43 protein-coding genes (1 of these 43 running past the window's edge) are annotated in these 57,671 nt (G+C 46.0%); 16 read left to right on the top strand and 27 right to left on the bottom strand.

The window, feature by feature from the left end; all coding sequences use genetic code 11:
- From ACRRU2_RS23175 to ACRRU2_RS23160, 4 genes are all read right to left on the bottom strand, one after another.
- A protein-coding gene (locus tag ACRRU2_RS23175) for a helix-turn-helix domain-containing protein (protein ID WP_432505350.1) crosses the window boundary here: on the bottom strand, window positions 1-1,670 show its 5' portion. 625 nt of this gene lie to the left of the window's left edge; the window shows 1,670 of its 2,295 coding nt (coding positions 1-1,670); the start codon lies at window positions 1,668-1,670; the stop codon falls past the left edge of the window.
- 116 nt (window positions 1,671-1,786) lie between these two features.
- Entirely contained in the window at window positions 1,787-2,638 is an 852-nt protein-coding gene (locus tag ACRRU2_RS23170) for a MurR/RpiR family transcriptional regulator (protein WP_331700674.1), read from the bottom strand.
- 40 nt (window positions 2,639-2,678) lie between these two features.
- Window positions 2,679-4,592, bottom strand: coding sequence for a hypothetical protein (locus tag ACRRU2_RS23165; protein ID WP_432505348.1), 1,914 nt, complete (start codon window positions 4,590-4,592; stop codon window positions 2,679-2,681).
- 142 nt (window positions 4,593-4,734) lie between these two features.
- Window positions 4,735-6,318 carry an FAD-dependent oxidoreductase gene (locus ACRRU2_RS23160; RefSeq protein ID WP_432505346.1) on the bottom strand — a complete coding sequence of 528 codons (1,584 nt, stop codon included), beginning with the start codon at window positions 6,316-6,318 and terminating at the stop codon, window positions 4,735-4,737.
- Between the two features lie 240 nt (window positions 6,319-6,558).
- Between ACRRU2_RS23160 and ACRRU2_RS23155 the strand changes: the two genes are divergently transcribed.
- The 7 genes from ACRRU2_RS23155 to ACRRU2_RS23125 all read left to right on the top strand — a co-directional run bounded on the left by ACRRU2_RS23155 (window position 6,559) and on the right by ACRRU2_RS23125 (window position 15,112).
- Window positions 6,559-7,890, top strand: coding sequence for an extracellular solute-binding protein (locus ACRRU2_RS23155; RefSeq protein WP_432505344.1), 1,332 nt, complete (start codon window positions 6,559-6,561; stop codon window positions 7,888-7,890).
- 63 nt (window positions 7,891-7,953) lie between these two features.
- On the top strand, window positions 7,954-8,874 hold the full coding sequence (locus ACRRU2_RS23150) for a carbohydrate ABC transporter permease (protein ID WP_331700678.1): 921 nt from the start codon (window positions 7,954-7,956) through the stop codon (window positions 8,872-8,874).
- A gap of 24 nt (window positions 8,875-8,898) precedes the next feature.
- Window positions 8,899-9,720 carry a carbohydrate ABC transporter permease gene (locus ACRRU2_RS23145; protein WP_432505342.1) on the top strand — a complete coding sequence of 274 codons (822 nt, stop codon included), beginning with the start codon at window positions 8,899-8,901 and terminating at the stop codon, window positions 9,718-9,720.
- A gap of 211 nt (window positions 9,721-9,931) precedes the next feature.
- A complete protein-coding gene (locus ACRRU2_RS23140; protein ID WP_432505340.1) occupies window positions 9,932-11,224 on the top strand; it encodes an ABC transporter substrate-binding protein in 1,293 nt (430 codons plus the stop codon).
- Between the two features lie 32 nt (window positions 11,225-11,256).
- A complete protein-coding gene (locus ACRRU2_RS23135; RefSeq protein ID WP_432505338.1) occupies window positions 11,257-13,044 on the top strand; it encodes a cache domain-containing sensor histidine kinase in 1,788 nt (595 codons plus the stop codon).
- A gap of 5 nt (window positions 13,045-13,049) precedes the next feature.
- A complete protein-coding gene (locus ACRRU2_RS23130; RefSeq protein WP_432505336.1) occupies window positions 13,050-13,793 on the top strand; it encodes a response regulator transcription factor in 744 nt (247 codons plus the stop codon).
- A gap of 29 nt (window positions 13,794-13,822) precedes the next feature.
- Window positions 13,823-15,112 carry an ABC transporter substrate-binding protein gene (locus ACRRU2_RS23125; RefSeq protein WP_432505334.1) on the top strand — a complete coding sequence of 430 codons (1,290 nt, stop codon included), beginning with the start codon at window positions 13,823-13,825 and terminating at the stop codon, window positions 15,110-15,112.
- 758 nt (window positions 15,113-15,870) lie between these two features.
- Here ACRRU2_RS23125 and ACRRU2_RS23120 read toward each other — a convergent pair.
- Genes ACRRU2_RS23120 through ACRRU2_RS23100 form a run of 5 tightly spaced genes read right to left on the bottom strand, consistent with a single transcriptional unit; the run spans window position 15,871 to window position 24,374 of the window.
- Window positions 15,871-16,890 (bottom strand): DUF2804 domain-containing protein, encoded by a 1,020-nt coding sequence (locus ACRRU2_RS23120; protein WP_432505332.1) that lies wholly within the window; start codon window positions 16,888-16,890, stop codon window positions 15,871-15,873.
- 26 nt (window positions 16,891-16,916) lie between these two features.
- Window positions 16,917-18,770: a patatin-like phospholipase family protein gene (locus ACRRU2_RS23115; RefSeq protein ID WP_432505330.1), complete on the bottom strand. Its 1,854-nt coding sequence runs from the start codon at window positions 18,768-18,770 to the stop codon at window positions 16,917-16,919.
- A gap of 38 nt (window positions 18,771-18,808) precedes the next feature.
- Entirely contained in the window at window positions 18,809-20,284 is a 1,476-nt protein-coding gene (locus ACRRU2_RS23110) for a stalk domain-containing protein (protein WP_432505328.1), read from the bottom strand.
- A 23-nt stretch (window positions 20,285-20,307) separates the two neighbouring features.
- A complete protein-coding gene (locus ACRRU2_RS23105; RefSeq protein ID WP_432505326.1) occupies window positions 20,308-22,617 on the bottom strand; it encodes a FecR family protein in 2,310 nt (769 codons plus the stop codon).
- The gene (locus ACRRU2_RS23100) at window positions 22,614-24,374 is read right to left on the bottom strand and encodes a CHASE2 domain-containing protein (protein ID WP_432505324.1); all 1,761 of its coding nucleotides are present in this window, start codon (window positions 24,372-24,374) and stop codon (window positions 22,614-22,616) included. Before ACRRU2_RS23100 ends, ACRRU2_RS23105 begins: the two co-directional genes overlap by 4 nt.
- A gap of 306 nt (window positions 24,375-24,680) precedes the next feature.
- On the opposite strand from ACRRU2_RS23100, the gene ACRRU2_RS23095 reads away from it, so the two are divergent.
- Window positions 24,681-25,439: a type II toxin-antitoxin system prevent-host-death family antitoxin gene (locus ACRRU2_RS23095; protein WP_432505322.1), complete on the top strand. Its 759-nt coding sequence runs from the start codon at window positions 24,681-24,683 to the stop codon at window positions 25,437-25,439.
- Between the two features lie 418 nt (window positions 25,440-25,857).
- Here ACRRU2_RS23095 and ACRRU2_RS23090 read toward each other — a convergent pair whose 3' ends face one another.
- From ACRRU2_RS23090 to ACRRU2_RS23075, 4 genes are all read right to left on the bottom strand, one after another.
- Window positions 25,858-27,045 (bottom strand): anhydro-N-acetylmuramic acid kinase, encoded by a 1,188-nt coding sequence (locus ACRRU2_RS23090; protein ID WP_432505320.1) that lies wholly within the window; start codon window positions 27,043-27,045, stop codon window positions 25,858-25,860.
- Window positions 27,046-27,293: 248 nt separating this feature from the next.
- Entirely contained in the window at window positions 27,294-28,073 is a 780-nt protein-coding gene (locus ACRRU2_RS23085; RefSeq protein ID WP_331700724.1) for an SDR family NAD(P)-dependent oxidoreductase, read from the bottom strand.
- Between the two features lie 28 nt (window positions 28,074-28,101).
- On the bottom strand, window positions 28,102-28,743 hold the full coding sequence (locus ACRRU2_RS23080) for a response regulator transcription factor (protein WP_331700691.1): 642 nt from the start codon (window positions 28,741-28,743) through the stop codon (window positions 28,102-28,104).
- A gap of 22 nt (window positions 28,744-28,765) precedes the next feature.
- On the bottom strand, window positions 28,766-33,823 hold the full coding sequence (locus tag ACRRU2_RS23075) for an AAA family ATPase (RefSeq protein WP_432505318.1): 5,058 nt from the start codon (window positions 33,821-33,823) through the stop codon (window positions 28,766-28,768).
- A gap of 172 nt (window positions 33,824-33,995) precedes the next feature.
- On the opposite strand from ACRRU2_RS23075, the gene ACRRU2_RS23070 reads away from it, so the two are divergent.
- The gene (locus tag ACRRU2_RS23070) at window positions 33,996-35,510 is read left to right on the top strand and encodes a diguanylate cyclase domain-containing protein (RefSeq protein ID WP_432505316.1); all 1,515 of its coding nucleotides are present in this window, start codon (window positions 33,996-33,998) and stop codon (window positions 35,508-35,510) included.
- Between the two features lie 258 nt (window positions 35,511-35,768).
- On the opposite strand, the gene ACRRU2_RS23065 is transcribed toward ACRRU2_RS23070, so the two are convergent.
- The 3 genes from ACRRU2_RS23065 to ACRRU2_RS23055 form a co-directional block, all read right to left on the bottom strand.
- Entirely contained in the window at window positions 35,769-36,704 is a 936-nt protein-coding gene (locus ACRRU2_RS23065) for a formylglycine-generating enzyme family protein (protein ID WP_432505353.1), read from the bottom strand.
- Window positions 36,705-37,067: 363 nt separating this feature from the next.
- Window positions 37,068-37,601: a chromate transporter gene (locus ACRRU2_RS23060; protein ID WP_432505314.1), complete on the bottom strand. Its 534-nt coding sequence runs from the start codon at window positions 37,599-37,601 to the stop codon at window positions 37,068-37,070.
- 12 nt (window positions 37,602-37,613) lie between these two features.
- Complete coding sequence (locus tag ACRRU2_RS23055) at window positions 37,614-38,270, bottom strand: chromate transporter (RefSeq protein ID WP_432505312.1); 657 nt, start codon at window positions 38,268-38,270, stop codon at window positions 37,614-37,616.
- Window positions 38,271-38,588: 318 nt separating this feature from the next.
- Here ACRRU2_RS23055 and ACRRU2_RS23050 point away from each other — a divergent pair, with 318 nt between their 5' ends.
- A complete protein-coding gene (locus ACRRU2_RS23050; protein ID WP_432505310.1) occupies window positions 38,589-39,758 on the top strand; it encodes an ROK family protein in 1,170 nt (389 codons plus the stop codon).
- A gap of 201 nt (window positions 39,759-39,959) precedes the next feature.
- On the opposite strand, the gene ACRRU2_RS23045 is transcribed toward ACRRU2_RS23050, so the two are convergent.
- Window positions 39,960-41,744: an ABC transporter ATP-binding protein gene (locus tag ACRRU2_RS23045; RefSeq protein ID WP_432505308.1), complete on the bottom strand. Its 1,785-nt coding sequence runs from the start codon at window positions 41,742-41,744 to the stop codon at window positions 39,960-39,962.
- Entirely contained in the window at window positions 41,713-42,549 is an 837-nt protein-coding gene (locus ACRRU2_RS23040; protein ID WP_432505306.1) for a MerR family transcriptional regulator, read from the bottom strand. Before ACRRU2_RS23040 ends, ACRRU2_RS23045 begins: the two co-directional genes overlap by 32 nt.
- Before the next feature lie 267 nt (window positions 42,550-42,816).
- On the opposite strand from ACRRU2_RS23040, the gene ACRRU2_RS23035 reads away from it, so the two are divergent.
- Window positions 42,817-43,494 (top strand): hypothetical protein, encoded by a 678-nt coding sequence (locus tag ACRRU2_RS23035; protein ID WP_432505304.1) that lies wholly within the window; start codon window positions 42,817-42,819, stop codon window positions 43,492-43,494.
- A gap of 1,070 nt (window positions 43,495-44,564) precedes the next feature.
- Here ACRRU2_RS23035 and ACRRU2_RS23030 read toward each other — a convergent pair.
- Window positions 44,565-45,680 (bottom strand): CobW family GTP-binding protein, encoded by a 1,116-nt coding sequence (locus tag ACRRU2_RS23030; RefSeq protein ID WP_331700700.1) that lies wholly within the window; start codon window positions 45,678-45,680, stop codon window positions 44,565-44,567.
- A gap of 209 nt (window positions 45,681-45,889) precedes the next feature.
- On the opposite strand from ACRRU2_RS23030, the gene ACRRU2_RS23025 reads away from it, so the two are divergent.
- On the top strand, window positions 45,890-47,011 hold the full coding sequence (locus tag ACRRU2_RS23025) for an alanine racemase (RefSeq protein ID WP_331700701.1): 1,122 nt from the start codon (window positions 45,890-45,892) through the stop codon (window positions 47,009-47,011).
- A gap of 114 nt (window positions 47,012-47,125) precedes the next feature.
- Here the strand turns inward: ACRRU2_RS23025 and ACRRU2_RS23020 are convergent, their stop codons facing one another.
- The 6 genes from ACRRU2_RS23020 to chrA form a co-directional block, all read right to left on the bottom strand.
- Window positions 47,126-47,278, bottom strand: coding sequence for a hypothetical protein (locus tag ACRRU2_RS23020; protein ID WP_331700702.1), 153 nt, complete (start codon window positions 47,276-47,278; stop codon window positions 47,126-47,128).
- Between the two features lie 123 nt (window positions 47,279-47,401).
- Window positions 47,402-47,839: a thiol-disulfide oxidoreductase DCC family protein gene (locus ACRRU2_RS23015; RefSeq protein WP_331700703.1), complete on the bottom strand. Its 438-nt coding sequence runs from the start codon at window positions 47,837-47,839 to the stop codon at window positions 47,402-47,404.
- Between the two features lie 181 nt (window positions 47,840-48,020).
- On the bottom strand, window positions 48,021-48,638 hold the full coding sequence (locus ACRRU2_RS23010; protein WP_331700704.1) for a response regulator transcription factor: 618 nt from the start codon (window positions 48,636-48,638) through the stop codon (window positions 48,021-48,023).
- 50 nt (window positions 48,639-48,688) lie between these two features.
- A complete protein-coding gene (locus ACRRU2_RS23005) occupies window positions 48,689-49,987 on the bottom strand; it encodes a sensor histidine kinase (protein ID WP_432505300.1) in 1,299 nt (432 codons plus the stop codon).
- 74 nt (window positions 49,988-50,061) lie between these two features.
- On the bottom strand, window positions 50,062-50,871 hold the full coding sequence (locus tag ACRRU2_RS23000; RefSeq protein ID WP_432505298.1) for an acyltransferase domain-containing protein: 810 nt from the start codon (window positions 50,869-50,871) through the stop codon (window positions 50,062-50,064).
- A gap of 89 nt (window positions 50,872-50,960) precedes the next feature.
- Window positions 50,961-52,142: a chromate efflux transporter gene (gene chrA / locus ACRRU2_RS22995; protein ID WP_331700726.1), complete on the bottom strand. Its 1,182-nt coding sequence runs from the start codon at window positions 52,140-52,142 to the stop codon at window positions 50,961-50,963.
- A 134-nt stretch (window positions 52,143-52,276) separates the two neighbouring features.
- On the opposite strand from chrA, the gene ACRRU2_RS22990 reads away from it, so the two are divergent.
- The 4 genes from ACRRU2_RS22990 to ACRRU2_RS22975 all read left to right on the top strand — a co-directional run bounded on the left by ACRRU2_RS22990 (window position 52,277) and on the right by ACRRU2_RS22975 (window position 55,738).
- Window positions 52,277-53,131, top strand: a complete 855-nt coding sequence (locus ACRRU2_RS22990) for a S1C family serine protease (RefSeq protein WP_432505296.1) — start codon at window positions 52,277-52,279, stop codon at window positions 53,129-53,131.
- A gap of 142 nt (window positions 53,132-53,273) precedes the next feature.
- Complete coding sequence (locus ACRRU2_RS22985) at window positions 53,274-54,695, top strand: ComEC/Rec2 family competence protein (RefSeq protein ID WP_432505294.1); 1,422 nt, start codon at window positions 53,274-53,276, stop codon at window positions 54,693-54,695.
- A 14-nt stretch (window positions 54,696-54,709) separates the two neighbouring features.
- The gene (locus tag ACRRU2_RS22980; RefSeq protein WP_331700709.1) at window positions 54,710-54,922 is read left to right on the top strand and encodes a DUF3006 domain-containing protein; all 213 of its coding nucleotides are present in this window, start codon (window positions 54,710-54,712) and stop codon (window positions 54,920-54,922) included.
- A 30-nt stretch (window positions 54,923-54,952) separates the two neighbouring features.
- The gene (locus tag ACRRU2_RS22975) at window positions 54,953-55,738 is read left to right on the top strand and encodes a DeoR/GlpR family DNA-binding transcription regulator (RefSeq protein WP_331700710.1); all 786 of its coding nucleotides are present in this window, start codon (window positions 54,953-54,955) and stop codon (window positions 55,736-55,738) included.
- Window positions 55,739-55,981: 243 nt separating this feature from the next.
- Here ACRRU2_RS22975 and ACRRU2_RS22970 read toward each other — a convergent pair whose 3' ends face one another.
- Together ACRRU2_RS22970 and ACRRU2_RS22965 are read right to left on the bottom strand one after the other, a co-directional pair.
- Complete coding sequence (locus ACRRU2_RS22970; RefSeq protein WP_331700711.1) at window positions 55,982-57,091, bottom strand: SGNH/GDSL hydrolase family protein; 1,110 nt, start codon at window positions 57,089-57,091, stop codon at window positions 55,982-55,984.
- Between the two features lie 61 nt (window positions 57,092-57,152).
- Window positions 57,153-57,551 (bottom strand): hypothetical protein, encoded by a 399-nt coding sequence (locus ACRRU2_RS22965; RefSeq protein WP_331700712.1) that lies wholly within the window; start codon window positions 57,549-57,551, stop codon window positions 57,153-57,155.
- Between the last annotated feature and the right edge of the window lie 120 nt (window positions 57,552-57,671).

Here is a 57,671-nt window from a genome sequence, read left to right as displayed (position 1 = left end):
TCGCCCGTCAAACGATCGATATACTGCTGATAATTAATAAATGAATTGCGGTTAGCGCGATTTACATTCAGATCATGAATGGACAAAATACTTCCTTTTCCGGATATTTTCTCATAAAGCAATACTTCGACTGCTTCCTCATAAGAAAGATGAATATCGGTCAGCCTTTCATATTTGCCGCCTATTCCGATCGTAATGACATCGATAAGCTCAATCTCCTCTGCAGCCTGCTGCTGTATTTTAGCGGCGAAGCGCTTCATTTCCTCCGTTTGCCGCTCATCGCTCTGCCAATTTTCATGGTGCAAAATAAGCACGTCATGCTTATGATAAGCAGCAATATAAGCGCCCTTATAAGTTTCAGCAATCAGCTTTTCGCAAATGGTTCTGATATGAAAATATACCCAGTTTTTCAGCTTTTCATCCATCTGTACAGCGTCACCTGTAACCAGATGAGCTCTTAAAACGAGCACGATATAATTGGCAGAGCCCAAATCCATATCGTAATACTGCAGCTGATCGCTTGTAGCCTCTTCATCCGATAGTTTGCCCGAAAGAAGATTTGTCAGCAAATGATCACGCAGCAATAGCTCCTGAGCCTGAAATCTTTGACGAAACGCTTCATTTTCAAGCTGAATATGGTCGATTGATTTGCGTATATAACTGAACTCATCCTGATGCTTCTCGCGTTTATCCATATGAATGCCTAGCGCCTGCATCATGCTGCGAATTGGACGGTAATGACTTTTCGATATAATAAGCGCAAACAGCAGACCAACGACTAGTCCAATCCCGGCTATAAGGATCGTCATCGTAATTACTTCGTAGGAGCGCTGGAACAAATCATCATAAGGGTTAATCGTGACGTAAATCCAATCGTTAAACGGAGAGCGCAAATACGTAATAAACATTTTTTTACCGTCGATCTTTTGCATAAAATAGCCGTCGCTGCTGTTTGAAAACGCTGACATATCGATCCAGTCGAATCGGTCAAGCAGCATGCTTTTATCTTTATAAGACAATACTTCGCCTTCGTCATTCAAAATGGCCACATTGCCAAGCTTGCGATTATTCGTATTTACTACTGCGTTGTAAAGCACATCTTCCTTCAAATTAATCATTAGCGCGCCTAATTTTTTCTGATTTCTAAGCGGCGTGCTTACCATATAACTAATAAAATGTTCATCTCTGTTTACCGACTTAACCTGCGTAGCTTCCCAAGCCGATGTCAGCTTGGAGTTAAGAAAGCGCTCTAGCGTATCTCGATTGGAAAAGCTGTCCAGCTCTGTAATCCCTTCGCTGGAAATTAATTTTTTATTTTGAGCGCTGTACAAATAAATAGAATGAATGTAATTAGATGAGGTTAAACGCGTATCAAACGTTTTTGACGTTTCCATCAAAAAGCGGTACTCATCATCTAAATTCCAAGGCAGCATAACAGATTTAAGCACGCTCGAATCCAAGCTAAGCGCGGTTGTCATTTGCTGCACCTCATATAATGACTGATCGACTATTTTGCTTGTTTGCAGCAGCAGCTCATTATTGGCTCCCACAATTTCTTCTTTTAGCAAATTGGAGGTATAGTTGTACAGCAAGGATGCCAGCAAGCTAATACTTACAACGACAACTATCGTGATTTGCAGCAGCAAGCGCAAGTAGACAGATTTCTTCATTCTAATCCCCCTATTCTAGGTGCACCTTCTTAGAATAACAAAAAACTTATTTACTTCGCACCTGTTTTGATGCAAAATAAATAAGTTTTTATTGTAATTTTTTGAAATGGTTCGTTTTAGAACATTTTGTCAGATATCGCTTTTGCTGTTTTCTCACGGTTTCTAAGCGCGTCATCCTTCATACGCAGCGCTACTGCTACGTTTAAAATATCGATTATGGCAAGCTGAGAAATTTTGGCCGACATGGAGCTGCCCTGCAGCGGATTTTCTTTGGCAACCATAAGCAGCGAATGATTGGCCAGCTTCGTAATCGGCGAACGCGCATTGCTTGTAATCGCAATAACTTTAGCGCCGGCTGCTTTGGCAAGCTGCAAATTGTCGATTGTATCCTTCGTGCTGCCGGAAATAGACAAGCCAATCGCGACGGAACGCTCATCCATTAGAGATGCTTCAATCGCCTGAAAATGTGTATCCTGCTTGGCATAGCTTCTAATACCGATTCGTGAGAAGCTATGGGCGGCCTGTGCTGCCGATAATCCTGACGAGCCTACCCCGAAGAAATGAATGCTTTCAGCTCCAGTTATAAGATCGATCGTTTTGGCAAGCTGCTCCCGATTCAGCAGCTCTCTGGTCTGCTCCAATATTTGCAAATGAGTGGAAATCACTTTATGCTTTAGCGCAGCCGGATCATCCTGCTCCGTCACCTCGTTATGCAGATGGTCCGTCGGGCGCACCAAATCCTGGGCGAGCGACAGCTTGAAATCCTGAAACCCTTTAAACTTCAGCTTGCGGCATAAGCGCAGTACCGACGTCTCTCCGACATCCGCTTTTTCAGCCAGCTCAGTAACAGAGTAATAAATAACATCCTGCGCATGATCTAAAATATATTTTGCTGCCTTTTGTTCCGTTTTCGTAAGTCCGTTATAATGGCTTTGAATGTTAAGAAGCGTAGCTCCTACACTTTGCATGAATGCGATCATCCTTCCTTCAACAAAAATCATCCGCTATTTATCTGTATTTTTCGATTAATTGATCGCGAGCAAGCCCCATCATAAGTCCGGCTGCTATTTCAGCAACCGTCCAGCCTGATTCTATCGCCCATGGCCCCCAGCCAGCATCGGCAGGAGAAGCATACACTTCCTTCAGGTTTACATCAAACGCTCTTGCCCAAGCGCCATGAATATAATGATTATCGCTATGAATTTGCGCCTGAACGATGAATCTGGCATGCTCCTCCCACAAACGGAGGAAATCGTCATCCTTCGTTACAAAATAAGCCTGCATAAATGCGACTGGCAGCCAGTTGTTGGAATATAATAAATCTACAACAGGATCTCCGTTATGTGCAAGCAAGGAGCTTTCGCCTTCGCCGACCTCGTTGCGCATAACCGCTGTATAGCCGCTGTCCCACTCCAAATAAGCGCCAGACGAATGCCGGAATTTTTGTAAATCCTGCGTTACTTGATAGAGCCAATCTTTATATCGGTCAGCCCCCGTCACCCAATAAGCCCAGCTGAGCGGTAATATCAAACGGCAATATTCCTGCGTCTCGCTTTGCTCTCTCGTCGTGTTCGGATACACATTCATAATCGTATCAAGACCTCTTAGTGCGGTATCCAAAAATGACTGCTTGCCGCCAAGCTTGTACGCCAACAGCAGTGCTGCTATATAATAACCATTGTAATGAGCGCTCGGCAAATTACCCGGCTCCATGCTTAGCTGTGCAATAGCGGCATTGGTCAGATCCTTATTGTCTGTCCGCATAATGCGAGTGCCGTCAACGCCCGTCGTTTGCACTAGAAACTCTAAAATTTGAAAAATTTGAGGCAGCTCGTCATCCTTATCCTCATAAAGCTGTTTGAGCAGCTGCGGAATAATAGCTCTTGCCACATCATCCTGATAGCAAACTCCCCAAGCCTCCTCGGTCCAGCGCATCATACCGCGAAAAGGTCCCCATTCTTTGCATACAAAGTGGTCTATCATGTATTGATAAAGCTGATTGGATAACTCAAGGCTGCTTGAACGGCCATGAACAAGATGCTCCATATAATAGGCAAAAGATATTTCGCCAATACAATCCGCCCGCTGTACGCTGTTTATTTTTTGGCTTCCGTCACAATAAATTTCAGAGCCGAGCCCTTCAATTGCGCCTTCTAACCCATTATTTCTAACGATGTTAGCGCGTTCAAACCAGCCCATTGCAAGCTGCGCAGCATACATGGCGTGCTGATCGATCGTCCAATCCGCGCGCAAACTTCCAGTTGTGTAGCTCTGGGGAAGCTGCTCCAAATCGCAGGGCTGCCCGGTCAGCCACTCCATAATAAACGCAACGATCTTCTCTATTCGTGCTCTTGGCGCAAACCTTGCCCTAATAAAAGAACTGAGCCTAAACGAACATACAAGCAGCTGACCCTGATTCTCGAACCATAGAGCCCGGTCCGAAATATGCTTATGGAAATCCGAAGGCAGCTCTATTCGGTCATGAGCGTGTACCGTCGTATATTGCAAAATCGGCACGTTATGGCTGCACGCAATATCATGCGGCTTGATGCGCATGCCGCTCTGATCCTCCAGCAGCATGCCAAGCTCAAGCCCTTCGATTTGAACGTCCTCAGAGCAGAATACCAGTCTGCGAAACTGCGTGCTTTCCGGCTGCGCGCAGTATACATGCCCAATGCTCGCAACATATTCGGCAAAAACCTTTTTTCCCTTTTGCAATTGCGCTTCTATAATAATACGTTCGGCAGCCTTAAGCAGCATCGGCTTATTGTCCGTTCCGCCAAGCATCGCAATGGCGTCATATTGCTCAAAATCTACAGCTGGAATGCTGCGCGGTTCTATGACATCAACGGCCAGCTTTTGCAGCTTGATCGCATCAAGCAAATCGCTAGTGCCTGAAGTTATAACAGCTATCTTCTTCATCGCTTTGCCTACCATCCCGTCTTCTTCGATTTATATAATAAATAAAGTATACGCAACAGATTTAATATTGCAATTTTGTCCATAAAGAAGCACAACAGCCGCCCCTGACTGTTTCTTTGCAGGAGCGGCTTTGCCATTCTTATTATACGGAGTGTGTATGCGGCCACTCCAGTTCAAAGCCCTGATCCTTCAGCAGCTGCTGGAATTCTGTCAAATAGACTTTGTTTTCCCTTACTTCTTTTGGGGTAACTTGCTTTGTCATACAGTAAGCCGATAGATGGCCCGCTGCTTCGCCAATGTTCCATTCCGAAGGATGCACTCTGTAGCAGCCATTCGTAATATGAGTCGTTCCGATATTTTTACTTGCAGGCAGCACGTTTTTCACGCGAACTGGAATGAGGCTGCCAAGCGGAATTTGGAACGGATAGGCAGATATATCGATAAATGTATTAAGGCCTGTGCTCGGATGCAAATCTATACGGTAGCAGCCCACGCCGACAGAATCCTCAAACGGTACTGCTGCGGTGAGCGGCGATTCCGGCTGCGCGCTAATATGCTGTTCCGTTACTGTAGACAAGGATTGAATTCGGCGCGCTTCGCGAATATACGGATATTTAGCCAAGCCATCCTCAGTTCCGACAACATCCTTTCTAAGCCGCAGGCCAGGATAGCCTTTGCCGCCATCAGGTCTTGGCGCTTCCGTCTGCATCCAATATAGAAGCGATAGGCTCAATTGCTTGGCCATGTATAGATGATGCTGTCTTTCTTCCTCGCTTACATCAATAATCGAGCCTAGCCAATAGTCGTTCTGCGGCCAGTTTACGATCGTAATGCTGCTGTCATAAGTGCCTTCTTCAAAGTTGTCCTTATCAATAATCTGACGATACTCCCATAGCGAGAAGCGGCCTGGCTCCGGGAACAAGGAATATTCAATCGGCTCAAGCGTATGCGGCACAAGGCCGTACCAGCTTAATTGCTTGGTTGGCCAGAACGGAGCCTGGTAATCCTTCCAAAAGTCATACTCCGCCGGCCGTTCAATCGTATGATTCTCGCCTTCGATGTAGTCCATCGCAAAGCAGTACGTAAACGCCTGCATATTTTGCGGCTCAGCCGGTCCGTCTACCGCATGCGGCTCGCCCAAGTCCTGCTTCGATTCAGCGCCAGTTACGTACTCTACGCCAGCCAGCGGGAGCAAATCTCCACATTCCGTCGCATCTATAAAGTATGCGCCTTGCAGCACGAGCTGCTTGCCTGTGCGCAGCCCTTGAACCGTTACTGCTGTTACCGCGTCATCCTTCGTCTCCGCATGAACTGGAATATGCTCTGTCATAATCGAAAGCTTACCGCTATTCACATAAGGTGCCAACATCTCAGTAAGTACATGCAGCGCTGCACGCGGCTCATGGCTAATCCGGCTTACATTGGCTGTGCCGGGATTAAGGCGGTCGTTCTCCCTCGCTTTTTGTGTAACGGGGAATAGATCCTTATAATACTTTCTAATATTGTCGCGGAAATTACGATAGGACCTCGTACATCCAAACGATTCTATCCATTTATGCTCATCTGGCGGCACCGCCTGATTCGTCAGCTGTCCGCCAATCCAATCCGTCTCCTCCGTCATAATGACCTGCTTGCCCATCTTAAGAGCCGATAATGCAGCCGTGCAGCCGCCCAAGCTGCCCCCGATGATTACAATATCAGCCTTCGTAACGTTCTGCGTAGTCATTCTAGCAACTCCTTAAAGTGTATAATAGATTTGTTTTTCAAAATAATAAATGCATCAGCTATAAAATTGGAGATTATATTCTTTATACTATTTAGTTTTGGAGAAAAAGTCAACTTTATATAAACATATGACCAAAGTGGTATTTTGCATGTTCAAAGTGCCTTATGTCTTGTTTCTTGGTCATGATAGAATGAAAGCGCTATCAAAATAAAACCGATTTGTTGAAAGGGGTTCCTACTCATGCGTAAATCGTTAACGATTATTTGTGCTCTTATGCTTTTGTTTGTTGCCGCCTGTGGCTCTAGCGGCAGTGAAAAGCCTGCCAGCAGCACTGCTCCTGCTGCAACTGGCCCAGCGACAAAAGAGCCTGAAAAGCAGCCCGCATTAAATGGAGAAAAGAAAAAGCTTTCGCTTTGGTTTATTGAATCCGGCAAACGTCAAGAGATTATTGAGGCAGCCGTTAAAAAGTTTATGGATGAGAACCAAGATATCGAGGTTGAAGTTGTTCAAATAGCGAATGACCCTTATAAAACAAAACTATCCGTAGCGATGGGCGGCGGCAATCCGCCTGATCTGTTCCATTCATGGGGCGGCGGCTGGCTGAAGCAATTCGTGCAGGCCGATCAAGTGCTTGAGCTGACGGGCAAGATCGATGAAAGCTCTTATATTCCTGCAGCGCTTGGCGCAGCAACGTTCGATAATAAAATTTACGGCGTGCCTTTGGCCATGTCGCTCGTACCTGTATTTTACAATAAAGAAATTTTTGAAAAGCATAGTATCGAAATACCAAAAACATACGATGAGCTGCTAGCTGTCGTAGATAAGCTTAACGAGGCAAAAATCATTCCATTTGCTATGGCCAACAAAACGAAATGGCCGGCTGCCTTTTTCCTTATGTATTTTGCCAATCGCGTAGCTGGCTCCGAGATCTTCGGTGAAGCTTATGAGCGCAATGGACGCGGCTTTGATGACGAAGCCTATGTAAAGGCAGGGGAAATGATTCAAGAGCTGGTGAAGCGCAATGCGTTCAACCCGGGCTTTAACGGGCTTCAATATGACACTGGACAATCTCGTCAGCTGCTATACACAGGCAAGGCTGCGATGGAAATTCAAACCGCTTCCTACATTAATAATGTCCGTAACGAAGCGCCAGAATTTGAAGCGAAGCTCGGTATTTTCCCATTCCCTGTTATCGATGGCGGAAAAGGCAAAGCTACCGATCTGGTCGGCGGAATCTCGCCCGTATTTTCAATAGCTGCAAAAACGAAATATCCGGAAGAAGCTTTGAAGCTTGTTCAAGCGCTCACCTCATTGGAGCTCGCCCAGCAGTTGGCAGACGAAGCCGGCATGATCAGCGCGATACAAGGCGTAAATTACTCAGATCCATTCACGAAAGAAATGAACGATATGCTCACTTCTGCCACCTTTATGCAAACCTTCTATGACCAGACACTTCCTGCTGAGCTGGCGGAGCTTCACAAGGATACAACTCAGTCGCTATTCGGGCTGTCTGTTACTCCCGAAGAAGCCGCCAAGCAAATGGAGCAGCTTGCACAAGATTTATTGAAATAACGAATGGCGCGAGGGGAGGAGATTTCTCCCCTCGCCTCTAACGGAAGGAGCTGGACGTACGTTATGAGCACCGAACAGACCGTCACAAAGCAGCATGGAAGCAATAAGAAGCAATATGGCCTCTTTTTAATCTCATTTATCGCGCCAGCTTTGCTCATTTACTTGCTTTACGTTGTCTATCCGATCTTTGCCACCCTGTATTACAGCTTATTCAACTGGACCGGCATTCAGGCGGATAAAACCTTTATTGGCTTTGATAATTATGTGCGCCTATTCAGCGATAAAGTTTTCTTAAAAACGATTTTCAACAATCTGGTTCTTGTAGTTGCCTCTGTTGCGACTCAAATCCCGCTCGGACTTGTCATGGCATTGATATTGTTTGCGCCTATTCGAGGGATGCGTTTATTCCGCACAGTTTACTTTTTGCCCTTATTAATGTCCACTGTTGCGCTTGGTATTCTATGGACATTTATTTATGACCCTATCTTCGGCATTGTGAACCGCTTCCTGGAAGCAATCGGTCTTGGGGCCTGGCAGCAAGGCTGGCTCGGCGATCCCAAAACAGCATTTATTGCAGTCATTATTACAATATGCTGGCAGTTTACACCCTTTTATATGATTCTATTCCGTGCGGCTATGTCTGGCATTCCAGATGATATATATGAAGCTGCCGAAATTGACGGATGCAGCGGCTGGAAGAAATTTTGGCTCGTTACATTGCCGCTTATCAAGCCTACCATTATTACTTCCTGTGTACTTTCCGTTATCGGCTCACTGAAATATTTTGATCTCATCTTCGTTATGACTGAAGGCGGTCCGGACAGCAGAACAGAGCTAATGGCAACCTACATGTACAAGCAAGCTTTCGCCAAATTCAATATGGGCTATGCAAGCTCTGTCTCCTTCTCCATGTTCATCATTGCTTTTGTCGTCGCTATCTTCATTCTTATGCTGGACCGGACAAGAAACAAGATCGATGAATAGTTCATTCAGAAAGGATTGATCCTGTTGCTATCTGCCTTCAAACGAATCAGTCTGTATGCTGTGGCACTGCTGTTTCTATTTTTTACCGGCTATCCCTTCTTATATATGCTTGCTACCTCTTTTAAAACGCAGGCTTATTTTTTCGAAAGCCCTACCTCCCTTTGGGGAACGTTTGTATGGGAAAATTATAAGCTAGTATTTGAGTTAGGGATTGACCGCTATTTTGTAAACAGCCTGCTCATATCCATTATAAGCGTCGTAATTGTTATTTTAACATCGGCAATGGTAAGCTTTCCGCTATCACGCATTCGCTTTAAACTGAATCGTCCGCTTTACTTTCTATTTCTCGCCGGCATGATGATTCCGGTTCATACCACTTTAATTCCTGTCTATGTTCTGACTAGAGAAATCGGTCTGTACGATTCGCTTTGGTCGCTGACCGGGCCTTATGTTGCCTTTAGCCTGCCGATTTCCATTATTATATTGACGCAATTTGTGAAGGAAATTCCAAAAGAGCTTGACGAAGCCGCCATCGTCGACGGAAGCACGCATGCCCGGCTGTTTTGGAGCATTATTTTCCCTTTGCTGACACCGGCGATTGCCACGATCGGAATTTATAACTTCATTCATATTTGGAATGAGTTTGTGTTTGGGCTTATTTTGATCACTACCCCTTCCAAAATGACTCTGCCATTAGGCTTGCGCGCATTTTACGGTGAATTCTCCGTTAATATTCCTGGTATTATGGCCGCGATTACACTCGGCACCCTGCCGCTTTTAATTGCCTATTTTACCGCGCAGGAGAAGGTCGTCAAAGGCTTGTCCGCCGGCGCCGTGAAAGGGTAGCCGCTCTGCTTTATGCTTATAAGTCAGCTTATTGCTCCAACGAGGAGCGGAGGCTGGCTTTTTGTTCACTTTTGAAAATTATCCATTGTTTACAATACCTATTGCATAGCTGATTTAACTGCGACTACAATGGAGGTCAGATAGAGGCTTCTCTCTTGAATTAGCTTGAGCGTTTCTTTTCAAATTTCTAACAAGGGACTGATTGACAGCCATGAAAAAGTCGGCAGCTGCCATTTGTATTCTCCTTGCCTTATTAACCTCATGCGGAGGCACCTCTTCAAAAACGGAGAACATTCCCGATCTACCACCTGACCAAGATGCAGCAGAAACAAAAAAGCTGGTCCTGTGGTTAATTGAAACGGGAAAACGATTAGATATGATTGAATTGCAGGTTGAAAAATTTATGGAGGAGCATCGTGATATTGAAATTGATATCGTACAAATTCCTAACGATCCTTATAAGTCAAAGCTTAAATTAGCGCTGGGCGGCAGCAATCCGCCGGATGTTTTTCATTCCTGGGGTGAAGGCTCGTTGAAGCAATACGTTCAAGCGGGACAGGTGCTTGAGCTTACGAATAATATAAATACCGATGCTTTTTTACCTGCCGCTCTTAAAGGAGCAACCTTCGACGAAAAAATTTATGGAGCGCCGCTTGCAATGACCGTTGTGCCTGTCTATTACAATAAAGAAATTTTTTCCAAGCATGGACTTGAAATTCCTGCAACATATGAGGAATTGCTAACTATAATCGATAAATTGAATGCCGAGAAAATATATCCGTTTGCGCTAGCCAATAAAACGAAATGGCCGGCTGCTTTATTTTTAATGTACTTTGCCAATCGTATAGCCGGAAATGAAGTTTTTGCCGAGGCCTTCGAGCGCAACGGGCGAGGCTTCGATGATGAAGCTTATATCGAGGCAGGCCGGCTCTTACAAGAGCTGGTTCAGCGAAATGCCTTTAGCCCCGGCTTCAACAACCTGCAATATGACGCGGGGCAGTCCCGCCAGCTGATCTATTCTGGCAAAGCGGCCATGGAAATTCAAACATCCAATTATATTAACAACGTCCGTAACGAGGCGCCTGAATTTGAAAAAAAACTCGGTATCTTTCCTTTTCCAGCTGTTGCAAGCGGCGAGGGTCAGCGTACAGACATCGTTGGCGGCATTTCGCCTGTCTTTTCCGTTTCCGCCAACTCTAAGCATCCTGAAGCAGCTGTCGCGTTAATCCAATCGCTGACTTCCTTGGAGCTTGCGCAAAGGATGGCTGACGACGCAGGACTCATCAGCGCTATAAAAGGCGTACAATATTCTGATCCCTTTACCCGGGAGCTGAACAAAATGATGACCTCCGCAACAAGTGTCCAAACCTTCTATGACCAGACACTGCCTCCTGAGCTGGCCGAGCTGCATAAGGATACAACACAGGCGCTGCTCGGCAATGAGCTTACCCCTGAAGAAGCGGCTGCTCAAATGGAAAGGCTCGCTCAAGAGGTTTTGCGCTAGCCGTACATGTCAGACAGTGAGGAGGGGTAATCATGTCACGCTTAGTCACATTGCTTCGCTTAAACCGTACGCGCGTACAGATACTGCTCGGCTTTTTAACCGTCATTGCCATTGTGCTTTCCATTGCCGGCGGATATCTTTACCGTACCTTGTCCGATCAGCTTGTCCGCGAAGCCGAGCAATATGTCGGAGCTACTGCCGAGCAGGCAAGCGCAAGGCTCGATGCTGTCTTTGCCCAGGTCGATGCCCTTACTCTTCAGCTGATTACAGATCCGCGCATTCAAGACCTTCTATACAAGGTGCATGTCGGAGAAGCGGTGTCCATTGAAGACAAGCTGTCCGTTCGGCCCATTTTATATCATCTGATGGCATTTTCATGGCAAATCGAAAGTATTGAGCTGTACGCTGGCGAAGATCCCTTCTATCCGCTGGAAAATCAAAATTTTCTTATTCGCATCGGACAGGAAGCGGCCACCTTTGCCAATTTGCGCGAAGGCCAGCTCGTCTGGACCAGCAATCGCCATAAAGATGAAAAGCACTTGCTGGCTGTGAGGCAAATTCGTCTTCAACAGGACTACCTTGCAGCTGGCGGGTACGTTATTGTAAAAATTTCTGACGCGCTGCTAAGCTTTTTTCATACCGAGTTTTCAGCCTTCAAGGGCGGCACCATGTATTTATATGATCAGCGCGGCAAGCTCGTCGCTGCGAGCTCGCAAGCTTTGCTTGACGCCGAGCAGCTGCAGAAGCTGGCCGTTCAAACTACTGCCGGACAATCCGGGGAGGCTGCTGTATCCTCGCCCATTGTACGAATTAATAACACGGACTATTTGCAAATTATCCGGCAATCCAATGAAACGAATTGGTCCATATTGATGCTTGTGCCGCTAACAGCGATCACAGGCGGACTGCTTGTATTAAAAAAGGCCATTATTTTCGCAGTCTCGGTCAGCATTATAATCTGCCTTCTGTTAGTAGGCGCGCTGTCCAGTTTAATTACTAAGCCAATTATTAAGCTGCGCTCCAAAATGAGGTCTACGCTTAGCACCTTGCCTGAACCTAACAACGAGCACTATTTTAATTTTGAAATGAATGAACTGAATTTGTCCTACAATAAGCTCGTTCAAGAGCTGCATGATATGGTTGAAACGGTTTATGAAAAGGAGCGGCTGAAAAATCAAGCCGAAATTAAAATGCTGCAGGCGCAAATTCATCCGCATTTTTTATTTAATACGTTGGAATCACTGCACTGGATGCTCGTAGAAAAAAAAGAAACGGACGGCGCAAGAATGGTCATCGCTCTGTCCAGGCTGTTTAGATACTCAATACGTTCCACATCAAACGATGACTGGACGACGCTTGACGATGAGCTTAACCACTGCCGCATGTATTTAGAAATTATGGGCTACAGGCTTGGCCCTCGATTAAGCTGGCAGGTGCACTCTGAGCAAATGCTGCATACGCTAGCCCTGCCCAAGCTGATGCTGCAGCCCCTTGTCGAGAATGCGATTGCGCATGGCATCGAGCCTCGCGTTGAAGGCGGACATATTGCGATTAACGCACTGCCTGTTCATATTCATGGCAAGGCCCACGTGCGTATTGAAATTAATGATAACGGACTGGGCATGAAACTGGATGCGCTTTCAGAGCTGCGGAGCAGATTGCAGGCTGAATCGGCCGCTCATGCGCAAACGCCAGGCTTAGGCTTGCTCAACGTTCAACACCGGCTCAAGCTGTATTTCGGCACCAATTATAGTTTACAGCTAAAAAGCTCACCAGGTGAAGGGATGCACATTGCCATGATTATTCCAATAAGGAGCTGATTATAATGCTAAGCAGTCCTGTTATTCTGATCGCTGAGGATGAATTGCCTACCAGACGAGGCATCGTAAATACTTTGATGGAATGGTCGCAGGGGCAGCATACGCTGACCAGCGCTGCCAATGGGGTCGAAGCGCTTGAGTTTTCACGAACGCACCGTATCGACCTGCTTATTACCGATATTAAAATGCCCGGGCTGGACGGCATTGAGCTGCTGCAAGCGATGAAGGACGATGGACAAGATATTACTTCCATTCTGCTTACCGGATATGCAGAATTTGAATATGCGCGTTCAGCTATGTCGCTTGGAGCTGTCAATTATATTCTGAAGCCGGTGGAGCCGGCAGAGCTGGTCAGTGCTGTGAAGCAGGCGCTGCAAGCGAAGGCGCGTCAACCAACGATCGATAAGGATAAAGCACTGACTCCAGTAGTTAAAAATGAATTTGTGAAAAAAGCGCTGCAGTTTATTCACAGCTCTCTGTCCGAGCCGAGCCTTACAATCAGAGAGGTCGCTGATCATATTCATCTCAGCTCCGGTTATTTGTCCGTCTTGTTCAAGGAGGAGCTCAACATGACCTTTAGCGATTATATCGCCAGCCGCCGCATGCAGCTTGCCAAGCAGCTGCTGCTTCACACCGATAACAAAATTTATGAAATAGCGGAAGCAGCCGGCTTCAGCTCCTCCAAATATTTTGTAAAAGCCTTTCGTATGAATGAAGGGATTACCCCAAAACAATTTCGCAAGGGCTAGCAGGAAAGCGAGGTGTTTATTAGCTGCTTATGATGAAGAAACCGAATCGACTACTAAATCTTTCTGTACTGCTTATTTTAATACTGGCAATCGGCTGTTCCGCTTCCCCATCAATTAATGTCAATGAAAAAAATAGAGGAACGGTCAGCAACCCTACTAAAGTCACCTTTTGGAATATTAATACGAATGACAAGCGTCAAAAGCATTGGGAGGAGAGCATCCAGCGGTTTAATGAATCCCAATCGCGCATCCAAATCGTACCTTATTTTTATGAGATAGAAGCCTATAAAAATAAATTGAGTGTTGCCATGATGTCAGGCAAGCTGCCTGATATTTTCTACTATTGGTCGGGAGAGCCGTTTAAATATATGGTCGATTCGCAAATTGTAGCAGACTTGACGGAATGGTTAGAAAACGATCCTGAGCTCAGCAGCCGATTTTATCGGGGAGCGCTGCATAGCGCACAGTACTATGACCGTATTTATGGCATACCGATTTCTCTCAATAAGGTTATGCTCTGGTACAATAAGGAGCTGTTTGCAAAATACAAGCTGAAGCCGCCTGCTACTTGGGATGAGCTGCTTCATGCTGTTGCTGTCCTGCGAGAGCAGCAAGTCGAGCCGATAGCGATTTCAGGCAAGGAGCGCTGGCCGCTACTGCATTGGTTCGCCTATTTATCCAACCGCATAGGAGGCGCCTCGCCATTCGAGCGCGCAGCAAAAGGGGCAGACAATTTTACAGAGCGCAGCTTCGTAGAGGCGGCCTTATTGTTTCGCGAGCTGATTGACCGTAAAGCATTTATGACAGGCTTTCTCGGACTGGATATTGCTGCGGCGGAAGAAGCCTTTATTGAAGGAGATGCAGCCATGTATTTGCAAGGAGACTGGGCGACAGAAAAGCTGCTGCGCAATCCGGCCATTGGATATTTGCCCTTCCCTTCCATTCAGCAGGCAAAGCAATATAATGACTACTACGGCGGCTATTCGGTAGGATGGGCGATTGCTCGAAATAAAAATCAGGAGGCTTCCTTTGAGGTTCTGATGCATATGCTAAGCATGCCGGAACAGACGTTATATGTAGAACAGACAGGCTCTCCTTCCTCGCTGCAGCAGCTGGAGGTAGACCCTACTCATATGAACGCCGCTGTCTATGAATATATTAAAGCTGCTAATGAGACGCCTAAAACCTATTTCCGCTTCTACGACCAGGATCTGGATGACAGCCGCTCACAGCTGCTGCTTGACGCCATTATGAAAATTGCAGGCTCCGAGCAAATCACCGAGGAGGAAATTATCCATTTGCTGCAGCAAATTGAATAACTGCCTGTTCAGTTGGTGCTGTATGCCAGGCTGTTGAGTAATAATTCTAACGAAGCTGGCTAGGGTGTCGATTAATTGTGGATAGGGCAATAAGCAATCTAAAGGGAGGCTGCTACGATCAAGTTTGGGATTCCGACCGCTGATGTAGTCCAATTTTTTGATGAAGCAACCCCTGTAAAGGATAAAATTGACCTACAAAGGCGGACGCTGCCGATTCTCCATTCCCAATCTTGCTCTCCGTTTCCCCCTTTCCCATTGCTTATCAAGCGTTGCGCACATGAATCGCGACATGGACACACGTTCCGTTATTTGCTTCAAAAACGCGTTTTTTTTAATTTCGCGGTCACACGTTCCGCTAATCGGCTCGAAAGGGAGCTTTATTTGCTATATATGGATCAATAACGGAACGCCTGTCACTTTACCGACTCAAAACTGCTCTTTTGGGAGTATAGCGGAACGACTGACCAGTTAGTTAGCTAGGGAAGCTAAAATTGGTCAACAAAGGCGGACGCTGCCGCTTCTCCATTCGCAATCTTGCTCTTCGTTACCCTTTCTTTTTGCTTGCCAATCGTTGCCCACAATGAATCGACACCCTCCTAACATTCGTTAGAGTTTCCGGACAAGTTTCTCAACAGCCTGATACCTGATATACACGTTTGAACCACACTTTTCACATCTACCTTCCTTCGATGAGCAATGAAAGCTCCTCATGCGGTTCTAAGTAACTACAGGCACAGCACCTCATCGCACTCACGCCGCTACCACTTGGCAGCATGATCTTCTGCCCAGCCAAGCAAATTAGAAATTATAATCTTTTCTCCGCTGTCATCAACGATATAACCGCTGTATGTGCCTATCAATTGATGAACCTTTGATGTAATAATAACAGCATTGGTTGCGGCTATACGTTCAAAAATAGGATCAAAGCGCAGCTTCACTCTATCGGTGCCCTTCGTTTCCAAATGCCACGGCTCCATATAATTTTGCTGATTATAGTTCCAAATCATATCCTCGTGAATTTTATGCAGCCTGCCGTTCACAACAAAACCATTTTCATTTTGCCCGGTACCATCCGTCCATTTGCCTCCAAAGTTGAGGCCGATCGTCCTGCCATCAGCCCGGCCTGAGGCAGCGCCCCAATTCCATTCTGCACGGTATGGCCATTTCCCCCTGCCAAAATCGAGACAGCCGTAGCTATCGGTCCGGGATATCGAATACGTTTCCTCATGCCAATGTATCGTGCCGGATGCAGGCAGCGCTTCCATCTTGGAAGTAAATTGAAATCTCTCCCTGCTCCACGGAATAACGACATTGAGAGATTCGTGATCCTGCGGACGCTCGATAAGAAGGCTCGCTGTAAAGGGCTGTTTCAAACCGCCGAAGCTCGGACAGTGCACCTTAATGCTGGTGCTGCCGCCCAATTCCTCAAAGGCGATGGCGAGCTGCGGACTTTCATACCGGACAGAGGCATACACCTCATCAGGCATATTGCAGCCTTTACCAAAAGGAACAACGACTGTTTTCTCTTGAAATTTTTTAGTAGCAAGATCAAGCGCATAAATAAAAATAACAGCCGCATAATCCAAATGGGATATCGTCGCTGAAAATAATAGCCGCGGGCTCGTTACGCACCAATAGTTCCACTTTTTTTTGCGAAACAAACTCCCTCTTACATTGCATGCTATAATCGGATGCCTTGCCCAGCCTACTCCGTCCGGCGAAAGCTTGCCTTGCTGGTCGCACATTGCCACAGCTTCTACTATTTCCCGCGCCGTCATCCTCATCCTCCTGACAAATTATTATACTATGATGTCTGATCCAACAGCTGCCTGACTTGCTCTACAGACTGGCGTGTTACTTGCTCGCCTGCGGAAATGCAAAAATTCATATCCTTAAAGCCAATCTGCTGAAAGCCCAGATCGGGACGCAATATGATATCTGCAAGCTGCAGCTCTTCCCGCACCATTTTGGCACTCATCATATCAATTGTATTCATCAAAGAGTCTATAAAATGCCGAGTTGTTCCTTTAGCAAATGATTCCGCGCTTACATTTACCGCAATAACGATATCTGCTCCCATGCTTTTAACAAGCGCTGCCGGGACTGGGTGGACAACAGCCCCGTCGATCAATGTTTTATTTTGAAATCGAACAGGCCTCATAACAGCTGGAATAGCTGTACTGGCGCTGATGGCATGAGCCAGCGAGCCGCGCGTCATAATATGAGCCTCACCCGTAGCCACCTCAGAAGCTACCGCTGCGAAAGGAATTGGCAAATCTTCAATATTGCGCTTGCCCAAATGACCTTCTATAAAATCTACCATCGGTGTATTGTGCACAAAGGAGCGCTTGGGGAAGGTGGGCCTTACTAGCTGCCCCCAGCGCATTGTGGCGACTACCGCAGCGCAATCATCCGCTGACATGCCCGCGGCGAACGCCCCGCCGACAAAGGAACCGACGCTTGTGCCGGCAATATAATCAACCGGAATATTTTCTTGCTGCAATACACGCAGGACGCCAACATGTGCTAAGCCTCGCAGCGAGCCGCTTCCCAGAGCAAGGCCTATCTTGGGCCGTTCTCCTTCAGACCGGCTTCTGCCAAACCGCAAATGGCCGCTGGTAATCATTCTGCCTTCGCTGCGAATAAAAGCTTCCTTAATAATTGCTTGCAGCTCTTCTACATTATTTCGCAGGTACGGAAATAAGCTTAGCATGCGAAGCGCATCCTGCGAGAAGGCATATTCAGCATGGGCAGCCCCTTCACGGACAGCAAAATACTTAGCCAGCAGCGGAATATCCTCAACCCGCTCACGCAGGGGCGGTATTACAATAAGCTGTGCACGCTGCAGCGGCAGCTGAACGCTGGAAAGCAAAATAATTCTTGTTTCTCCATCTGTGCCGTCTATCGCGTGCAGCCACTCGCGGGACAGCTTTTCAGCATCGGAAATGACTAATGATCCGCCTCTTGCCGCCCGCAGCGTTGCTTCCCATTCCGATTGATTTAGTTTATCCGGCTGGATCGTTAACAGCGGATAAAGCCCTTCCGCTGCCAAATAATGCAGCTTAGCCGCTACATTCATTTTGCCCGTGCCTGGCTCGCCGCATATAACAACAGGCTTCGTATGCGAGGCTGCGGCATGAACCTGAGCGATAACCAGGCGGATCGCTTCGCTATCGCCTATAATATCGCCATAACGCTCCTCATCCCGGCCTTCCTGCTGCTTTATAACCAGCACACTTTTTTCATGCTCTTCAACGACACGCGCATTGGAATTTTGTATGCGTTTGACCATAGCATTAATCATTTGCATGCGGAACTGCGAATGCTCATCCATTAATAGCAGCAAGCCTTCTCTGCCGATCGCATGGACCTGAACCTCGCCAATCGCCTCTACATTGGCACTGACTGTATCGCCGGTCAAGCAAGACATTTCTCCAAAAAACTGACCGTGCTTCAGCACGGCCAATTGTATTTTCACTTCCTGTTCTATATAAACACGTACCTCGCCCGTTGTTATGATGAACACTTTATCGCTTATTGTGCCCTTCTTCATAATCAGCTCGCCCGCGTCATACTGATAGAATTCGATGGCAATACCGGCTGCTATCAGCTTTTCTTTAATTTGAGCATTAATCAAAGGATATTGCTCATTATTCACTAGCAACGACCTCTTTTCACCCTGTTAAAGAACTAATCTTAATCCCTCATTAAAATAATAGCATTTTGCTCCTTCACCTCAATGGTGCGAAGCTGGGATATACGCTGCAAATAAGCTAACTCCACATAGCCCTTGCCATTAATAATAGGTGCATTTTCCTCGCCAAGCTTAAAGCGCACGCTCCAATCGTTTTTCACGATTTCTACCTCAAACGTTTCTTTATGCCACAGCACATCCGCCTGCCACTGCTCAAACAGATCTCTAACCGGCACAAATTGCTTGCCCTTGCTTTCATAAGGAATCACACTGTCAGTAAAGGATATGCGGTCATAATCAAACCATACCTGTGTCTGCTTCGGCGATTGCTCCAGCGGGATAGAATCGATAATATCTGCTTCTGTTTTCACCGTCTCAAGCTGCTCCAAATCAACCGCTACTGCTTTAATCTTACCGTTATGAGAATCAGACACATACAGCTTGCCGTCTGCATATGCAACTGCGGCTGGAACATTGAACTGCGCTTCTCCAATCGCTCCAAGCTGGTCGCCTGGCAGTCCTTGGCCGGCGACATTCACAACAAGCCCTTCTGCTGTAATCGCTCTGATTCTGTGATTCAAGCTGTCAGCGATAAACAAAATGCCATTTTCGTAGTGCAAGCCCTTCGGAAAGTTAAAGGCCGCCTGCTGACGAGCACCGTTCCGGTAACCGCCTTCACGGTATTCTGTTAATTCGTCAGCTGGCGTTACAGTTCCTGCAAACGTGCTGACTTTATTATCCGCTATTTCCCTGATCAGCTGGTTGCCGCTATCCGATACATAAATGCTGCCATTGCCGCCGATCGCCACATCAGCCGGTTCATTAAAGCGGGCAATACCGGCCGAGCCATTCAGCAAGCCTCCGCTGCTGTCCTGCTTGCCGGCAACGGTTGACACTTCTCCTGCTGGCGTAACTAGGCGAATGACATGGTTCATCGTATCCGCTACATATAAATTATCCTGCGCATCTATCGCGATGCCGCTGGGATGATTGAACTGCGCTTTTGTTTTCTCGCCGTCCAAATAGCCCTGCTGGCCAGTTCCCGCATGCGTATACACGACGCCATCTACAATTTTGCGAATCGTGTGGTTACTAAAATCGCTCAAATAGATAATTCCTTTACTGTCGACCGCAATATCCCGCGGATGAAAAAACATAGATTTCTCCAGTCCTGTATCCACATAGCCGCCAATTGGCTGGCCATAGCGGTCTACTCCGAGCTGTCCGCCTGTCATCCAGCTTTGCTGCATGTCAGAGGCAAGCTTCTCAATCGTATGATTGGCTGTGTCGATTACAATAAGTCCGCCATCACCTGCCGCCCATATTCCCGCTGGCTCCAGCCATGAGCCCGCAAGCTCGCTGACAGCCTTCTTGCTGCCGCTTTCTGCAGCTGAAACCCCGATTGCACTGCTGCTCATAAGCAGCAGCGCAATCAGCGCAGCTTTAAATCCTTTCCCGCCAAATCGTTGTCCTCTCATACTTGCACCCCCTTTTCTCGCATCTATATTACACGATTAAATATTTGAGTTACTACCTTTTCTTCCTGCTGACCGCTATTTGAAATATAAATATTCAAGTTCAAGCTTGCAGCACTGCCTGACTGGCCTAAGACTTGCTCCAGCCAGCTTTTCTTCAATGTAATTATCGCTTCAGCCGGCTGTCCCGGCTTCGTCTGAATTGTATACGCTGAACTCGGGACCGCTTCCTCCGCATCGCCATAGGTCAGCCTTGCAATCGACTCTGCATTATTCAAAACAACATGCTGCTGCAAATCACGCAGCTTATAGATATACGAGGCTGGTCCTGTTTGTGTTGATTGTCCCCCGCTTGCATTCGTCCAAAGCTCAGGCGATTGTACTCCTGTGGCTTCATTTTTAAATATACCGGCATTAAATTTCAGCGGCACCGTGCTGATTAATCCGTCTGGAATTGTTATATACAGCGATCCGCCATTGATGCCAGACGTATAGCCGATCATATATAAAGGCTGAAGCATGCGCCCATCCCTGGCCAGCCAAATGCCATCCTTTAACAATTGAGGATTGGCATTAACACCTGGAAAAAGCTGTACCGCTACGCCGCTCCCCAACGAATTTACATTTTCCCAATATTGCGCTGAAGTTTTAACGAGCTCAATATTTAGCGGATCTACGCTATTATCCTTGTCTTCATCGTTTAGATATATGGATAAACTAGCGCTTTGTGCGAATTCCAGCTCCGTCAAAAGGGTATTGTTCAGCACAATTTCAAACAGGTCTCCCGTCAGAGTGCGCCGATCATAATGTTGTGATTCATGAAGTTCCATAGTTATTGGTCCCGATATATCCTCATGGAAATAATCTAGTGTAATGGACAGGTTATCTGCCGTATGGCCATAAGGATAGATCGGAATTGCCAGCTCTGAAGCTTGATCTAAATAAATAATCTGTCTTGAAGCTGACCATACGACTGGAAGCGACTCAAACAATCGTTCCCGCTGAATATTGTCAGTGCCTCTTGATTTAATCGCCCCTTCCGTGAATGTAAGCCCATAATAATCTTGATCCAACGGCAGCTTCTCGCTGAGTGTAATGATGATCTGGTCGTAATTAGCTCCTCCTACTACTGCTGAAAACGGAATGCTAATTGGCGAGCCGTCCCCGTCAATTTCAATATGTGCCGCGCCATCAACCATTTCATCGCTCCATTCTATCGGCTGATCAAATGGAATAACAATTTGATTCGACTCATTGTAGCGCTTGTGGAATTGATTTTGAAAAAGCTCCCAATCTATTCTAGGCATTTGAATATACTGCTGCTCTACCGTTAATATATGCCCTGAACTGAATTCGAGCAGCAGCTCCTGCTTCACATCCTGTCCATTCTGCTGTACCCTTTCTATGTATTCATTGTTCAGTCGTATAGTTTGACTATCTACCACTTCGTACATCGTAGAGGGAAGCACATACACCCCTTTTTCTCCAAAACCGCCATCCAAATATTGCACGAACATTATCCGCGACAGCGTCTGTCCATTGCCGTTATACTTGATATCGACTTTATCGCTGCCTTCATAAACCTTATCTACAGAAATCAAAGAAGGTGCGCCGCCGCCTGGGGTTCCGCCACTGCCACTGCCAGGGTTTACCGGCGGATCATATACGATAATATGCTTCTCTGCCTCTTCATCGTCTGCCATGCCTTCCTCGTCATAGAATCGGGCTTCTTGAATTTTGTCCAGTTTTTCCACCGACCAGGCGCCGGAATCATCCATATGGAAGCTTTCATCCGGATTAACGAAGATCGGCTCCCCGTCTTCTTGATTGGAAAGATCGATTCGCACTTGTCCTTCCAATACGCCAACCCATGTTCCTAATCCATCATAATAGACATAAAATTCCGTTCCCATAACACCCATAATCGCTGTTGGCGTTTTTACATTAAAGCGGGAATCGCCATCCAGCTTTTTAGTAATCTTCACCTTTACTTTGCCGCCGACTAGCGACAGCGTGGTTTTGCCTGACTCCGATTTTATGCTGCTGAGCAGTTCGCTAATGACAAGCTTTGTATCTGCGGCAACGGTAACCTCTTTGTTATCGTCAACCTGCAGCTTAAGGCTGCTCTTGCGTCCTGTCGTAAACGTATCGCCTTGCGTAAAGGACATATTTTTAAATACGGAAAACTGCTTCTCTCCGCCGCCCTTCTTCATTTGAACGGTGCCTGAAAGCTCCAGTACCTTTCCTACCTTTGCATAGTCCTTGGCAAAAATAGCTTGCGGGACTATTAGGCAGAGTATTAATACAGCTGCAACGAGCACTCTGCTAAGCTTCACTTTATTCCCTCCAATTCATAGATTGCAATCTTCTGTTCCTTGCCCTTCACTTGGATCTCGCCAAGGAATGCGGCATCTACTCTCTCTTTAACCAGCTCATATACTGCGCTGCTTACTATAATCTGCCCGGGCTTTGCCGAACTTTCCAGCCTTGCCGTTGTATTGACGGTATCGCCGATTACCGTGAAATCCATTCTTGTCTTGGAACCGATGTTGCCGACAACAGCCGGTCCAGTATGTATGCCTATGCCGAATTTAACCCCTTCTCCGAAGCGCTCCATCAGCTTTTTCTCCAGCTCTGCTGAGCCCTCCTTCATCGCCCATGCCGATCTGACGGCTTGCATCGCATGATCCTCCAGCGGAAGCGGCGCATTAAAAATCGCCATCGTCGCGTCGCCGATAAATTTATCAAGCGTGCCGCCAAATTTAAAAATACAATTCGCTGTCAAATCAAGGTACTCATTCAGGATGCCTACAATTTCCTCAGGCTCCACACGCTCGGATAAAGTCGTAAAACCGCGAATATCGACAAATAGTACGGTTAATTCCTTGCGGCTACCGCCAAGCTTCAAGCCTTCCTCGCCATTTTTCAAAATCTGGTCCACAACCTCCGGAGCGACATATCTGCCAAATATTTGCGTCACTCGTTTGCGCTCCGCCAGCTCAACCACGTAATTATATGCTACTGAAGCAATGAAGAACGTAAATAACATGGCTATTAAATAAACAGACGATACAATCGTTCCGCTGTCATAAATCCATCTGCTTGCAAATAAAATAGCTGTCGCCAGCGCTGCAAGCGCTGCAAAGGAACCGATTACAGACCGCAATCTGCATAGCCAATAAGCAATCAGCGCGACGGCAATTAATATAGCCCCATCCCATTTCCAGTCCAGCTCTTTTTTATAATACTGCTCCAAAATAGATTGAATAATGTTCGCGTGGATCTCCACTCCAAACATGCTTTGCTTGCTGTCCAGCGGGGTTAAATAATCGTCGTTCATGCCAACGGTGTACGGTCCTGCCAAAACGATGCGATCTTCAAAATAGTCAGCCGGCACATCCCCCTGCAGCACCATCGAGAACGGAATTACTTCAAATTGCTGAGGCTTGCCGGCATAAGCGATATGAAAGCGTTCAAAAAGATCAAGAGGCACATCCGCCTGCTCAATCCGTTGTCCTGTATGCTCCATATATTTGTTGGCAATAACCCAGGAGAAGCTGTCAATCTGCTCGCCATTATAGGCAAATCTGAGCAATGATTTGCGGACCACACTGTCACTGTCTGGAATCGTATTCAAATGACCAAGCGCTGCAGCCGCTTCCTTAAGCTCAGGGAAAGGCTCATACAGCTCGAGCGCTTCAATCATGCCGCGCTGCGCATACTCATCAAACACCCCATAACGGGCTAACACTACATTGCCCGCCTCCCGGACAGCGTTAACAAATACCTCATTCTCATCGCTATCATCCGATGGCAACGGGAAGGTAATATCAAGTCCGATTACAGCCGGATTTCCTTCCGATAAATATTCAATTAACTGAGCGTAGACTCTTCGATCCCAAGGCCATTGCCCAATTTCAAGCAAGCTTTCCTCATCAATAGCCAATATAGATATACGAGTGTCTATAGGCCTTGTATGCTGCAGCCATTTGTCTTGCATGCGCAGTTCCAGTGCTGACAGCACGTTTTGCTGCAGCAGAACTACAAATAGCAACGTTATAATGGCATGTAAATGTTTTAGTTTTATGTGCATTTCCTCCCTTATCCATGCACTTTTTGGCAATTGTAAGCGCAAGCAACGACAGTATTCTATTTTATTCTAACAGCCTTTAATCAGATTGACATCAAATTATGACAAAAAAATTACATTAATTATGTGATAATGCACTAATCGGGGCTGTCGACTTATTGTGGTATACCGCGCCTGCACATTTCTCGATAGGTTCGCACGTTTCTACGTGATCGAACGGCAAGTACAGCATCTCTCGTGCGGTATTTTGCCATTAGTCGATCGATATGATATATTAATCGTATGATCTTTGGACAATAATGTTACGAGGTGATTGAAATCAAAGATACGACAAAAATCATTACAGCAACTGAGTTCAAAACAAATCTGGGCAAGTATTTAGAATATGCAGCAGAAGATAATGAAATTGTCATCACAAAGAACGGAAATAAATTCGCACGATTGACGCCATACATTTCTCAAATCGAACGATATTTTAAAGTGAAGGAACGAGCACAAGACTATCAGTACAGCGGCAAGAAGGTCTCTTATGAAGAGTTTATGGAGATTTACGAAAATAGTGAGCTTCGGATGGAGTATATCAACGGCGAAATTATTCTGCTCGCTTCCCCTAGCACCTTCCATCAGGATATTTCAGGAAATCTATATGTTCATCTGCGGGCATATTTTAAAGGAAAGAAGTGTAAGGCTTTTTATGCTCCTTTTGATGTACATTTCTTTAAAAAAGACCTGGACACACCTGATGTCATGCAGCCAGACTTGCTCATTGTTTGTGATTACGATATGGCAGTGAATGAAAAAGACAAATATATGGGCACTCCAACGCTTTGTATCGAAATATTATCAAAAAGCACCCGCTCCAAAGATATGATTGATAAGCTGAATACATTTATGTTATCAGGGGTAAGGGAATTTTGGATCATCGATCCCGATAAGCTTTCCGTTTTAGTGTATAGCTTTGAGGATTTTACTATCGAAGAATTTGCTGCATACCGGTCAAATGAAGTGTTGCGATCCCGCTTTTTTGAAGGCCTTGAAATTGCAGTCAATGACATATTCGAAACATAGGGCGACTTCTGAGCGTCGATTAATTGTGTGCAACTATTGATAAGCAATGAGAAAGAGGAAACAGGGAGCAAAAATCGACAGTCTCCAGCTAACGGTTGCAACAGACGCTATTCATGCGAAAATCGAGGATCAAATTTTCTAACGGTTGCAGTGGAGCTTAATCAAGTATAAATCACTATTTTCTATGCAAAATGATGAAATAACGCTCGTGGCAACCGTTACAAAATTTAAATGCCTAAAAAAGCTAAAATAGCGGCGTGGGCAACCGTTAGAGCGAAATTTGGCTGAAAATCAAAAATGGCGGCGCAGGAATATCTCCCAGCGCCGCCAATCTAGCGAACTGCCTTCCATAAGCAAATTGTCTTCTAAAGGCGAACTCTTTCCCTTAACAAGCTCCGTTTGTTACTGCAAATTCCAATCAAGGCAAAGCAAGCTTTCCCATTACAGTTGCGGTGCTTGCTCCTGTAGCAGATGGCATGTTATTGCATTTCTCATACATAAAATCATTGCCCAGCAGCGCAAATATAATAGCTTCCTTCGCATCGGAGGAGACGCCTGCTTCATCGGCGGTAAGCACCTGCTGCTCAGGCAGCAGATCCCCAAGCATACGCAGCAGCGTTTTGTTGAACGCTCCGCCGCCGCTGACAATAATTTGGTCAATATTCGTAAACGGCAGCACATGCTGCTTGCAGGAATCCGCTATCGTATGCGCCGTAAATGCTGTTGCTGTAGCCACAATGTCGGCATCCTTCAAGCTATAGCTGCGAGCTTTGGCAATAAATTCAGCGGCATAGCCAATGCCAAACAGCTCGCGACCTGTTGACTTCGGCGGCTTCATGGCGAAATAAGGATGCTGCATCATTTCGCTTACCAAGCCCATATGCACTTCTCCGCTGGCTGCCCAATCTCCGCTCACATCATAGGTTTTTTGGCCATTGGTCAACTGGTATACGACCTGGTCAATGACCATATTGCCGGGGCCCGTGTCGAAAGCGGTTACCTGATTCGGCTCTGCAGCAGCTGGAATAACAGCACAATTGCCTATCCCGCCTATATTTTGCAGCAGCCTCGCTTGCTGAGGGTGCCTGAACAGCACAAAATCCCCATACGGAGCAAGCGGCGCTCCCTGTCCGCCAACTGCCATATCCGCTGTGCGGAAATCGCCGACTACCGGTATGCCCGTCTTCTTCGCAATAACCGATATGTCGCCAATCTGCAAAGTAGAGCGCTGCAAATAAATAGAATTAGGATCATCCTGAGGAATATGCCATACCGTTTGACCATGCGTGCTGATCAAGTCAATATCTTGAACGGACAATCCTGCATCCGAAATAGCAGCAAGCGCCGCATCGGCAAACAAATTGCCCATATAAAAATTCATGCCGCATACTAATGCTACATTTGAGTGTTCAACCGTACATAAAGTTTTCAGCTGCTGGCGCAAGCTGTCCTCGTATCCCGCACTGTAGAAATGGACCAGCTCAGCTTTGGCGTCATAGCCGCTCCCTTCTATCCGGACGATTGCGGCATCAATCCCATCCAGTGAAGTGCCTGACATTAGACCGACTACGAGCTTTGAAGATTCGTTGCTGTACCTCTGAAGCATTGCTAAACACCCTCTCCAATTGTTTTCCTCTATACCGTTTCCAGCTATTATTTATTATAGAAGCAACAATTTTTTATTTCAATATAATAATAGTGTTTAGAAATATTTTTTCAGGGTGTCGATTAATTGTGGATAGGGCAATAAGCAATAGAAAGGGATGCTACTACGATCAAGTTTGGGATTCCGACCGCTGTTGTAGCCCAATTTTTTTGATGAACTAACCTCTGTAAAGGATAAAATGGTCTGAGCTACTCCACGTAGATCATCTTTTTCGTCATGCCTCCATCGACAACAAGATCAGCGCCCGTCACAAAATCATTATCAGGCTGGGTCAAATAAAAGCATGCCTTAACGATATCCTCCGGCTTGCCAACCCGCCCGGAAGGATGCTGCAAGTGATCAACAGGGCGCAGCTCGCCGTAATCGATCGTTTCTATCCAGCCCGGACTAATCGCATTTACGGTAATTTTATCTGGTCCAAGCGATACGGCAAGAGCATGAGTAAGAGCAACAAGGCCGCCCTTGGAAGCAGCATACGCTTCAAAATTCGGCTCCGACATCGCCGCTCTCGTAGAAGCGATATTGATAATTGCTCCGCCTCCTTGTCCCCGCATTAGCTTAGCCGCCTCGCGCGAGCACAAAAAAGCGCCTCTTAAATTAGTATGCAGCACATCGTCCCACTGCTCCACCGTCAAATCATAAGGCGAGCTCCAAATGCCAAAGCCTGCATTGTTGATCATAATATCAAGCTTTCCGTAAGCAGCCTCTATGAGTGAAAATAACTGCTCTATTTGCTGCGGGTTGCTTATATCAATAACGTAAACGGCGTGCTGCACCTGCTTGCTCTTCAGCAGCTCGGCTGTCTCCTCCAAACGGCTCGGATTGCGGTCGACTGCAATAACTGTTGCCCCGGCCTCCCCGTAAGCAAGTGCAAGCGCACGGCCGATGCCGGCTCCCGCACCTGTTATAAGCACTTTTTTCTGATCGAATAAACAGCCCCTCAAGCCATTATCGTTAATCTCCTGCATATTACAGCCCTCCACATGCTTCATCATACTAAGACATAATCTGCTGCAGCTTGACTATCGCTTGTACCCGGTCGATCACTTCCAGCTTGCTGTAAAGATTACTTATATAATTACGAGCTGTGCCTTCTGCAATATATAGAGCGGCAGAAATTTCACGATTGCTGTAGCCTTTGAGCAATAGCTTGGCAAGCTCCTGCTCACGGCTCGTCAGCACAATTGCAGAGGAATCCGGCAGCTTATTTTGCTGCGACAGATCCGTAATCTTACTGGCGAGCCTCGCTGCTACCGGCGCAGGCAAAATAAAATTGCCTTGAACCGTATCATGAATAGCTGCAATCATTTTATCTGCGTCCAAATCCTTCAAAATATAGCCGCTTGCGCCGCCAGCCATCCCGTCAACAATGTAATGATCCTCTAAAAACGTCGTCAATATTAAAACAAACACTTGCGGAAACTTGCTTTTAATATGCTTAAGCGCAGTAATGCCATCCATAACCGGCATCTGTATATCCATCATAACGAGATCGGGCTTGAGTGATTCTACTAAATCACATGCCTCTTGACCGTTGCCGGCTACGCCCACAACTTCAAATTCGTCCTCCAAATCAAGTATGGTACGCAGTCCTTCTCTAGTTAGCATTTGATCATCAACGACTAAAATTTTAATCATATTTTATCACTTCCTCGGCGCCTTAAAACATATAAGGCAGCTTAATCTGAAGCGTACAGCCTTCATTTAATTTCGTATTAATGCTCAGCTCACCCTTCAACTGCTCGACGCGGTCATGCATCATTTTCAGCCCAAAACCGAGCTCCATCTCTTCCGCTCCAACACCATTATCGGTCAGTATAAATGAAACGGTGCTGCCGTCATTCTCAAGCACAAACTGAAAGGAGCTGCAGCCGCCGTGGCGAATCCCATTCGTCAAGCCTTCCTGCAAGGCATGATAAATTAACTTTTTATGCAGTGCGGGCAGCTGCGGCAGCGGCTCCATACGCACATCAATCGTCACGCCGGTATTGTGCATCGTATCTGCTATAAGCTGCTGCAGTACTGCCTCCATATTATAATATTTATCTTCCTTCAGCATATGGACGGAATGCCGGATTTCACTAAGACTGTGACGCACCAAATCCTGCGCTTCCTGCAAGCGTTCATAGGCTCCCTCTTTATCTTTAAGCATGAGGCGCTTGCCCGCTTCTATTTGTACAATCGTAGAGGTAAGCGTATGGCCGACAATATCATGAATTTCCTGCGCTATGCGGTTTCGTTCAGCATATACCGTCATCTCTGCCAGCGCCTCGGATGTCGTTTCCATCGATCTTTCCAAGCTGCGCGTTCGCTGCACTACCTGATCCTCAAGGCTGTTTTTCAAATACTGGATGCTGGAGTAAAGCTTGGCATTAGACAAGGAAATCGCTCCTTGCGCGCTTAACAAGCGCAATACATTCAATCTTTCCTGCTTAAACACTCCGGTTGAAAGAGCATTCTCCAAATAAAGCACACAAACCAGCTTGCTCTGGTGCATAATCGGCAGGCAAAGCACTGATTTGAGCTGCTTCTTTTTTACATATTCAAGCTGCTCAAATATATGATGGCTGGCTGCATCATGAATGACCAGCTCCTCCAGCGTTCTCGCTGTATACTCAATAATTGGGACAGGAACAATTTGTCCGGCTTCAGACAGCGCGATAGATCGTATTTGAAGCGCATCAATCGTGCCTGATGCTTCAATCGACCAGCTGCCTTCCTGCTCAATTACGAGCGCCCCATACTCAGCTCCTGCATTTTGCAGCATGATATGCATGATAGCTTGCAGAAGCTTATCCATCTCTATTTCGCCTGACAACGCCTGCGCTGACAAAATAACCGATACATAATCTATTTTCTCTAATGCGTTTTGCTTTGGCAAATGCCATATATGGGCAAACTCCTGCTCCAAAAAAGCGGCCTTTCTGGTTGCCCCCCATCTCAAATAAGCATCATGGGCTTCGTATATATAAAGCTTTACCAGGCCATGCTTCTGGCTTGTCATGCCATAACGGGCAAAGCTTTCAGCAATGACAGCAATATCAAACAGCTGCTCATGCTTAGTCGCTTCGATAAACGCTAGTTCGAATAGTTGCTCAGCCTGTCGATGCCTGCCCAGCAACGCCGCTAGCACAGCCTGCATACATAAATATTTAGCAAAATAAAGCGCGCTGCTGCGGTTTGCTTTTTGCTTAACAGCTTTAATGGAAGAACGAATTTGCTTCATGTCTTCACTGCGTTCCTTCTTGCTGTGCTGATTATACAATTCCTTAAGCGTTAGAACATAAAAAAAATGAAAGTACGCTTCGTCAATCGTTCCCAATTTATTGTTTTCAAATGAAGCTTTGTTCTGTGCTAATATCGCTCTGGCGCCCTCATAATCCCTCTTTATATAACGAGCGACCATCTCGTAATAATGAAGCCGTTCTCTAATTATAAAAGGGAGATTTCTGTCAGGAACGGAACCGTCCTCAAGCTCATTGCTGTCAGTCCCGCCGAATAGCTGTTCAGGCAAGCGGTAGTCAGACAGCTCGCATAACAGCTTTGCAAACTGTTTGATTTCTGTACCGGCCATATATTTTTCATTCATTGGCATTGCCTGCAGGCTGGCAAGCAGCGTAGAATACGTATCTCTTACCAGATGGCCGCTCTGCAGCCGATACAAGCAATTCAGCAAAATGCTTTGCTCCAAATGCCATGCAGCTGCTGCCGGAGAGCTAGCCGCCGATCCTTTCAAAATGTCGTTGAATTGAAGTAAATAATCAGGCTCAAGGCTGCGCCAGCTGTTGTAGCATAAGGTTAAAATCGAATAAACATGAAGCTTTAATTGATCCTCATTTTGCACGATTTCAAGGGCAAGCTTACCCCAGTAATAAATGTCAGAAGGATTACCGTTTCTTTTTTCAAGCAAAAGGGCAAAGCCGGCGAAGCCATAAGCAGACTCCAGGGCAAAGCCGTAATCCATCGTCAGCTCTACCATTGTGAGCATAGCGCGTGTCCAATGTATTTCATTTTTTGCGAAAAATGCATAGCTGGTTGCGGCAAGCAGCTCCATTACTGCTTGTATCCGCCGATCTGTCATGACTGGAAATGGGTCGAATTGCATTTGCGCATATCTTAATGCCTTACGGCTAACTCGCAGCCACCCCAAATGCCCGTTTACCGCACTTGTTTTTTCTGTAATAGGAAAACCAAGCAAGCTTAATGCTTTGCCGCCCAGTTCCGTCGCCTTGGTCAAGTTCCACTGCTGCAGCGCAAGTTTTATGAGCAGGCTGTAAGCTCCAGCCATATCCAGCTCATTGTCAGCATGCAGCAATACAATCTGCAGCAATCGTTCTGCTTCTCCATTATTCATGCAGCAGTATTCAGCCTCAGCTCTTTCGACGAACGCCTGGTACGTAATCGCATAGCAATGCTCCCAGCCATCATCGGTAAGCAGCGCAGTCGCTTTACGCAAATAAGGCCGCGCCGCTTCAATGGACTGCTTCTTTTTGGCATGCATTCCCGCCTCAAAATTAAGCTCGCCCAGACGCCGTTTAGTAAGCGGATCCTTATATACATCGTCGCCTTCGCCTTTGTCCAGATGGTCAAGCACAGCAAACAAATCAATCGGCTTTCCTTCTGCCCGCTGCCCGTCAAGCAGCATGCCGATTTGCAAATGAATAGCCCTGCCTTCACTGTCAGGCACAAGAGCATAAGCCGCCTGCAGCAATTCCACCTGCAAAAAGCTGTATATCTGCTCTTCCATCTGATGCTCGCATAGAAGCAGGCGATTGCTCACTGCATTCTCAGCCCACTCCTGCAGCATGCTGATCGGCTTTTTCGTTATTACCGAAAGTGATTCCAATTTAAAGCCGTTGCCAAAAAAAGCCGCTCTGCTTAATATAAAAGCCGTTTCCCCGGGCAATTGCTGCAGCTTCGCGCTCCATATCCTTTGCGTATCAGCGGCCTCAGCTGCATGAAGCATACGAATCGCTTCTATATCCCAGTCCCACACTCCAGCAAGCTGATTATATTGAAGCAGCTGCTGTTCCTCCAGCTCCGTCAACAATTTTTTAAGCTTGCGCGGATGGCCTTCTGTTATGTGAGCAATAGCCGGGACCAGCTCATGCAGCTGCTCTGGATGGCAAGCTAAAGCATCTGCCAGCAGCAATTGCAGCTGCTGCTCAGAATAGGGCAGCAAGTCAATGCGCTCTATTCGATTTATACGCTCATAATCTTGTGATCGGCTGTCATCGTATGGATCTATTTGAAATGCACCGACAATAAATAATCGTTTAATGCCAGCCTCGCTTATCACATGCTGCAAAAATTGCAGAGAGGCCTTATCCGCCCACTGTATCCCATGCACAAAAAATATAATCATATCGTGTATGTCTACAAATACCTGTAACAGCTTCGTAAACGTATTCTGCAGGCTATTGTTATTCTGCTCATCCCATTGCTCGCTGCCTGTTTTGCCGATAATCAGCTCAATGCGGGGAATCAGCCTGGCAATAGCCTCTTCATTGCCTTGTACTGCGCCTATTAATGGAGACCGCCAAATATCCAGCTGCTCTTGATTTAGCGTGAGTAGCTGATCAACAAGCTGAGTAAGCAGCTTTATCCATATATAGAAGGACTCGCATGCTTCCTCTTTATAGCTCAGCTTTAATCTTATAACTAACCGCCTGCCTGTCTCAGCCTTGCGCAGCATGTCCCTTACTAATGCGCTTTTCCCTGAACCGGCATCGCCATTTAACATGACAGCTTCTGTGCTTCCGCTTGCCGCCCGTTCCAGCGCAGCTATCAGCTTGCTGCGTTCCGCAAGACGCACCATAGAATCATTCAGCCGCAGCTCAGGGATGGCAAAATCATGCTTGGCCAATCCAAATGGCTTGATTCTTCCCATTACACGAAATTGTACCAAGCACTCCTCCAAATCCGAGCGCAATCCCGATACGCTTTTATAACGTGCATCCGGCATCTTTTCCAAGCATTTGCTCACAATGCTCGATACGATCCTCGGAATTGCTTTGTTCGTTGTATGTACAGGCTCTGGCGTTACAGCCAAATGATAATAAACCATATCAAGCACATTATCCGTAGCAAAAGGCAGACCGCCCGCCAGCCATTCATATAAAATCATACCGATTGAATAAATATCGGAGCGGTAATCCGGTTTGTTATCCGTTCTCCCCGTAAGTTCCGGTGATATATAAGACAGCAGCCGGTCAGCACCCGTGTATTGCCAATCCACGGTCTTTCCGGCTGTGATCGCGCTAGTTCTAAAATCCATTGCATATACTTGGCTAAGATCCTGGCTGACCCAAAAATAATTTGTATGGAATCCATAAAGGTTAATTCCCGCAAAATGAATACGCCTTAAGCAATCTGCCAACGCGATTGACACCTTTAATAGCTCATCAAGCTTCATTTCTGTTCTTTTCTCGCGAATAAGCTGCGCAAGCGATAATCCGCCCGGATCATCCATCAGCAAGACAGGCCTCTGCGCAGAGGTATACAGCTGCAAGGGCTTCGGAGCGCCTATGCCTGCCAGATGGAGAAGACAAGCATATTCATTTTCGAAGGCAACAATGACGGAATCTCCGGAGTTGTAATTGGCAGCTACTTTGGCCAACACTTCGGCGCCATCATCCATTCTGACCATTCTATATATAGTTATGTCCGAATCAAACTCTATTTCCTCTAATACACGATAGCCGGGATACTGGAACATGACGGTTACCTGCCTTCTTGATCGCGCTTAAGTTTTATTTACACGATTAGAAAATAATATTTTCTATAATCCTACCAAATTTCATTTTTTGTATAAATACAAATGGCTTCGTTTCGTATAAAATAAATAGAAATTGCCTTTTCACTTCATTAGAAAGTACAGGTGTGCACATATGACATTGGAAAAAGCTCTGCTGCTATTTATTTGCTACGGTATTCCAATTTTCTTTTTCATTTATATGGCGACCGATGTGCTGCTTCGCAATAGAAAAAAAACAGAGCATATACTACTTAGCGTCATTTGCATTTGCTATTTACTTTTGTTTTCAGAGGAATATATAAGAAATCAACTATCGGTTGAGTACAGCCCCATGCTTTCGGCCGTTTGGCTGAGCAGCGTCGGCTTGCTCATACCCGGCATTGGCTTTCATTTTCTGATCAAATTCACTCACCTGGATAAGAGCATGCCGCGCTGGCTTTACCCGTATGTTTTTTATTTGCCTGCCATTTTCGTAATTATTAATCTTGTAACCGGTGCCAGACTTATATCTGCGCAGGAATTCGTGCAATCCGGCATGTGGAACCTGCCTGTATACAACTCTGGTTATTATATTGCTATGTCAGCAAGTATCGGCAATAACATTTTATATATCATACCGCTATTTATTGCGCTAAAGAAATCTGCGCTGCCCGAGCAGAAAGCGATTTATAAGCAATTAATTTTTGGTGTAACCGTCGCTATATTATGGCATGTAATTTTCGGGTATATCAATTATGGCGACATGCTTCCGCCATATCCTTATTTATACAGCGGCATGGTTTGGTGCTACTTCCTACGCCATACGATGAAAAAATACGATTTTTTGAACTTATATGATAAGCGTTACGAGAAGCTATTTAATATGAATCCCGACTCTATTATGCTAATGGATTTCAAAGGCATGATAAAAAATGCGAATCCTAAGGCTGAGCAGTTATTAGCGATGCTGCAAATCACGCAGTCCCAATTCATCTCACTTCTGGATGACCATTTAAAAGAAAAAATTAGTAATAAACAGGTCATTCATGAATATGAAACCGAGATAAGTTACCAAGAAAAGCGGATCGCAATCCTTGTCAACGCTGACTATGTATGGGTAGACAATGAACAGCATATTCTTTTTATCCTTCGCGACATTAGTGTTCAGAAGCAGTACCAGGAGGAAATTATATTTTTGGCTTATCACGATCCGCTGACACGCTTGCCTAACCGCCGCTTTTTTTATGAAAAGCTGGATGAAGCTATTTTGCGCGCCAAACAAAATAAATCCAGGATTGCGTTAATGCTGATTGATCTTGATCGCATCAAGCTGCTCAATGACAACTTCGGCCACCTTGCAGGTGATGAAGCTTTACAAGCAACAGCGGCAATTATTAAAGATGCTGTACAACATAAGGGGACTGCAGCCAGAATGGGCGGCGATGAGTTTATTCTTTTTATAGAAAATTTTACGGGCAATAAAGAAATAGAGCTGCTGGCCAAGCACATGCACGACCAGTTCGTCAGCAGCCAAGCCAAATATGGCCTGAGCTCGCTCGGCATGAGCATCGGCATAAGCTTCTTTCCTGAAGATGCTATTGATGGCCAAGCGCTAATCAATATTGCTGACAACAATATGTACGATAGAAAGAAAGCTCGCAGAGCGTAGCTTTTTTAAACTTATTAGCCGGTCGCTTGCTCGAGCGACCGGTTTTATTTGATAACGATTGCTTGCGCTGTTTTCATAAGTATATAGTTAGTTATTGTATTTCTGTAGTGAATACAGTCACCTTTTTTGTCATATGACAAAATAAGGGAGACTCCTTCGCCATTCTTTGAAAGAAGCGTTTACCGATAAAATACAAAAACGCCCTCTCAAATAGCAGTCTGAATGTAACTGCTATTAGGAGAACGTTTTGACGGATTGCTAAACAGATTTCACACAACGGAATCCAATATTCCCTGTAGAGCTGTCAGGCGTATTTTTACTTCTGGCTGCTACTCTATAACGATTGCAGTAGGACTTGTGGCATAAATAGGAGCCTCCACGCATGGAGCGTTGAGCGCCTGATCGCGGCCCTTTTGGGTTTATACAGCTGTCAAGCTGGTAGCTTCTTGGATCAAACCAATCTGCACACCATTCCCATACATTGCCCGACATATTGTATAAGCCATAGCCATTCGGCTTGTAAGCATCTACCGGAGCAGTACCTATATAGCCGTCGCTGGCATGATTTTTGATCGGAAACTTGCCTTGCCATATATTGCAGTGATGCTCACCGTCTTGTTTCAGCTCATCGCCCCACGGATATCTGCGGCCAACCAGCCCGCCTCTAGCCGCATACTCCCACTCCGCTTCTGTAGGCAGCCGCTTGCCGGCCCACTCGCAGTAAGAATATGCATCATTCCATGACACATGAATGACAGGGTGATTCATGCGATCCTCTATATGTGAATCTGGGCCTTCGGGATGATTCCAGTCAGCCCCTTCCACCACACACCACCAGGGCGTCTGTTGTGGAACATTTTGTACTTTTTTATACTCTTCCTCAGACAAAAGAAGGTGGAAAACATAAGACCAGCCGAATTTTTCAGCGTCAGTCTTATAGCCGGTCTCTTTAATAAAAGCTGCGAACTGCTCATTAGTAACTGCATAGGGATCTATATAAAAAGGATCAACCGTTACCGACCTGATCGGTCCTTCTCCATCAGCAGGAAAGCCTTCTGCATCATTTGTTCCCATCAAAAACTCGCCGCCCTGCAAATAAACCATGTCTGCAGTATTCCCTGCTGTACGGCTTGCATGCATGACAGGCTCAGCATTGGCTTGTCCAGCTACTTCCGTTTCTTGATCAGCCTTCATTTCATTTCTGCTTGCACTGCAGCAGGCTGGCTTGTCTGCGCTCTGCTTAACAATCAGCTTGCTCGATATCGTACGCTTGTTCCCGACAGGCACTTGCTGCTCTTGCTGCAAGCCTTCAGCCTGTTGTATTTTTTGCGTCTGCTCTTGCTGCTGCAAGTTTTCAGCCTGCTGCTGTAATTTTTGCAACTGCTGTTGCTGCTGCTGCACTTGTTTTTGCTCCATTGCTTAATCCGTCCCTTCCTATGCTTAAGCTCATTTAATTATATTTTCAAGGATAAACGGCTCCGCCGTCCTTTGGACAGGCGCGTTTACCGATGAATGATAAGAACAAGTTTATTGTGAAAACTTATAAACGCTTATCATTTAAAAAATAATCATTCCCACACCCGCCGATGCAATAATCACGAGCAATGGATGCAGCTTATACTTGGATACAGCTATAAATCCTGCTGCACATAATATAATAGTGCCTACTGTTGCCCATGCAAAAAAGGGCTCTTCGCTTCCAAGAAAGCCAAAATGCAGCCCTGCATAAATAATAAGTCCTGTCACTACCGGCCTCAAGCCGTAAAAGGATGCTTTAAGCCAGCTGCTCTCATTATTGCGAAACAGGAAGCTTGCAAGAACGATGACGACAATAAGCGAAGGAAGCACAATGCCCGCCGTTGCGATAATAGCGCCAGGAAGTCCCGCGGTATGATATCCGATCAGCGTTGCGCTGTTTGTCGCGATTGGACCTGGAGCCGAGCCGGAAATCGTAACAATTTCCTGAAACTGCGTGCTGCTCATCCAGCCCTTGTTTATCGCTTCAAACTGTACTAAAGGTATAACGGCATAACCTCCGCCAAAGGATAAAAAACCGATTTTCAGAAATACTATAAATAATTCCCAAAGCATAATATCTTCCCCCTACACTTGAATCTTTGCTTTTGACTGCTCATCTGTCTTTGTGTTTAAAGAAGCGGCTTTTTCCTTTTTAGCAGCTCCGGATGGTTTTTCAGTCTGAACAGGAATCCCCAGCTTTTTTTTCACATTTACAATAATAATACCGATAACAAGACCGCAAAGAATAATATAAATCGGATTCAAGTGAAATATAATAAGCAGCACAAGCGCCGCCAAACTTACTGCTACCGTCGTCTTGTCAAATAAAGCTGACTTCATCATACGATGAGCTGCAACAGCGATTAAACCAATAATCGCTGCATGAATGCCCTTCAACGCGGATTCCACCAGCGGGTGGCCTTCAATTGCGGAATAGCTCAAGCTAAGCGCAAGCACAATGGCAAAGGTCGGTAATGCTATACCGATTACAGCAGCTGTAGCTCCTAACGCACCTGCCAGCCTGTATCCGATAAATGCTGCTACATTGACAGCTACACCGCCCGGCGCTGAACCGGCGACTGAAAATAAATCACTTATTTCCCGCTCATTAAGCCAGCTGCGCTTCGTTACGACTTCCCTTTCCACTAGCGCCATCATCGCATAGCCTCCGCCAAACGTAACGGGACCTATTTTCATAAACAGCCAAAACAGCTGTATGACCATTGATATTTTATCCTTCATTTTGCTCCTCCAATCCGATCTGTCCATACATAAGTTAGCTATAATAATTATAGCACTTAATTTCAATTTGAGAACAAGTTAGAGTGAATTGGATAAAAATTTTGTTTTTTAATGTGAATCCCTAACATTTAATTTAATTATTACGGATTTTCAACTTTATAATTTATAACTTTATATTATATAGAAATTAAGCTATGATGGAAATGGCATTTATAGAAATGTCCAAACACTCCAGCTATACTAGGATTACCACCTGGAGCAACGGCTAACAATAATTTTACGCCAATACTTGTGGAAATGAGGTTGAATCATTCAGCTATGTCCATAAAAAAAACGATTTTCAAATATATGGCCCAGCATAATATTGTATCCAAAGCGGACTTGCTTCAGCTTTTTCAAATGAACAGCAGCGCGCTTACACGCTTGCTTGAGGATTTGATTACCGAAAATCTGATTGAAGATTGCGGTCTCGGACAATCTACCGGCGGCAGAAAGCCTATTTTATATCAGGTTAACGCTCAGTACGGCTATTTGCTTGGCCTTGATATTTCCCGTACATATTCCATTTTAGGCTTGTTCAATATGAAGCTTGAACCGATTGATTTTGTAACATGGACGATGAATCAGGAGATGACGCCTGAACGTCTGGTCGCTTCATTGGAGCAGGCAGTTACGCACTTCAAAGACAAGCATCGCATCGCACCTGGCAAGCTGCTCGGCATCGGCATCGGAGCAGTGGGACCTCTGGAAAGAATGAGCGGCACAATTATTAATCCACAGTATTTTCATGCGCCGGGCTGGACGAATGTGCCGCTGCGAGAGCTGATCGAACAAAAGCTGCAGCTTGCTGCCGCTCTCGATAATGGCGCCAATACCGCATTGCTGGGCGAGTACTGGCACGATCGCAGCAACGAGATCAAACATATGCTCTATGTACATGTCGGTATTGGCCTTCGCTCCGCCATGATGTCAGGCGGCCAGCTCGTTTATGGAGCTGTAGACGTTGAGGATGCCTTTGGCCAGATGATTATTCAAACGGACGGCACTCGGCTGCATGCAAAGAGCAATTATGGCGTACTGGAAGCTTATGCCTCTATACAGGCGATGGAAAAGGAAGCCAGAACTCAGGTAAAGCTGGGTCGCAATCCGCTGAGCAGAGAGGTGTCGCCCGAACAAATCGACTTCCAGCTGCTGCTGCAGGAGCTGCACGAGCAAACGCCGTATGCCGTGCAATTATTTGAACAGGCCGCTGCCTATTTAGGCGTTGGACTTGCTAATCTAATTAATATTTTGCACCCGGAAAAAATAATTGTCGGCGGTCCGCTGAGCCATTACAGCGAGTTGTTTTTCCAAACCGCCATTGCAAGCGCACAAAAAAACATCTATGCCTCACCAAACTACCATCCCGTATTTTCAAGAGGCCAGCTTGGAGAAAAAGTCGTCGCTACAGGCGCGGCTACGATGGTTTACGAACTGCTCAATTTGTAATAGGATTGAGCCATGTTTGTTGCGTGTTCATTGTACAAGTGCCTAATTAAAATGCAAAAAGCACTTTTAGCTGCTGCTAAAAGTGCTGATTAACCAGCTTGCTAACTTCATTGCTTGACTGGGCTCCAATGCTCCATACTGCTTACTTCATCTGCATTTTCAACGCTATTTTCATCCCCACTTCAACTTTATCAACTAGGCTTAGGATGCCTTATCGCTTATAAATTGCTGCTCGGCAAGCTTCGTATACAGCTTATGGGTTTGCAGCAGTTCTGCATGTGTTCCTTGGCCTGTCACCGTGCCTTGCTCAACAACAATAATTTTATTTGCATTTACAATCGTAGATAAACGATGCGCAATAACAATTGTCGTACGATCCTTCATTAGACGATTTAACGCCTCTTGCACCAGCTTCTCCGACTCACTGTCCAAATGAGCAGTTGCTTCGTCCATCAATAAAATATGCGGTTCACGCAGCATCGCTCGAGCGATTGCCAGCCTTTGCCGCTGGCCTCCTGAGAGCATAACGCCCCGTTCGCCAACCTCTGTCTCTAGCCCTTTTGGCAAGGACTCAATAAATTGCTGCAAATTGGCTTGCTGCAGAACTTCTTTCATTCGCTGCTCATCCACTTGACCAGGCTCCAGGCCATACATTAAATTATGTGATATCGAGCCGGCCATAATAGGACTCTCCTGCGATACGTATGCAATCCCCTTACGCCATTGATCGAGCGGAAGCTGCTCTACAGCATGCTCGCCATAGTATATTTCTCCGGAGCTTGGTGTATAAAATCTTTCTATTAATGAGAAAAGAGTAGTCTTTCCCGCTCCGCTAGGCCCAACGATCGCCGTTAGTTGCCCCGCCTCAGCTTGAAAAGAAACGTCCTGCAAAATAGCTCTCTCCTCAGAATATTGAAACTGAACATTTTGAAAAACAATCGGTTTTCTTCCGCTAATGTCCTTTGAATTCAGAGCATAATCTTTTGAAGCGGAAGCCGCTTTTTCTTCCTGCTTTTCCAATGTTTTCTCAATGCCTTCACAAGGCTCCGCCATTAATTCCATCAGCCGCTCTGATGCCCCCATTGCTTTTTGGAATTGCGTAAAGAAGGAAGCCATTTGAGTAAAAGGCATTACAATTTGAAACATATATAAAATGATAGCGACGAGCTGCCCTGTGCTCAAATCCCCTTGCGCCACACGAACTCCGCCATACCCGATCAGCAGCACGAGTATAATAAGCATTACTGTCATCATCATTGGAGAAACGATTGACATAATCTTAGCTTCCTGCAAGCCGAATTTAAACAAGGATTGAATGCGCACTTTTCCTTGCCGCTGCTCTGTTTGTTCTGCGACAGAAGCTTTTACAAGGCGAATATCAGTCAATACTCTTCCAAGATCACCTTGAAACATCGCGGTTTCATCCTGCATCTTTTTAGATATTTTAAACATTCTCGAACCAAGCGGCCAAAGGATTAATAAAGCTGCAGGAACGGCAAGCAGCATAAGCAGCGTCATGCGCCAATCCATCCACAACAGGATAGATATACCGCCCAGAATCGATATAATGCCGCCCAAGAAGGATATAACATGACCTACAATAAAATCCTTAATTACATTTGTATCATTCGTAACGCGGCTCATCGTCTCACCCGAATGATTGCGGTCGAAGAAAGCTACTGGCAGCCTCATAATCCGGCCCCAAACCTCGCTGCGCAGCCCGCGGATAATATATTGTCCCACATAAGACATGGAATAAACGGAAAATGCCGACATCGTTGTCTGTAAGGCAAACACGGCGGCAATGACTACAATGGTTGCTGCTTGCAGGCTGGAGGCAGCGACCTCCTCCACCAAATTCATCGTTGCCATCGGAATCGCTAGCGCAAGCAACGTTTCACCGACACCTAAAGCAGCCGCTGCAACAATAATCCACATTTTGGGCCGATGCTGGCTAATGAGCTGAAAAAAATCTCGAACCTTCATTGCTCTTCCCTCCTTGTTCTGTCAGTTCATTTACATGCATTAAAAGCTGATCCAAAAAATCCTGTTCTTCCTTCGTAAAATTGCTTGGGAAAATAAGCGGGTCAAACATATCCTTTTCCCCTATCTCAATGAACCTTTCCAGCTGTTCCTCTGTCAAGGACTCATAAATTTTTTTAAGCGTCATTTGTGTTATTTCGATAAATTCCTTACCAACAAGCAAAACCTCATCGTCCGTCGGTTTCTTTCCTTTCCGATGCAATTCCAGCAATCGTACAATAACTGAAGTAATCTGCGATTCCGCCTCCAGCTTCTCTTCTTCAGTGGCATCCATCATAAACAGCGCATCAACCGCTTCTTCCGGAAGCAGCTCCGACAGCCATGCCCGCTGCGATTCTTCATGTTGAATGTGGTGAATGAAAACGAGCAGCAGGTTGCGATCTATTTTATCCACCTTGCTTACGATGCTTTGCATGCGTTCTATCGTCTTCATGACACGCTCTAACTGCTGATGCTTTTTTTGCAATAAAAGATACTGATTTGCTAATATTTGCTTGAAATCCTGATCTTCCTCGGACATATGAACAGAAATTTCATCGAGTGAAAAATCTAGATATTTAAGAGTTAAAATGCGCTGCAGCTGCATAATATCTGTATCCGAGTAATAGCGATGCCCTTGGGCATTGCGCTCCGATGGCTTCAGTAAGCCTTGGCGGTCGTAATAACGAAGCGTTCGCTCTGTCACACCTGTAAGCTTTGCAAAAGAACCGATTGAATAGAGCCTGGCATGCCGCTCCTTATTGTCCATAACCATTCCCCTCCAACATACCAATTCTTATACTATGACTAATTCTTATACGTTGACTAATTCTTATACTATGACTAAAGCTTATCACTTGACGTAACGTCAAGCACAAGCCCCTTTTTTACAATTTTCATATTTTTTCGCAACCTTCGGTACTTATGCAGCGTCAATTGTTTCACACAGTCCTTACTTGACCCAGTCAATTCCTTAATCAAAACAGTTTGTGATTGTGCGTTTACAACTAGATTTTAAACAACAGAGGTGGATCATATGAAAAAATGGCTAATGATTTGCATTACGTTACTATTTTTAAGCGGATGCAGCTTAACCGGCGGAGACAAGCCGCGAAGCAGCAGCTCCCCATCCGAGCAGCCGGCTTCTCCAGCAGCTTCGCCTACAGTTGAAGTATCAACAGCACCAACTAGCGAGCCTTCCGCTACGCCGGTCAAGAAGCTTACAAAGGAAGAGACGGCTGATGCGGTTGTTCAGGCGCTTAAAAATAAAGACATAGACGGACTGCGCGAGCTTATTCATCCAACAAAAGGAATCCAGTTCTCGCCTTACGTATATATTCAAAAGGATACCGCTCAAAAGTTCCAAAAAGACAAATTGCCTTCCTTTGATGATACTGCTTTATACGTATGGGGGGAGCATGACGGCTCAGGCGAAACGATTGAATTGACCTTCAAGGAGTATTACGAGAAATTCATTTATGATCATGACTATGCCAATAGCGAAAAAGTCGGCGCGGACGAGGTCATTCAAACCGGAAATATGGTGAACAATATTAAAGAAGTCTTTCCCGAAAGCTATATTTCCGATTATCATTTTAGCGGGTTTGACAAATCGTTTGCAGGGATCGATTGGGCAAGCCTGATCGTTGTAGTAGAGCAGCATGAGGACAACTGGTATGTCGTGGCGATTGCGCGTTCGCAGTGGACGGTATAAATATTGCAGGCAGAGTGGTCAGCATTTGCACAAATAAGCTTACAAAGAAGGACGCGGATGCCCGAGTTTCCAGCTTCCGTCTATAAAAAAAGCTTGCATGCCTTGGAATTACCAAGATCTGCAAGCTTTTTTGCAACTTTCGCGCACACATACTTTTTGCTCATTTGCAGTCTCCGCACGTGTCCAACACTCCTATTCGAAGCACATGCGGCTCTCATCTGACTAACGACATGGACACACGATCCGTTATTTGCGCTAAATCCGCCATTTTTTTGATTTCGCGGTCACACGTTCCGCTATTCGGCTTTAGATGGAGCTTTTTCTGCGTTTTATTGATCAATAACGGAACGTCTGTCACTTATTCACCTCAAACATGCGATTATGGGCATGATAACGGAACGACTGACCAGCTAACAGAAAGAGATGAAACTGCGATCAAGTTTGGGATTCCGACCGCTGTTGTAGTCCATTTTTTTTGATGAGATAACCCCTGTAAAGGATAAAACGGGCCCACAAAGGCGGACGCTAACGCTTCTCCAGTCCCAATCTTGCTTTTCGTTTCCCCCTCTCTTATTGCTTCTCCAATAGCTGCTCACCATCGACTTCTTGGAAATACCAAGACCTGCAAGCTTTTTTGCAACTTCCGTGCACACGCACTTTTCTGCTCATTTGCAGTCTTCACCGCTCACAGCACCTTATTACAACTTCCACAGGAGTTACATTGCTGCAGCATCGATATAGCATCCTCACTCGCTAGCGCTACTACGCATTCGCAGCACTTCCGCTCAATTGCAGCTCCACACGTATGCGACACCCCTATTCGAAATTTCGTAAAGAATGAAAAGGTGCTGCCTGAGAGGAACTGTTTATTCTTTGTTTGTTACCTTGGCCGCTGTGAAGCGACAGCCTCATCACATTCGCTAGATTTACTATACTCTTGCATAGCTACCTTAGCTATCTATCTCATTATCCCATTACTTTTCTACTCAAAGATTTGATAGTGCTTGCTTTTCTACTCCAAGTTTTCGAGCTTGCCAGCTTTTCTTTTCTACTCAAAATTTCTGATATTGCTAGCTTTTCTTTTCAATTTCAAGCTTGGCAAGCTTGTTCAGCAGCTCCTCCTTGGAGAAATGCTCGCCAATAAAAACAGCTACGTCATTCACTTCGCCCTGCGGATCAATTTTCATGAAATCGGATTGCTTATAGGCATATTGAAACAAGTAACGGCCAGCCGTATCGCTGAACGATACGATTCCCTTCGCCCGGTAGATGTCGCTGGGGAGCTCATCCAGCAGCTGTTCAAACTGCACGCTGTTCACTGCGCCCTGCAAATAGTAGGTTACCGACATGACATGGCTGTGCGAATGATGAAGGACATGATCGCCTTCATGCACATGACCTTCGTGCTGATGATTATGCTCCCCGCTGTGACTATGGCGATGCTCATGCTCACCATGTTCCACGTTATGCCCATGCCTTCCCAGTCCCATGTTATGCCCCTGCTCGCCATGCCCCACATGACGTCCATGCTCGCGCTTCTCCCAAACCGCTTCTATCGCCGCGGCGGGCTTTTCCTGCTCGGCATCAAGCCAGTCCCAACGGTCCAAATGGCAGCGAACTGTCGCAACAATAGGCGCATGGCTGTTATTTTCGCGCAGCAGCTGCTCTGCTTCCATACGCTGCTCCTGCTCCAGCCTATCGGATTTGTTAAGCAACAGCAGCGTAGCCGAGCGTATCTGCTCTAGCATGAGTTGATAGGTTTCTGAACGTTCAGACCTTCGGCGGGCAAGCAGCTCCGGCCCATCTACAACCGTAATAATAGAACGCAAATCTATATCCTTATACATTGCAGCCTCGGTAACGCCATCAATCGTCTCTAATGGGTTAGCCGCGCCTGTGGATTCAATTATTATTACATCCGGGTGATATTGGTCGATCAGCTGGCTAATTTCTATGCCCAAGTCACCGCGGATCGTACAGCATATGCAGCCGCTGAGCATTTCGGCCATCGGCACATCCCTGCTTACCAGCTGCCCATCAAGATTAATATCGCCAAGCTCATTCATAATAACGGCCGGCTTCAAGCCCTGTTGTTTATAACGCTCCAGAAGCTGTGTCAAAAATGTCGTCTTGCCGCTGCCCAAAAATCCGGACAGCAAATGAATAGGAATTACAGTACGGTTCATGCTCCCACCCCTGCTTGTCTTCAAAATTAATATTTTTCATCCGTGGTGCATCCTCAAACCAGGATGCCTGTGGCTTTTCTTCTTGTAATAGTCTATCCAACTGCCGATTAAAACGCAACGAGCCTCATTATGCATTGCATTTTGGCAAGGATCATAGTACGCTCTTGCAGTAATAGGGCTTGAAACATTACGGAGAGGAGACTTGTCATTTGAATGAGACAAACGTAACGATAGAGCAGTTGGAGACTCCTTATATCATGATAGATAGTGTCAAAATGGAACATAATCTGCGCAAAATGGCTGATGGCGCCAGAGAGCGAGACGTTGCATTGCGCCCGCATATTAAAACGCATAAGCAGCCTGAGCTCGCCAAACGCCAGCTGGAGCTTGGAGCTAGGGGCATTACAGCCGCTAAGCTCGCAGAAGCTGAGCTGATGGCTGCAGCAGGCATCAACGATATATTTGTCGCCTATCCTATAATCGGCAAGGTGAAGGCAGAACGCGCCGCCAGGCTCGCTGCAAGCGGCCTCCGCCTTATCGTCGGCGTAGACAGCATCGAAGGAGCCAAAATGCTCTCTCGCGCTGCTGAAGCGCATAACATTACGCTTGAAATCAGACTGGAAATCGAAACAGGGCTGCAGCGCACAGGCGTCGACATCGACAAAGCTGTTCTTATTGCAAAAACGATAGCCAGGATGAACAGCTTGAAGCTGACTGGAATTTTCACATACAAAGGCGCTGTACTTAACGGGCAATCCACTACCGAGCTTCGCGCTGCGGGTCATGAGGAAGGACAGCTGATGATTGCAGCGGCAGACCGGCTGCGGGCAGCTGGCATCGCTATCGACGAGGTGAGCGTCGGTTCCACGCCTACCGCTATGTATGCTGCTGAGATAGCCGGCATTACCGAAGTCAGACCGGGCACGTACATTTTTCAAGACCGCATGCAGGCTGAGCTAGGCGTAAGCAGCCTCGATGAATGCGCGGCGATTGTCTGGGCAACAGTAATTAGCAGGCCTGCGCCTGACCGGATTATTATCGACGGAGGAAGCAAAACATTCGCCACAGATATCCAGCCTGGCAAGCCGCCGCTTCATATGAAAGGCTTTGGTCATATTGTAGGCGATCCCGATGCCGTATTTGAACGCATGAACGAAGAGCATGGCGTTATTATAATTCGCCCTGAGACGACCTACGCTGTGGGAGACAGGATAATGATTATTCCCAACCATATTTGCAGCACCATCAACCTGCATAATTACGTTATTGTTAAACAGTCTGACGGACAGCTGCATAAAGCGGCTGTCGCGGCAAGAGGGCTTTTGCAATAGCAGGGCTGTCCTTGACAGATGCAAAAGGGGGTCCGACTATCCACTCAGGATAATCGGACCCCCTCTGTTATATTTGAGATTTACGATAAGCGGAGCTAATCGTATTTCAACATACTAGAACAAGCAAGCGCGAGTAATGATTACAAGAAGGATGAAAAGCACTAGAATTGCACCAGCATTAGAGAAAACTCCACCTACTCCGCATTGAGCGCCAGCTACTGGAAATGGAGCATTTGCGCCGCCAGAAACGTTAACACCGTAGTTCATTTGGTCATCTCCTTTTTTTTGAATGTACAGTATCCTATGACAAATTCAGCATTATGTATAGGCACTTCGGAAAATTGTGCGTTTGCTGATTTTTAGCTTGACTGTACATTAGCCCGCACCTTTTTATAGCAGTCCGTAATTCATCAGCTCTGACTCTGATTCAATAAAACGGCTGCTTAATTCTGCCGTCGGCATAAGGCATTGATCCGCTTTTCCGAATAAGCGATAACGGTTTTTTGCAACCAATTTATAGAACGCATCACGCACGATGCGCGGAACTATGATAAAAGCATAAAGCACAGACCATGCGCCGCCCAGCTCGCGGCATACGCGCAGCGCAGCCCCAGATCGCGTATAATGCTTCCCTCCTTGCAGCATAACGAAAGTATCTCTATAGTCAGCCGGCAGCTCATACCGCCGCAACAGGCTCCTTCCAGCTGCAGATTGAAGCGAAGCAAACCTGAATTTGCCATGGCGGTCATGACGAATGACAAACCGGGTAATGTGCTGGCATAGCATGCATTCACCGTCTATAAGCAATATATGTGGCGTCAATCTCATCAGTCCCTCTTTGTCTTCTCACAAATATCTTTCTTATATTTTAAAAGAAAACAAGCTGATTCGTAAGTTCTAAGCTTTATAGTACCGCACGCTAAGATGAAGTATTGTCCTACTCCAGCTTCTATTCTGCTCAGCTTTTCTCGTTCTATTGCTGCTGTCCGGCTCACAATTAAAAAGTCTGTTAAAGCCCTTTGCGCTTTACCTTTTTCACCGCTTCCTTGCTGCTTTTCACGCCAAGCTTGCGCAGCATTTTGTTCACCTGGTTTTTAAGCGTGCTCTCCGCTTTGTACAGCTTTGCTCCAATTTGTGACTGCGTATAGCCGTCTTCGATCAGCTCGAATACTTCCCGCTCCGCCTGCGTCAGCTGCTTCAGCTGCTCCTCACGCTTCAGCCTCGCATATTCCTTGAGCAGCACTTCCATAGCAGCTGGCCGATGATAAGCGCTGCGAATAGCATGCGGCAGCTCCTTAAAATTAGCCTTGTCGATATAATTGACCGCACCAGCAGTAAAGGAGTCCCTCATCAGCTCTTCATCGGAAGCAGAAGTAAGCATAATGATTTTGCCTGGCTTCAGCTCGCTCAGCTCTACAGCAGTGTGAATGCCGTCCAGCTCGCTGCCCTGCAAGTGTATATCCATCAGCACCACATCGAACTCAGAATCGGCATAAAGGGAAATGGCTTCTGCCGAGGTCGCTGCACTGGCACACACCTGCATGTCCGCTTCTTTATTCAAATACGAGGTCAGCGCTGCAACCCAAGCAGTATCATCCTCTACTATCAATATCCGAATTGGCTCCATGCTTCCTCCCTCGCTTTCATTTACTATTAATAAATAATTAGGAACAGGTACTATATTTTGAAAATAAGCTCAAACCGTGCGCCTTTCCCCGTTTCGCTGCTCCACTGCAGCTTTCCGCCGCTCTTTCTCATCACATTATAAATATATGATAATCCCAAGCCATAATTGTCGGCTGATGACTTCGTGCTGAAAAATGGATCAGCGACTCGGCTTAGCAGCTCTTTGGGTATACCAGGACCGTTGTCTTGTACTGCCAAAGAAAGCTTCCCATCCTCTCTCAAAATGCAAATGCGTATGCAGCCGCCGCCTTTCATAGCTTCAGCAGCATTCATTACTAGATTATAGATCGCTTCCCTTACATGAACCGGATCACAATTGGCAATCGGGTCACTGCAATAATCGGTATATACTGAAATATTGGAATCAGCCAATACCCCTTTGAGCTGCTCCAGCTGTTCATCGGCTAAATTATCGAGCCTAACAAGCTCGTTATGAATAACTATATCTTTCGTTCGCTCATGAATGCGGGAAACCATACTTTGCAAATGCGCCGAGGAGGCTTCAATGAGCTGTACATGCAGCAGCGCTTCCTCGCTCAATTGAGCCTCCCGCTTCAAATTTTCCGTGCTGATCATAATTTTCGCAGCATCATTTTTAACGGAATGATTGAGCAGCGCAGCGCCCGAGCTCACTGCCCGCATTGTCTCCTGCATGGGATCGTATTCAATGCGCAGCTTAATGCCTAGAACGCCATATACGAAGGCGCTTAATAGCGCGATGCCAAAGGATAGGATAATAAAAACGGCGATCCAGCTGAAGAAATCGAATTGCGGATTAAACACATAAACAATATGTATCAGCACCGCTACCGCCAGCAATGTCGGCACCATCATCAGTGTCGTCATTATCCGGTTGCGGCGCAGTCTGGCATTTTTTTCTTTCCAGGCAGCTCTAATAAGGATGGCGCAAGAAGCCATATAATATATTACTGCCCAGATTGAAAGAATGATTTCATTCCACTGCTTATCAATTCCTATTATCGTAAGCCCTATTGTAATCATTACAGGCACTATCAATAACAGGCTGATTCGGAGCATTACTGGCTTGGGCAGCTCAAAGCTGCTGTATACGATGCTGAACATCAGCACACCGTACGGCGAGAGCGTCTGGTTTGCCAAACTTACTATTTTTAATAAATAAGGTATATTATAATCTGCGAGCAGCCCCGTCAAGCCGCCTAAAGAAGACATGTATAGGAAAAAGGCCGCCCACCTATTTATCCGATTGCCGCGGTCAACGATGAGCAATACGGTAGCGGCTGCGCACAGCGCTATGAAATAGTAAAGCATGCCATTCACCCCATTACTTAAAGCTGAATGCTTAACAATCCGCTCGTTCTTCATTCAGCCTGTATATTAACAAATTACATTTTAATACCGCTTCCACAGCCCAGCTTATAGCCGGCAAGCAAATATGCTTTTGCGCTCCGCTGCAGCGAGGTTTGCTCAGAATATAGGGAGGGATCATCCTGCAGCTGATTGAATATTCTTTCTTCTGCCTGTCTGATACTGTCATCGCATGCATAAATATGAAATTGCTTCTGAAAAGCTATAATATTGGATTCAGGCTTCAAAATATGGGTAAGTTTAGGATCAAGCAGCCAGGAGCGGCAAACAAATATGGGCGGTATGCCTCGGAAAAATGCGCGCGCCTGCTCGAACGACTGCTTGACACGCTGCTCATCAAGCGGCTCCCCCTCTGGAATATGAACATTGAGCACTAGCTGCCCTTCTGGCAGCACTCTGTCCTCAGCCTCTATGCTGCTGTCCAGCGCAATAGGTTGAAACTGCAATCTGCCCAGCTTGAACAAACGAAGCTGAACATGCTCCTTCAGCCAGCCATACTCGTTGATCCCGCTTTCGCCAAAGTTTCTCTCGCATGTACGGCACCAGATCGCAATATCGGAAAAGGTATCCCAATATACACTATCCGCAATTTCACGCAGCTTATACTCTTCGTAGGCATCAACAGCCAGCCGGACAAAAAAATAAAGCAAAAACTGGCGATAGCCGCTTTGCTGCTTGATGGCTTCATAAAAAGTAGTCTGATCACTCAAAAATTGCTGTTTGAATGCTAGGTATTGCTCCTCGGATACTTGAAGCGCATAACGGTCAATCACTTGGCAAGCTTCTGCCTGCAGATTAATCCCGTATTGAAATTGTTTAATATCCACCGTACGCCTCCTCCTATTTACCTCTTATTGATTTTCTTAGTATATCATCTTTTCACATCTTACTATAAGCGCTTCCCCTTGAATGCTTCTTATGGTTTAGCCAAACCAATAAGAAGCCCTATGATAACGAGCCAGTACGGCTTTATTTTCCACCTGATTAATAATAGGAATAACAGAATTGCAGCGATCGCATCAAACCAGCTGCGAATGGACTCCATCGCGATCGGTTTGACAAAAGCAGCGGCTAGTATGCCGATAACCGCAGCATTAATGCCTTGTATAGCGCTTCTGGCATGGCGGTTGCGGCTAAGCTCCATCCAGAACGGCATGGCGCCAATCATAAGCAAAAACGCGGGCAAAAAAATAGCAATTGTCGCGAGCACTGCTCCAAACCAGCCATCTGTCAAATAGCCAATGTAAGAGGCAAAAGTAAACAACGGGCCCGGCATAGCTTGCGTCATGCCATAACCTGCAATAAAATCTTCAGCATTAATGAACCCGCTTTGTACAAATTCGCTTTCCAGCAGCGGCAATACAACATGCCCCCCGCCAAATACGAGAGCGCCAGCGCGATAAAACTTTTCAAACATACCGATCCATTCATATGGCAGCCCTCTTGCCAGTATAGGTAGCAGAATAAGAAGTGTCAGGAAGAACGTCAGCAGCGCCGCTCCTGTCTTTTTGGACAGCTGTACTGAACGTACTGCCGTATTTTGGAGCAAATCCGCTTCGCTTTTTACCGCCCCTGCGGCAATCCCCGGCTTGGAGAGCAGCACCCGGCCAATTATGGCCGCAGCCGCAATAACGATAATTTGGACAAAGGGATTCGGCCATAAAAGGATCGCCGCTAAGCTGACTGCCGCAATAGCTATATGCATCCAGGAAGACAGCAGCTTGCGCGACATATCGATAATCGCTTGAAGCACAATTGCCACCGCAACAAGCTTCAAGCCGTGCAGCCAGCCAAATTCAGCATCCGAGCTCAAATAAAATATCGCAAAGCATACAAGCAGCAGTACAGACGGCAGCGTAAAGCCAATAAAGGAGGCGACGCTTCCCAGCATACCTCCGCGCAGCAGCCCGATTCCCATGCCAACCTGGCTGGAGGCCGGTCCGGGCAAAAATTGGCCCAGTGCGACAAGCTCGGCATATTGTTGCTCTGTCAGCCACTTCCTTCTATTAACGTATTCATTATAAAAATAGCCTAAATGTGCTGTAGGACCTCCAAATGAAGTACAGCCCAGCTTAAACGATATCCAAAACAACTGCATGAGCTTTAACAAAAACGCCACCCGCTTTACCTTTTTAGCTTCTATTTTAGCTGTTTCTTGCATTTCGGTTTGTAAATCTATTGTAAACTGCGATAATTGCTGATAGTTATTAAAATTTTGCTATAATAGGAAAAATGCTTCTATTAATATACGAAACTAGTTTGGAGGGGAAAAGCATTACGAAGCAGCGTGAAACCGATAACGACCTGTTCGAGGAGTTTGATCCCGAGGACCCTAGTTTATATGAAGACAGTGAAGAGGATGAGCAGCTGGCGGAGGTGAGCAAGCAACGATCGCGCTGGATCAGCAAAATGATTATGATTGGCATCGCGCTTGCCCTGGTAGGCAATATACTCGCCTTCTGGCCTCAGGTTTATAACTTAAGCTCCATTCAATTTTTAATTAAAAACAATATTTTATCAAGCGATGCACATATACAGCAGTATAAAAAAGCAGTCGTAGTTATAAAGTCAGGCGATAGCAAGGGGACTGGCTTTAATATATCACCAAGCGGCGTCATCGTAACGAATGAGCATGTAATCAGCAATGCCCGTTCTCATATCGTCTCCTTTTCTAATGGCAAAACGTTTAATGCGAAAGTAATAGCGAGCGATGCCGCTATCGATACGGCCGTGCTGCAAGTCGTATCCAGCGATCCGCTGGATCTTCCGGCACTTCCGCTGGCAGCGGATGCGCAAATGGAAAGCAAGCTGGGAGCCCATATTTATGTGATCGGCAATCCGCTCTTCTTCCGTTTCATTGCCAACGAGGGAGCTGTAACAGGTTACACCGGGCTGCAGGACTGGACGCAGCCGGTTATGATGATCGATGCTCCAATCTACAAAGGAAACAGCGGCAGCCCTGTCATTAATGAGGAGGGCCAGGTCATTGGAGTTGTATTTGCTACTTCAAAAATAAAAATAAACGGAAAGAGCAACAATGTCGGACTTGCGGTACCCATCGAATATGTGATGCCATACATTCCGTAAGCCGCTCAAGCTTATTAGCAGCTATTCCGCCTTCAAGCAAACAGCTTCCAATGCCAATGTAGGCTTTGGAAGCTGTTTTTATGACTATTCCCCTTTATTTTTTCACCTCTTTCATGTAATCTTTCATGGAGGAGATGAGTTTATGAACTGGAAATGGTTTCGACCGATTTTATTTATGCTTTCAGCAATCATGTTACTTAGCGCATGCGGCGCCAAGCCGATTGCGGTTGACGGCCAAGCGCCGGGCAGCAGCATACCTATACATACAGAGAAGCCAAGCGATATCGCAGGCCAATCAGCCGGGCCGACTGACCATAATTCCGCTGAGAGCAGCAAGAACGACCCGCAAAACGGGGGAGAAGCGCCTGCGAAGCCGGGTGAGGTCACGACATCATCTGGAAAAAATAGCGGCAAGCTCATTGTTCATTTTATCGATGTTGGCCAAGGCGCATCACAGCTATTAATTGGACCAACAGGCAAAACGATGCTGATCGATGCCGGCAATAATGATAAGGAAGCTTATATTGTCGATTATTTGAAAAAGCAGCAAATTAAAAAAATAGATATTCTAATTGGTACTCATCCCGATGCCGATCATATTGGCGGGCTGGATGCCGTCATTCATCATTTTGATATCGGAAAAATATACATGCCAAAGGTGCAAGCCAATACGAAAACATTCGAGGATGTGCTGTTGGCTGTAAAAAAGAAAAATTTGAAAGTGACAACAGCTAAGGCCGGCGTTGTACTCGATTGGGAAGAAAAAGTGGAGGCAGAAATGATCGCGCCCATCGAAGCGTATACGGATACGAATGAAATGAGTGCCGTCCTGCGTCTGGTCTATGGTGATACGAGCTTTCTGCTGACAGGAGATGCAGAGAGCAAAAGCGAAGCAGATATGCTAAAGACAGGCGCTAGCCTGCAGGCAGATGTGCTGCTCGTCAGTCATCACGGGTCTAAAACCTCAACAAGTGAACCCTTTTTAAAGGCTGTAAATCCAAAGTACGCTGTTATCCAATCCGGCAAAGATAATAAATACGGGCATCCTGCCAGCAATGTACTGGATAGACTGAAGCGCCACAACGTCAAAGTGTACCGGAATGACCTGCAGGGACATATTATTTTCACTTCAGACGGTAAAATAATTTCGACTGCAAGCAAGCCTTCCACACTTCCAAATGCAACGAAGCTGCCGCCTAGCGCCAAGCCGTCTGCACCGTCGGGGCAAACAGCCGCAACACCTTCACCAGCGCCGCAAAAGGAAAAGCAGATTACAGCCAAAACGAAAATAGATAACGCAAAACCAGCGCAAAACTCGCTCGTCACAGTGACCGTTACCGTAACGGATGAAAATGGCAAGCCCGTCAAAGGAGCAAAAGCAGAGCTTACGCTAGGTTACAAATCGACAACCTCCAGCTATGAAGGCATAACAGATGGCAAAGGGCATGCGGAAATTTCCTTTCGCATAGGCAGGGCAACCAAGGATTTTACCGTACAGGGCACTATTGATGTGTCCTATGATAATTTGAAAGCTTCCGCCAAAACGAGCTTCACACCACAATAACGGGGGAATGGACCATGAAAGGCATTATAGATCGCTTCGAAGGCAACTTTGCTGTAATTGAGATAGGTGGCGCAACGAGCAGCGTAAATAAATCTTTCGTCGATTCTGCTGCCAAAGAGGGCGACGTCGTCACGCTTGTTGATGGCGTATGGCAGGTAGACGCTGAGGCAACAGCGGAGCGCAGCAAGCATATGAAAAGCTTAATGGATAGTGTCTGGGAAGATTAAAAGGCCGATGCCGCAAGGAGGTTCACTTCAATGTCTCTAGTAGGCGAAGAACGGAAAAAACATATATTGGAGCTTATCGAAGCGCATGAAAAAGTGACTGTTGATCATTTGGCAGACACTTTTGATGTTTCGCGGGAAACGATTAGAAGATACTTAAACGAGCTTGAAGCGCAGGGCAAGCTGAAAAAGGTGTATGGCGGTGCGATCAAAGTTTCTTATGGCAAAATAGAGCCGGCTTACACGGAAAGAGAAACGCAGCATATAGCGGAAAAGTCGGTCATCGGCAAAAAAGCGGCCGAGCTGATTAAGTCCAATGAATTTATTTTTATCGACGAAGGCAGCACTACGCTGCAAATCATCCCTCATTTGCTCAGCATTCCGGCATTAACGATCGTAACCAATTCCTTTTCTATTATCAATTTATTAATGAGATATGAGAAGCAGCAAGCATTTACGGGCAAAATCATATTTTTGGGCGGAGAGGTAAACTCGCTCCATCAGCGGGTATGCGGAACGTTTTCAGAAAAAATGCTTGAAAATTTCTATGTGGACAAAGCCTTTATTTCAATTGACGGAATCACCATGGACCATGGCATTACGAGCCTTGATGCTGCCAAGGCGACACTGTCCAGCCGCATTATTGCGATGGCTAAAAATAGCTACGTTGTAGCCGACCATTCCAAAATTGGCGTGCGTGATTATTATAAAATTTCCGATTTAAACGCGATCGACTATATTATTTGCGACAAACAGCCTCCGGCAGAGTGGCAGTCCTATTTAAAAGCTAATCATACTTACTGGGTTACCGCTAATTGAATCCGCTAATTGAATGCCTTATAAGGATAAATGGCTCCGCCGTCCTTTGGAAAGGCGCGTCCTTAGCCTAGGAAATGCCGTTTCAAGGTTCGTTCCGCTATTTTGCTTTCCACGCTATATCGCTGCTGCATGGCGAGCCATAGCGGAACGCCCCTTCCTTCTTTCCTTTTTTCTCACCTTCTTTCTATCCTTCTTTCTTTCCTTCTTCTTTCCTTATTTCTTTCCTCTTGTCAATCTTCAAGCTCAATCAACAATTTGAAGAAGCTGCCTGAATATAGGTGTTAAACCGTCAGCCATTCGCAAAAAGCCCAAATCCGTCGGGTGGACGCCGTCAACTGTGCATTCATGAAAGGCTGTGTCTCCAAGCAGCTGCGAGCCGTCAAAGAAATAAATCGCCTGGTCTCCCTTTTGCCTGCATTGCTGCACAAAGCCCTCCTGGAAAGCTCTTCTTTGTAAAGCTTCTTCCCTCATTACGGGATTGAACACTTCCTGTGCATAAGCAATTTTTGATACTACTAAAATAGGGGTGTCAGGATGCTTTTCCCTGTAAATCCGTACAAATTCCGGCATTGTATTTTTCAGCATATCTAGCCCCAAACTGTTCGCTTCATAATCCAGCACCAGCAAAGCGGGATTTTCAATCTCCGCGATATTATGCGCAAGCTCAGGCTCTCCCTTGCCGCTTCCCGAAAACCCTAGATTAATAAATTCAAGCGGTATGCGCCTGCTTAATATATTGGTATAGGCCATGCCCGGGCGCGCGGCACAGCCGCCTTGCGTAATCGAAGTACCGTAAATAATAACTTTCTCCTGAGACAAATAAGCAGGCGGCGCAGTTAATACCGCTTCTTCATCTAACCCGATAAACACTTCCTCCACACCCATATAGAGCGGAAAATGCAGGACGATGTTTTTAAGCTCAGTGCCATAATTGCTAAATAAAACCGTTTCATACTCCGAATCTTGAACAGGATACTTTGATACACCGCTAAATATAAACTCACCCTCTGCCTCAACATAACAATCAAACCCGCACTGTCCCGTTGCAGGCATATGCGTCATATTAGCTCTTTCATTCAGCTTCACACGAATCGATAAATGACTGGTGGTAGACTGAAACTTGATTTGTCCGCCGGCTGTATTGCCCGCCAAAAAATCAACCGCCTCCGGCAATTTATGCGAAGGGCGGACAGGCAGTCTGCGATATACATGATCCTGCTCCCGCCATGCAAAGCCAGCAACATAGAACGGCTCCTCTAATGGCGAATACCAGCGTATGCTGCCGCTCTCAACTTTACTTGCCTTCATATTCTCGTCATACTTTTCAATTAAATTTTCACCGTTAGAACTCATATTTACATCCCCCAAATCACTCATTGTTTTGTCGGTAGTTACCCTCTAGTCCCAACACACGTTAAATATTCTTTGCTTTTCCAATTGTTCCTGCGTATATTTGAAAATATTTCTTTTTAAATTCAACCGTATACGACCGAACAACGGTAACTAACGAAACTGACGAGATTGTCAATGCAGGATGGATGATGCAACAAGCAGTAGAAGAGGTGACACTGCGTTCAAGTTTGGGCTTCCGACCGCTGTTGTACGCCAATTTTTTGGCACCTAAGCACCTATGAAACCTGTAATGGTTAAATTGGCCTACAAAGGCGGACGCTGCCGCTTCTCCAGTCCCAATCTTGCTCTCCGTTACCTTTTTTCTTTTACTTAACAAATGTTGCTCGCAAGGAATGGACATGGTCACACGTTCCGTTATTTGCCTAAAAACCGCCATTTTCTTCGTTTCGCGGTCACGCATTCCGCTATACGGCTCCAAATGGTTACTTTCTGCGATTTATGGATCAATAACGGAACGTCTGTCACTTTGCCGCCTCAAAACTACGATTTCGAGCGTATTAACGGAACGTCTGACCGATTC

The organism is Paenibacillus sp. GXUN7292, from assembly GCF_050864975.1.
GTDB lineage: Bacteria > Bacillota > Bacilli > Paenibacillales > Paenibacillaceae > Pristimantibacillus.
The sequence above is the reverse complement of the archived record's forward strand: the minus strand, read 5'-3'. Positions and strand labels throughout refer to the sequence as shown.

Excerpts from the sequence above, each read along its gene's own strand:
- ACRRU2_RS23005 (WP_432505300.1), bottom strand. The coding sequence starts at position 49,987 with ATGCTTTACTATTTCATAGCGCTGTGCGCAGCCGCTACCGTATTGCTC.
- ACRRU2_RS22980 (WP_331700709.1), top strand. The coding sequence starts at position 54,710 with ATGAAAGGCATTATAGATCGCTTCGAAGGCAACTTTGCTGTAATTGAG.
- ACRRU2_RS23135 (WP_432505338.1), top strand. The coding sequence starts at position 11,257 with ATGTCACGCTTAGTCACATTGCTTCGCTTAAACCGTACGCGCGTACAG.
- ACRRU2_RS23015 (WP_331700703.1), bottom strand. The coding sequence starts at position 47,839 with ATGAGATTGACGCCACATATATTGCTTATAGACGGTGAATGCATGCTA.
- ACRRU2_RS23090 (WP_432505320.1), bottom strand. The coding sequence starts at position 27,045 with ATGCTTCAGAGGTACAGCAACGAATCTTCAAAGCTCGTAGTCGGTCTA.
- ACRRU2_RS22975 (WP_331700710.1), top strand. The coding sequence starts at position 54,953 with ATGTCTCTAGTAGGCGAAGAACGGAAAAAACATATATTGGAGCTTATC.
- ACRRU2_RS23020 (WP_331700702.1), bottom strand. The coding sequence starts at position 47,278 with ATGAACTACGGTGTTAACGTTTCTGGCGGCGCAAATGCTCCATTTCCA.
- ACRRU2_RS23170 (WP_331700674.1), bottom strand. The coding sequence starts at position 2,638 with ATGCAAAGTGTAGGAGCTACGCTTCTTAACATTCAAAGCCATTATAAC.
- ACRRU2_RS23110 (WP_432505328.1), bottom strand. The coding sequence starts at position 20,284 with ATGAGAGGACAACGATTTGGCGGGAAAGGATTTAAAGCTGCGCTGATT.
- ACRRU2_RS22985 (WP_432505294.1), top strand. The coding sequence starts at position 53,274 with ATGAACTGGAAATGGTTTCGACCGATTTTATTTATGCTTTCAGCAATC.
- ACRRU2_RS23150 (WP_331700678.1), top strand. The coding sequence starts at position 7,954 with ATGAGCACCGAACAGACCGTCACAAAGCAGCATGGAAGCAATAAGAAG.
- ACRRU2_RS23085 (WP_331700724.1), bottom strand. The coding sequence starts at position 28,073 with ATGCAGGAGATTAACGATAATGGCTTGAGGGGCTGTTTATTCGATCAG.
- ACRRU2_RS23140 (WP_432505340.1), top strand. The coding sequence starts at position 9,932 with ATGAAAAAGTCGGCAGCTGCCATTTGTATTCTCCTTGCCTTATTAACC.
- chrA (WP_331700726.1), bottom strand. The coding sequence starts at position 52,142 with ATGCAGTTGTTTTGGATATCGTTTAAGCTGGGCTGTACTTCATTTGGA.
- ACRRU2_RS22965 (WP_331700712.1), bottom strand. The coding sequence starts at position 57,551 with ATGCGTGACCGCGAAACGAAGAAAATGGCGGTTTTTAGGCAAATAACG.
- ACRRU2_RS23120 (WP_432505332.1), bottom strand. The coding sequence starts at position 16,890 with ATGACGGCGCGGGAAATAGTAGAAGCTGTGGCAATGTGCGACCAGCAA.
- ACRRU2_RS23160 (WP_432505346.1), bottom strand. The coding sequence starts at position 6,318 with ATGACTACGCAGAACGTTACGAAGGCTGATATTGTAATCATCGGGGGC.
- ACRRU2_RS23155 (WP_432505344.1), top strand. The coding sequence starts at position 6,559 with ATGCGTAAATCGTTAACGATTATTTGTGCTCTTATGCTTTTGTTTGTT.
- ACRRU2_RS23070 (WP_432505316.1), top strand. The coding sequence starts at position 33,996 with ATGACATTGGAAAAAGCTCTGCTGCTATTTATTTGCTACGGTATTCCA.
- ACRRU2_RS23050 (WP_432505310.1), top strand. The coding sequence starts at position 38,589 with ATGTCCATAAAAAAAACGATTTTCAAATATATGGCCCAGCATAATATT.
- ACRRU2_RS23165 (WP_432505348.1), bottom strand. The coding sequence starts at position 4,592 with ATGAAGAAGATAGCTGTTATAACTTCAGGCACTAGCGATTTGCTTGAT.
- ACRRU2_RS23130 (WP_432505336.1), top strand. The coding sequence starts at position 13,050 with ATGCTAAGCAGTCCTGTTATTCTGATCGCTGAGGATGAATTGCCTACC.
- ACRRU2_RS22990 (WP_432505296.1), top strand. The coding sequence starts at position 52,277 with ATGCTTCTATTAATATACGAAACTAGTTTGGAGGGGAAAAGCATTACG.
- ACRRU2_RS23100 (WP_432505324.1), bottom strand. The coding sequence starts at position 24,374 with ATGCACATAAAACTAAAACATTTACATGCCATTATAACGTTGCTATTT.
- ACRRU2_RS23125 (WP_432505334.1), top strand. The coding sequence starts at position 13,823 with ATGATGAAGAAACCGAATCGACTACTAAATCTTTCTGTACTGCTTATT.
- ACRRU2_RS23045 (WP_432505308.1), bottom strand. The coding sequence starts at position 41,744 with ATGAAGGTTCGAGATTTTTTTCAGCTCATTAGCCAGCATCGGCCCAAA.
- ACRRU2_RS23030 (WP_331700700.1), bottom strand. The coding sequence starts at position 45,680 with ATGAACCGTACTGTAATTCCTATTCATTTGCTGTCCGGATTTTTGGGC.
- ACRRU2_RS23040 (WP_432505306.1), bottom strand. The coding sequence starts at position 42,549 with ATGGACAATAAGGAGCGGCATGCCAGGCTCTATTCAATCGGTTCTTTT.
- ACRRU2_RS23080 (WP_331700691.1), bottom strand. The coding sequence starts at position 28,743 with ATGATTAAAATTTTAGTCGTTGATGATCAAATGCTAACTAGAGAAGGA.
- ACRRU2_RS23010 (WP_331700704.1), bottom strand. The coding sequence starts at position 48,638 with ATGGAGCCAATTCGGATATTGATAGTAGAGGATGATACTGCTTGGGTT.
- ACRRU2_RS23060 (WP_432505314.1), bottom strand. The coding sequence starts at position 37,601 with ATGCTTTGGGAATTATTTATAGTATTTCTGAAAATCGGTTTTTTATCC.
- ACRRU2_RS23055 (WP_432505312.1), bottom strand. The coding sequence starts at position 38,270 with ATGAAGGATAAAATATCAATGGTCATACAGCTGTTTTGGCTGTTTATG.
- ACRRU2_RS23075 (WP_432505318.1), bottom strand. The coding sequence starts at position 33,823 with ATGTTCCAGTATCCCGGCTATCGTGTATTAGAGGAAATAGAGTTTGAT.
- ACRRU2_RS23035 (WP_432505304.1), top strand. The coding sequence starts at position 42,817 with ATGAAAAAATGGCTAATGATTTGCATTACGTTACTATTTTTAAGCGGA.
- ACRRU2_RS22970 (WP_331700711.1), bottom strand. The coding sequence starts at position 57,091 with ATGAGTTCTAACGGTGAAAATTTAATTGAAAAGTATGACGAGAATATG.
- ACRRU2_RS23065 (WP_432505353.1), bottom strand. The coding sequence starts at position 36,704 with ATGAAGGCTGATCAAGAAACGGAAGTAGCTGGACAAGCCAATGCTGAG.